Raw genomic sequence first — 57,671 nt, forward strand, 5'->3', positions numbered from 1 at the left:
CTTAGCCTGCTGTGTGCAGAAACACACGCGACTACTCCCCATCAAATCACACCAACTATGTTTGATAGGCATAAAAAAACGCACCTCAAAGAAGTGCGTTTTGTGTTACCAAGCTAACTAGCCTTATAAACCACCAACGAGGGTGTATTTAATTTCTAGATAATCTTCTATGCCGTATTTAGACCCTTCACGGCCGGTACCCGATTCTTTAACTCCACCAAAGGGCGCCACTTCGGTCGATAGAATACCGTCGTTAACCGCCACCATACCGTACTCCAACGCTTCGGATACACGGAACACTCGGGCGTAATCACGGGTGAAGAAATAAGCCGCTAAACCAAATTCAGTATCGTTAGCGATACGTACCGCCTCCTCTTCAGTATCAAAGCGGAACAGCGGTGCGACAGGGCCAAAAATCTCTTCATGGGCCAAACGCATATCATTATTAATATCGGCAATAATGGTTGGTTCATAGAAGTTACCGCCCAATGCATGCGGCTTACCACCGGCAATGATTCGTGCGCCCTTTGCCACCGCATCTTCGACCATTGAGGTCACCTTCTCAACCGCCGCACGGTTAATCATCGGCCCCTGCTCAAACTCACCCTCTAGGCAGTTACCCACTTTCAATTTAGCGACTTCAGCAGCATAACGCTGAGCAAACTCTTCATAGATGCCGCTTTGAATCAGCAAGCGGTTGGCACAGACACAGGTTTGACCCGAATTACGATACTTTGAGGCAATCGCTGCCGGAATCGCTTTATCTAAATCGGCATCATCAAACACGATCAAAGGCGCATTACCGCCTAGCTCCATCGAGGTTTTCTTCACGGTATCAGCGCACTGACGCATTAACTGCTTACCCACTGGGGTAGAACCGGTAAAGGATAACTTACGGACAACCGAACTATCGGTTAGCGCCTTGCCCACTTCAATCGGCCGTTTAGTGGTCAATACACTGATAACACCGGCAGGAATACCGGCCCGATCAGCCAGTTCCATCAAAGCCAACGCGGATAACGGCGTATCTTCAGCCGGTTTAATAATCATGGTGCAACCCACCGCTAACGCGGGTGCACACTTACGGGTAATCATCGCGTTGGGGAAATTCCAAGGCGTAATCGCGGCGGTCACACCGATCGGTTCTTTAGTGACGATAATACGTTTATCCGCCGCATGGCTCGGAATCACATCGCCGTAAGCCCGCTTGCCCTCTTCTGCGAACCACTCGATAAATGAAGCACCGTAGAGCACTTCACCGGCGGATTCCGCCAGTGGCTTGCCTTGCTCTGCGGTCATCAGCATCGCTAGGTCATCTTTATTGGCCACAATCAACTCATACCATTTGCGTAACAGAACCGAACGCTCTTTAGCCGTCTTCTTTTTCCAGCTTTTAAAGGCCACATCGGCAGCCGCAATCGCCGCTTCGGTTTCAGCAACGCCTAGATCCGGTACCGTCGCAATCTGTTCGCCGGTAGCCGGATTAATCACCGGATTGGTTTCGCCATTAAGGGCATCAATCCACTGACCGTTAACATAAGCTTGTTGTTTTAACAGGGAGGGGTCTTTCAGGGTAATCATATGAAACTCCAAAACAGCGACACCCAAAGGTATTTATCCAGAGGGTATATAAAAACAGAATAATAAGACGCGAACTAAACACCCCGTCGATAACGGCACCGCTAGCGGTCGCTATCGACGGGGGTTCAGTCGATTCATAACGAGCGCGACAAGAGGTTAACCAACCACCTTACGCGCTTTGAGTTGTGCAATATCTTCTTCGCTCAAGCCAAGGCCCGCTAACACCACATCGGTATGCTCACCTAGCATTGGCGGGGCTTTGTTATACTCGATCGGCGTGTGTGAAAACTTCACCGGATTCGCCACCGAGGGAACACTGCCAACCACCGCATGGGGTAGATCAACCCGCAGTTTGCGATGCTGCACCTGAGGATCAGCAAAGACTTTATCCAAGGTATTGATTGGCCCACAAGGCACGCCCTGAGCTGATAGATGTTCCAGCCACCAGTCACTGCTTTCATGGGTCATCAATTCAGCCACCATCGGGGTTAAATCGGCGCGATTTTCAACCCGTAAAGAGTTGGTTTCAAAGGCCGGATTCGTCGCCAATTCAGGCGCCCCAGCTAAGTTACAAAACTTAGCAAACTGCGCATCATTACCCACCGCCAAGATAATATGACCATCGGCGGTTGGAAAAGCCTCATAGGGAACGATATTCGGATGAGCATTGCCAAACCGAACCGGTGGCTGACCACCCGCCAAGTAATTCATCGCTTGATTAGCTAATGTCGCCACCTGTACATCCAGTAAAGCCATATCGATATATTGACCCACACCGGTTTCACGGCGATGCAACAGCGCCGCTTGAATGGCATTACAGGCGTACAAACCGGTCATCACATCAACCAGTGCAACACCCACTTTCATCGGCTGACCATCAGGCTCGCCGGTGACACTCATCAGCCCACCCATGGCCTGAATCATAAAGTCATAACCGGCACGCTCGGCATAGGGGCCATCCTGACCAAAACCGGTGATTGAGCAGTACACCAACGCCGGATTGACGCTTTTGAGACTGTCATAATCGAGACCATACTTCTTCAAGCCACCGACCTTATAGTTTTCGATCACCACATCAACCTCGGCCGCCAAGCGTTTAATTAACGCTTGGCCTTCCGCGGTGGTGATATCGATCGCTATCGACTGCTTGCCCCGATTGGCCGCATGAAAATAAGCCGCATCAGCGGAATGACCCTCTTCATCCTTGAGGAACGGAGGCCCCCAACTGCGGGTGTCGTCTCCGCAGTTCGGACGCTCCACCTTGATCACCTCAGCACCGAAATCAGCCAATAACTGGCCAGCCCAAGGGCCCGCCAGAATACGGCTTAAATCCAGTACCTTGATATGACTCAGTGCGCCAGCCATTAGAAGAACGCCTGAATGCCTGTCATCGCCCGGCCGAGAATCAGCGCGTGAATATCGTGAGTACCTTCATAAGTATTCACCGCTTCAAGGTTCATCACATGACGAATAACACCGAATTCATCAGAAATACCATTACCACCGTGCATATCACGGGCAACACGGGCGATATCCAACGACTTACCGCAGTTGTTACGCTTCATCAGCGAGATCAACTCTACTGGGCAGCGACCATCATCCATCAAACGGCCCATCTGCAAGCAACCTTGGAGACCCAACGAGATCTCAGTCTGCATATCAGCCAGCTTCTTCTGTACCAACTGGTTAGCCGCCAGAGGACGCTGGAATTGGATACGATCAAGGGTATATTGGCGCGCAGCGGTCCAACAGAACTCAGCGGCACCCAGAGACCCCCAGGCAATACCGTAACGGGCTTTGTTCAAGCAACCGAAAGGACCCGCCAAACCCTGTACATTGGGCAGTAGGTTTTCATCGGGTACAAACACATCTTGCATGACGATTTCACCGGTGACTGAAGCACGCAGTGAAAACTTACCTTCGATCTTCGGTGCGCTCAGACCCGGCATACCTTTTTCCAGTACAAAGCCGCGCACGACGCCATCCAGCTTCGCCCATACCACGAAAACATCAGCCACCGGTGAGTTGGTGATCCACATTTTCGCGCCTTTAAGGCAGTAACCACCGTCCACTTTAGTGGCACGGGTTTTCATATTATTAGGATCAGAACCAACATCCGGCTCTGTCAGGCCAAAACAACCGATCCATTCACCGGAAGCTAATTTTGGCAGATATTTCATCCGCTGTTGTTCGTTGCCGTAAGCGTAGATAGGGTGCATAACCAAAGAAGACTGCACTGACATGGCTGAACGGTAACCGCTATCAACCCGCTCAACCTCACGGGCAACTAGACCATAACAAACATAGTTAACGTCAGAGCCGCCATACTGTTCTGGCAGGGTAGAACCGAGCAAACCGAGTCCGCCCAATTCTTGCATAATTTCTGTGTGGAAGATCTCGTGACGGTTGGCTTCTGTAACCCGCGGTAACAGCTGACCCTGACAGTAATCGCGAGCGGCATCACGTACCATGCGCTCCTCTTCGGTCAGTTGGCTTTCAAGGGAGAACGGATCTTCCCAGTTAAATGCAGGCTTTGTAGAAGATTTGCTCATGGAACACACCTCTTTGCTTTTTCGTTATGTGCGGCGATCTAAATAGACAGCGTTTAGCACTTATTATAATGGCAATAATCACTGTATATTGTTCATTATTTTTTACAAAATCAAGTACCTTTATCCTAGGCCTAAAGCTGATTCTGTAGATCTATCGATACTACCTTTTCCCCCAGTTGAGCGTATATGCCCCAACAGGGGGAGATAACCACTAGCCTATCGGCCATGCCATTACACATCAAAACCATCACTCATCGAACACCTTCACCGGCGTTTTGCTATCGATCAGCTAGCTAAGCCATTTAACTATTGCCGAATCGATCACCGTTAGTTACCTTTATGGCAGATCTGTTAGGATAATCAAATACAGACCACTGGGGATATACTGTGCGCCACACGCTGATCAGAACGTTTTACTTGCTGGGCGGTTTCATATTCGTTTTGTTAGGTATTATCGGTATTTTACTACCGTTATTTCCGACAACGCCCTTTCTCTTATTGGCGGCGTTTTGCTTCTCCCGTAGCTCTGATAAGTTACATCAATACCTGCTTAACCAACCGCTGTTTGGGCGTTTCATCCGTGATTGGGAAGAGCATGGCATTATCCCCTTCAAAGCGAAGCTATTTTCCACCGCCATGATGCTAATCATGGTCAGTTATCCTCTGCTGTTTCTCCCCTTTAATATCGGTTTAAAAGCATTGGCAGCGGCTAGCGTCGCCTTTGCTCTCTGGTTTGTATGGAGCCGACCGTCAAACCAGCCAAGAACCTACTCGCTAGAGCAACTCGAAGATTAAATCTAAACCAAGAGGTCTGGTATGAAACGGGTAAAAACGACGAGTTGCGAAAGAGAGAAATAGATTCAAGCGCTGATAGAAAACCGCCATGCTGATACCGGCAAGCGACGATAGATCAATTCGGACTGAGGTTTGAATACGGTGAAGTTGCCAGCATGATCAAGATAGCCGCCGCGAAAATCCTACCAGAACAAAGCCAAGTAGCCTCAACGCTCATAGCCGTTAATCTATCGGCTAAAAGATGCAAAAAAAAGGCTGGGGAGTAATCCACAGCCTTTTAATTAAGGGTTATGACACCCAACCGGCCCAATAAGATCAGGCCTCTGTTTGATGCTTATCAAGAGCCGCTATCGCCTCTGCTTTCAGCTTCTGCGAATAGAAACACACCGTCTCAGACTGTTTTTTGGCGGCATACATCGCGGTATCGGCGGCCGCCATCAACTCAACAAGATTACTTCCGTCCTGTGGGAAAATCGCCACGCCGATACTATTTTCAATCACTAAGCTCGAATCTCCCAGAATGATCGGTTCTTCTAGGCACCCCGTCAGTTTATTCACGATCAACATAATATCCTTTTGACTGGGGCTATTGGGTAATAGCAGGGTAAATTCATCTCCGCCTAGACGCCCCAAGGTATCGCTATGCCGCAACACATGATTAAAGCGCCGACTCACTTCGATTAGGAGTTGATCGCCCTGCTCATGCCCTAAGCTATCATTCACCGCTTTAAAGCCATTGAGATCCATGTACAGTAACGCGACCCCACTATGGTTTCGTTGAGACAACTCTAGCGCCTGCTTTAACCGATCGAGAAATAAGCGTCTATTGGGCAACCCCGTTAGCGAGTCATAGAAAGCATAATGATGTAGCTGGTCATTCACCCGTTTCAACTCGTCGGTTCGGCTATCAACCAATCGACTCAATCGTTCATGATAACCAAAGGCCGACAAGGTAATCAGTACCGCTAATATACCAAACAACGCCTGCACCGCTAAAAAGCCCAACATATCGCCAACCTGAAGCGCTGTTATCACTCGTTCAGGCACATGCAAATTAAAGGTCCATTCATGCTGTGCATGCTTCATTATAAATTGATGATTAAGCCCCTGCTGTGCATTGATAGCCGTCAGCAGAGCGGTATCACCGTAAACCCTGTCGGTGGGGTTACCTTTCTCATAGACGTATAGATCCATGTACTTCTGCACGCTCAGTCGCAGACTGGATTCAAGGATAGCCGACACCTGAAACCCGCCCACAACAAACCCTTTTAACGAGTCATAACCGCCCATGGAATCATCCGCCGGATCAACCGACTGAAATACTGGCGAAAAAATCAAAAAGCCAGGGTCATTTTTCTCAAGCTGGACGAGCTGAATAATATCCGTGGCGACATCCGCGCGAAGCTTCTTTGCCATCTGCATACTTTTTTTACGGGCCGGATTAGCGTAAACATTAAAACCTAACGCCTCCCAATTCGACTCTAAAGGCTGAATATACTTCACCACCACTAGGGGGTCCGTCGGCAGCAACGGCTGCCCTTTAATCTTAAAGTCAGGATAGGCATGCTGCATTGTCTGCTCAAAGGCAGCCACTTCATCAGGCTCAATTAGCGGATTCCAAGAGATACCCTTAATGCCGGGCAAGTGCTCCGTCAATTGTCGGCTACGGGTAAAGAATTCCTCTTTACTGACCTCTTTTTGCTGTGCTACCCAGACCGTTAATTGATCCAACGCCTGGGTATAACTATCCATATCACGCTTAAAATTATTTTCCAGCGCTTCGGCTTGTAAGTTGAAGTTATTCTTTGTATTGATTACAACGGAATCGCCAAAATACAGCTGAGCCACCTGAAACGCGGAAATAATAATAAAAAGCGGTAACGACAAAGATATCCAGACGTGTTTAGAGTCTGACTTATCCGGCTTTCGAGTGAAGAGCCCGAGCAACAAAGGGGCCACCAAAATCACGCCAAGAAAATCGCCTCCCCACCAGGTCAACAGATTGACCCAATCCATCTGCCGCTGACCCGCTTCGCTGTAGAAATAGGCCAAAGCCGCATTACCCATCAACGCATTGATCAAACAGCAGACCCCAGCAATCACAATAAACAGCGATACCTGCTTATATGAAGGGGCATCCAATATATTGATGCGGTAATAACGTAACAGCCAGACATTAGCCCAAGCTTGGGTAATCGAGCCGAGAGCGATCACGCCCGACGCCTCCAGCACGGTCGGCGTTAGCGCACCGTTATTCCATATAGCCGAACCTGAATTAAACAGAAGAGAACCCACAAATAACGCGGGTAAGAAGCGGAAACCGAAAAGTAGACAGCCCACCAATGCAACGCCGGCGGGAGGCCATAAAGAGACAACTTGAGCCTGCGGACTATAAATCGCGAATAAACAGGCCGATCCGATATAGAGTAAAAAGCAGAGTAGATACTTACTTTTACTTATCCGGTGAGATTCAACATTCAAGCGCTAGTAACACTCCTTAGGGCGGTAACATTCATTTGGCTAGACAGTGACACAGTATCAACCAACTGTACACGTCCTTTAGTCTAGCAGGCCTTAGCCAAATCACCGTTTTTTTACGTGACGATCGAACCGAACCTAAACATAACGAACGGGCACTACAATAAATCCCCATAGCGCTCAATATTTGTCTCGCGAATAACCTCTTCAATAAAGTCTAAAAATACTTTTACGCGCACCGGCGTTAACCGGCCCGGTGGACGTACCGCCCAGATGCGCGTCTCGGGCCATATTTTATAGTCGGGTAACACCTGCACCACTCTTCCCGCTTTAATCGCCGGCCCTACATGCCACAACGAGGCCATCCCGATGCCCATATCCGCTTCCACCAAATCGGCAATCGCATCGCCCCAATTAGCACTAATCGGCCCTGAAACCGACACATCATGGGTTTCACCCGCCTGATCTTTAAAGCGCCAATGATTTGATTTGGCAAACGGAATGCAACAGTGCTGGGCAAGTTCCTGCGGCGTTTGAGGGCGACCCGCCTGCTGAAGATATCCCGGCGAGGCCACTAAGATCATCGGGTTATCGGCTATGCGACGGGCTAGTAAACTGGTTGAGTCGAGCGCGTGCATGCGAAAAGCGATATCGTATCCCTGCTCCACGATATCGATGGTTTTATCGGTGAAATCGATCTCAATTTGTAAATGGGGATACTTGGCTAATAATGCAGGGATAAAGGGCACTAGATAGATTCGTCCGTAGGAGGCCGACACCGTTAAACGAATTTTCCCCTGTACTTTATCGTCCTCACCTTTAAACACATTCCAGGTTTCCTCAACATCATCCAAGATACGTTTGGCATGCTCTAAAAACACCTGTCCATCATGGGTTAAGGTAACGACCCGCGTGGTTCGATGAAACAACTTAACCCCTAATGTCGCCTCCAACGCCTGTATCCGCTGGCTGGCATTGGTTGACGATAGGCCAAATTCCTCACCTGCACGACCAATCGCGCCAAGTGAAGTAACACGTACAAATAACGCTAAGGTTTTTAAATCCAGATCCAAGGCAGACTCCAGTAAACACACTAGATCAATATTGATGCCTATATTATCCCAAAATACAGGAAAATAATTCCTTAATTAGCCAGATGATCACTCATTACAGGAAGAATAAGATAGTTACCACATTAAGCAGCCCCTGCTAAATAACCGTTCAGCACAGAGTGAAGGATATGAAAATGAAAGCCATTGGTTATCAAGTACCCGGCAGTCTCGACCGCCAAGAAGCCTTAGTCGATATCACCTTAGATAAACCATCACCTGAGGGACAAGACCTACTCGTTAAAATCCAAGCGGTCTCTGTCAACCCAGCGGATTACAAAATGCGTCAAGCCATGCCTGCGCCCGACGGTGGCTGGAATATCTTAGGTTTTGATGCCTCTGGGGTTGTTGAAGCGGTAGGGGCGGATGTCAAAAACTTTAAGATTGGTGATGAAGTCTACTACGCTGGTTCAATGGTTCGCCCAGGCACTAACAGCGAGTTTCAGCTCGTCGATGAACGCATTGTCGCCAAGAAACCCACCAGCCTCAGCCACGCCGAAGCGGCTGCTATGCCACTCACCACGATTACCGCGTGGGAAGCTCTATTTGATCGCTTAGATGTCACTCGCCCAACCATTCAGGGCGGCAATCTGATCTTGATAATCGGTGGGGCTGGCGGCGTTGGGTCCATTGCCATTCAATTACTACGAGCCTTGACGGATCTTACCGTCATTACCACCGTGTCTCGTCCCGAAACACAGGCTTGGGTAGAAGAGCTAGGTGCTCACTATGTGATCGATCACAGCAAACCGATGGCGCCACAAATTGAAGCATTAGGATTAGGCGCGCCTGGTTTCGTGTTTTCAACCAACCACAGTCAACATCACCTAGCGGATATCGCGGAGTTGATCGCACCACAGGGCCGGTTTAGCTTAACCGATGAAGTCGAAGCCTTTGCCAGTCAGCCCTTTGTCATGAAATCAGTCTCGGTTCATTTTGAGCTGATGTTCACCCGCTCATTTTTTGGCACCCCGGATATCGACGTACAACACCAGTTACTAAGTAAAGTCGCAGAACTGATTGATGCGGGAAAAGTAAGGTCAACACTGACTGAAGTCGCCGGCAACATCAATGCTGATAACTTGAAAAAAGTCCACGCACAGCTTGAAACCGGCAAAGCCCGGGGAAAAATCGTACTCGAAGGTTTCTAAACATTTAATATCATCAGGAGCATCATCATGGCTTTTACGCAAATCATCAAATTTTCAATTAAACCCGAGTTTAACGACGCATTTACTACCGCCCTATCCGTGAATAAAAATGGCGTTGCGCAAGAACCCGGCAACCTAGAAATGCGACTCTATCGGGATAATGCTAACCCTAATCTATTTTTTGCCTACGACCGCTGGCAAGATGAGGCCGCCTTAGCGAGCCATATGCAGCAGCCATACACAAAAGAGCTGCTTGCACTGGCGGAACAAGCACAGGATAAACCGATCGAAGTCTTTACGGTTAATGACACTCAGCCTGCGCCGGTGGCATTAAAAGCGGCTAACCCAGAAGATCCTCTTTTTAACATCTTCTTTATCTTTAAAATTAAGCCTGGCAGCCGCGAAAAGCTAATCCAGCAGTTTGAAAAACACATTACCCATACCCGTACTGAAGACGGCTGCTTACTGTTCGATCTCTACACTGTCGAAGGCGATGATGAAACCTTAGTGGTCTATGAGCATTGGCGCAAAGAATCCGATGTCTGGGAGAAACATTTCAAACAGCCTTACGCCATGGAAACCGGAAAGTTAATGGAAGAGTACGTTATCGGTGAACTGGAACAGTATATGAATTTTGTCACAGCGTTATAAACAGCCGTTGTCCTAAAGGCAGATAAACCCTTTAATAACAAAGAGCGACCGACTCTTTTGAGCTAATCAAAACGCAATTCATGTAAACTTAAAGCATTCGATGTGAGTGGTACTGGGCAATAACGTCAACCACTCACAATCAATGACAGAAGATCAGGAGATAGAAGAGATGAACTTGACTGATATTGTAAAGTCTCGTTATGCCACCAAAGATTTTGATAGCAGCAAAACCATTCCCGAAGCGCTATTTAAGCAGATTAAAGATCTGCTACGCTACAGCCCTTCTAGCGTTAACTCCCAGCCATGGCACTTTGTCATTGCCGACTCACCTGAAACCCGCAAACGCATCAGCGCAGGTACTCAGGGGGCCTTTATCTTCAATGAACCAAAGGTCATGAACGCCTCGCACGTTATTCTATTTTGTGCCAAAACCGATATTGATGATGCCTATATGCAGCGCCTGCTGGACGTAGAGGATAAAGACGGACGTTTTGCCGAACCCGCCTTTAAAGAGGGCGTCAGTAATGGACGCTCGATGTTTGTTAATCTCCACCGCTACGAGTTAAAAGATGCACAGCATTGGATGGAAAAGCAGGTTTATCTAAATATGGGTACAGTACTACTCGGTGCCGGTGCACTGGGTATTGATGCGGTGCCTATTGAAGGGGTCGATACTAAAGCGCTCAACGAAGAGTTTGGTCTGATCGAAAAAGGTTATACGGCACTCGCCCTCGTTGCTCTAGGCTATCGTAACCCAGCAGACTTCAATGCAGGCTTACCTAAATCAAGACTGCCGGAAGAAGAGATCTTTACTCTGCTATCTTAATCATGAAGATCGGTTAGCTAGAGATATCAAGCTGATACTCTGTTTATCAGCAGCTGTCAGGCTTTTCTAACATTCCCCTTAGAGAAGCCTGCCTTAAAGCAATGCGCGAATTCCCGCCCCTCTAAACAGACTGTCTAGAAAATCATGTCATTTAAGCCATCGAACGATACTGCAAAATCAAACTAATAATATCGTGATCGCTAGCAACGGCTTCCATCGCTTCATCCATGCGACGTCGCTGCGGTAAAAAAATATTGAATTTATTGCGCAGCACCTCGCTCACCTGTTCATCTGAATTAGGATCAAAGGTGGTTCCCGCAAAATTGCAGATACGCTGAAGTGTAAAGGTTTTCGTGGTCATAAATATAATGTCTGCTTAAATAATAGAAGCCCTGCCCTGAAAAACTCATCAGCAGATAGCTAAAACGGCCGAGATAAGCCGAAGAATAAAATAAAAAGGGGTCAAAACAGTGAAAGCATTATTTTAAAAAAATAATCTAAAAAAGAACTAAAAAAGAACTAAAAAAGAACCAAAAAAAACAGATCTAAAAAATCAAAAAAATGTTCGCGCCCTACGACGAATGATGTGACCGGCATACAACCCAATCAGACACACATATCGAATACTAAAACAGGAGCGCGGTAAAACGACCAACCGGCAGGACTATCGAGGAGAAGCTTTGCCTAATACGATATGACGTGGACCACCGTTATTTTCACGGCCAGAAACGCCTTTATCAATTTTCTGAATTTCACCACCAGCCTCTAAGAAGGCGGCTGTCTGCTCAGCAATAGAATCATGGGTTTCATTTGCTGCTGTTTTTTTAGACTTAACTGCCATAAAAAAGGCTCCGTTTATATGGTGGCCTACCACTTTAACATTTTTTTGCCCTCTTCGTGCGGATATTTACAGCAACTCAACCGCTAACCCTCGACACCTCCCCTTAATGAATCACTGACTCTCGATCAATACAGCCATTGCAAACTACATTATTCGTACTTTTTCATGATCAATCATCAATGACTGAATATGACCAAAACCCCTTAACCCTGTTTTAACCTTGACTTTGTTATGCTCGATAATTAATAGACATTTACCGGTGTTCACCTATCGGTAGCGCGAATATTCTGCTGTCTTAAGCCTCGTCTTTATTTACTTATTAAGGAACATTCCATCATGAAACACTCAAGCTATATCGGGGGGCTAGTACTGATCACTGCTTTGGTCAGCGGTTGCCAACAAGAGCCCTCGGCTGCAAAAGCGCCATCGGTTCCTGCTGTATCCTATATCACGGTGACCACAGAGCCATACAAGATAGACAGCGAGATGCAGGCCCGAGTAGTCGCGGCACAGGTGGCTGAAGTGCGCCCCCAAGTCGGCGGTATTATTCAACAACGTCAATTTGCAGAAGGCAGTTTGGTTGAGCAAGGACAGCTGCTTTACCAAATTGATCCTGCAACCTATCAAGCCGCTTATAACGAAGCAAAAGCCAATTTAAATAGCGCTAAAGCCACACTCAACACCGCTAAATTAAAAGATCAGCGTTATGCGAAGTTGATTAAACTCGAAGGTATTTCGCAACAGGATTACGATGATGCCCACGCCGCTTATTTAGAAGCCAAAGCCAATATCGATAAATATAAAGCTGCCTTACAAACCGCGGCTATCAACCTTGAATACACCAAAATAAAAGCGCCTATTTCTGGCCACATCGGCATCTCAAGTGTCAGCCAGGGCGCATTAGTCACCGCGCAACAAACCTCAGCATTAGCCACGATCCGTACCCTAGACCCGATCTATGTCGATATGACTAAAAGCAGCACTGAGCTATTAAAACTGCGCCAACAGCTAAACGATCAGAGTATCAAACAAGGCACTACTGCGGTGACACTCTCATTGGAAGACGGCAGTGAATATCAACATCAGGGACAACTGAAAATGCAAGAGGTAGCCGTTGATACATCCACCGGCAGCGTTACCTTGCGGGCTGAATTTCCAAACCCAGAGGGTTTGTTATTACCCGGCATGTTTGTCCGCGCTAAAGTAAATGAAGGCACCGATGAAAACGCCATTCTCGCGCCTCAACAAGGGATTTATCACAGTGCCGATGGCAAAGCTTATGCTTATGTCATTGATGATAACAATCTCGTCGAAAAACGGATCGTAGAAACAGTCAGCGCTGTTGATAACAAATGGTTAGTGACCAGCGGCTTAGCGGCCAATGACAAACTGTTGGTCGAAGGTTCTAACAAAATCCGCCCCGGCAGTGAAGTTAAACCGGTACAGGTCGAAATGAACAACAAAGGCTCAATGGTAACCGTCAGTGAATCTCACGATACCCATGCCACCCAAGGGGGAGCGTAACCTATGTTTGCTCGCTTCTTTATCGACCGCCCAGTCTTTGCCTGGGTGATATCGATTATTATCATGCTCACCGGTATCGCCTCAATTATGTCGCTGCCTATTGCGCAATACCCCAGTATTGCACCACCGGTTATCAAGGTAAAAACCTCCTATACCGGCGCCGATGCGATCACTGTTGAAAACAGTGTCACACAAATATTAGAGCAACAACTGACCGGCCTTGATGGGCTCCTATACTTCTCCTCTTCCAGTACCTCTGATGGTTCGGTAGAGGTGAATATCACCTTTGAAGAGGGCACAGACCCCGATTACGCTCAGGTTCAGGTGCAAAACAAAGTCCAACAGATTACTTCACGTCTTCCTGATTCGGTGCAATCCGAAGGGGTTACCGTTACCAAATCAAACTCTGATTTCTTATTGGTCACGGCGCTTTATGATTCTACCGACCAAGCGAACGCCTTCGACATTGCGGATTATATCTCCTCTAACATGGAAGATAGCCTAGCCCGTATAGAAGGCGTCGGTGACGTGCGGGTGTTTGGTGCACAATACGCTATGCGGATCTGGTTAGACCCAACGAAGCTGGCCTCCTATGAGTTAATGCCGTCGGATATTGCCAGCGCCTTAGCCGCGCAGAATATACAGGTGCCTGCCGGTAAAATTGGTGCGGTGCCTGCACCCGCTAATCAAGAACTTAACGCAACCGTCACCGCTCAATCGATGATGTCAACGCCGGATGAGTTTCGTAATATCATCATAAAGCGTGATAGTTCCGGTGCGAATGTTCTCCTCAGTGATATTGCCCGGGTTGAGATTGGTAGTGAAAACTACGATGTTATCCCCCGTTTGAATGGTCACCCCGCGTCAGGGATCGCCATTATGCTATCACCCGGTGCAAACGCACTGGATACCGCGACCCGCGTTAAAGACAAAGTGGCTGAGCTGGAAGCAAGCCTGCCTGACGGCTATGTAGTCACCTTCCCACGAGATAGTACTGCATTTATTAAAATATCGATTAGCGAAGTGGTCCAAACGCTTGCTGAAGCGATCGTATTAGTCGTACTGGTGATGTGGATCTTCTTACAAAACTGGCGGGCTACCCTGATTCCAGCGATCGCTGTACCCGTGGTGTTACTCGGCACCTTTGGTGTGCTATCCGTGTTTGGTTTTTCAATCAATACCTTAACCATGTTCGGTATTGTATTATCCATTGGCTTACTCGTTGATGATGCCATCGTGGTGGTCGAAAACGTTGAACGTTTGATGCGTGAGGAAAACCTATCACCGCGAGACGCCACTATAAAATCGATGTCCGAAATTAGTAGTGCGCTAATCGGTATTGCCGTGGTGTTATCAGCGGTATTCTTACCGATGGCGTTCTTTGGCGGCTCAACCGGCGTCATCTATCAGCAGTTTTCTATTGCCATCGTCTCATCGATGGTTCTATCCGTGATCGTGGCGTTGACGCTAAGCCCAACCCTATGCGCCAGCCTGTTAACCAAAGAAGATCATAGCCGTCACAACAAAGGCTTTTTTGCTGGCTTTAACCGTGTTTTTGACCGCATGACCGCCTCTTACACCGGCCATGTTAAAGGTATCATCAGCCGTAAACTACGCTGGGTACTGCTATACGGCATCATTGTGGCAATTCTTGGCGTACTGATCGTGCGTATGCCAACCGGCTTTTTGCCACAGGAAGACCAAGGCAGCACCATGTTCCAAATTAGCTTACCCGCAGGCGCATCAATCAAGCGTACCCGCGAAGCGGCTGAACAAGTAGAAAGCTACTTAGCCGAGGAGGAAACCGATACGGTGGTTCGTATGTTTTCGATCGCCGGTTTTAACTTTTCAGGTAGTGGACAAAATGCGGGCATGGGGTTTGTGTCATTAAAACCTTGGGATGAGCGTCCTCGCGATGATCAAAGTGCCGATGCATTGATTCAACGGATGAATAAAAACCTATCCTCCATTCGTGATGCCAACGTTTTCGCCATGTCGCAACCGGTGATACGGGGATTAGGCCAAAGTAACGGCTTCACCTTTGAGCTACAGGCCGCTGCGGGTACTTCTCGTGAAGAGTTAACTGCCTTAAAAAATGAACTGTTAACCAAAGCACGCCAAAGCGAACTACTCGTAGCCATCCGAGAGGGTGCGTTGAGTGAAACACCACAACTTAAGATTGATATCGATAACGGTAAAGCGACCACACTTGGGGTGTCATTATCCGATGTGGCTAACACCTTAACCGCGGCTTGGGCGGGCTCTTATGTCAATGACTTTATTGATGATGGTCGGGTAAAGAAAGTCTACGTCATGGGTGATTCTGAGTTCCGCTCAAAACCTGAGGACTTAAACCAATGGCATGTGCGCGGCCAGGATGCTGATGGCAACACCACCATGACCCCCTTCTCTGCGTTTAGCTCTGTTTCTTGGTCAAGCACCCCGCAAAGCTTATCTCGCTTCAATGGTATTTCATCCTATGGAATACAAGGGGCATCGGCTAGCGGTGTTAGTTCCGGCCAAGCGATGGCGGAGATGGAACGTCTGACGGATGAAGTAGGGCAAGGCAAACTCACCTACTCATGGAGCGGTTTATCCTATCAGGAGAAGCTATCGGGTGGTCAATCAACGATGCTCTATGTCATTTCAATCCTCGTCGTATTCCTTGCGCTAGCGGCCCTGTATGAAAGTTGGTCAGTGCCTCTGGCGGTCATTCTGGTGATTCCGTTAGGTGTCATTGGTGCGGTGCTAGCATCTACCATGCGCGGCTTAGACAACGACATTTACTTCCAAGTGGCCCTGCTGACAACCATTGGACTGGCATCCAAGAATGCCATTCTGATCGTGGAATTTGCCGAAGCCTCCTATCAACGGGGTATGTCATTAGTGGATGCCGCAGTGGAAGCCGCCAAACTACGTTTACGGCCGATCATTATGACCTCACTCGCCTTTATTTTTGGCACCCTGCCGCTGGCGATCTCATCGGGGGCCGGTGCGAATAGCCGTATCGCCATCGGTACGGGTATTGTGGGTGGTACCTTCACCGCAACCCTATTGGGGATCTTCCTTGTACCCCTGTTCTTTGTGTTAATCCGCGGCGCCTTCCCATCAAGACGTCCCGTTTATAATGACGAAGCGAATAAAGAGGACACTCACCATGCTTAAGTTCAGCGCGAAAACAGCGCGCCGCACTAGGTTATTACCGCTTGCTGCGGCCATACTGCTAGCGGGTTGTAGCTCGATGGCGCCGGAATACTCCCGTAGCGAGCTACCGCTTGCCAACGATTGGCAGAACTCTCTTAGCACTGATGCTCAAGGTTTATCGGACCAGCAAGCGACACAGGTACCTTGGCAAAGCTTCATCAAAGAGCCCCGTTTAGCGCAGGTGATTGAGCTAGCACTGAGCAGTAACCGAAGCTTGCGTCAAACCCTTGCCGATGTCGATGCTGCCCGGGCCACCTACCGTATTCAACGGGCCGACCTATATCCTCAGGTGAATGCTGATCTAAGCGGCAATCGCAGCCGCTCATCAGGCGATATCAGCTCAACCTATGCAGCAGAAGCCGGGTTAAGTGGCTATGAAATTGATCTGTTTGGCAAAAATCGCAGCCTCACTGAGGCTCAAATGGAAGCCTATTTAGCCAGTGAAGCAACTGCCAAGGCTACTGAGATTTCGCTTATCAGTGAGATTGCCAATGCTTGGTTAACCTTAGCCGCGGATCAAAGCGCTTTAACACTCGCCAAAGAGACCATGAATAACGCTCAGCAAGCGATGGAGATTACTCAGAAGCGTTTGACCTTAGGTGTCGATTCTCAGATCGATTTAGTGAGTGCTGAAACGATCTACCATAGTGCGCGTTCAGATACTGCCCTCTATCAAACCCAGGTGGCACAAGATATTAACGCCCTCAACTTGCTGGTCGGCGAGCCTTTAAATAGCAATCTATTGCCTAACGCACTGCCAGAGAGCAGCACGCTCGTCACCGATGTACCAGCGGGCTTATCATCAGAGGTGTTATTGCAGCGCCCCGATGTATTAGCGGCTGAACATGACTTGAAATCAGCCAATGCCAATATCGGTGTTGCCCGAGCCGCGTTTTTCCCATCCCTGTCGTTGACCGCCACGGGTGGGATCGCCAGCTCGCTGCTATCTGATCTTTTCACTGGCGGCGCTAGCTCTATTTGGACCATCGCACCCAGCCTAAGCCTTCCCATCTTTGATGGTGGGGCGAACGATGCCAATTTAGCCTACAGTGAGGCGTTGCAACAAAAAACGCTGGCCGCCTATGAATATGCCATACAAAATGCATTTTCTGAGGTTGCCGATGCCCTTGCACGACGAGCGACCATCCAAGAGCAACTCAGTGCTGAAAACGCCTTAGTGGCCGCCTCCTCCCGCCAATATGAACTATCATTAGCGCGTTACCAAAATGGCGTCGATAGCTTTCAAAATACGTTAGAAGCACAACGGACCATGTATAGTGCACAACAGTCGTTGATCCTCACACGGCAGACAGATCTGGATAATCGTATCACCCTGTACCGTGTACTGGGTGGTGGGCTGACCAGTGACGCCGAGCAAGGCTAAACGATCATCCGCAAACGGCCTGACATATTGATGTCAGGCCAGTTGCCGATAGCAATGAAGGAACAATACTTTAATGGTAAATGTACTCCTGGTTGAAGACGACATCGATCTTGCAACGACCATTGTTGACTACCTTGAGATCGAATCCATTCAATGTGATCACGCCAGCAACGGCCTCATGGGGTTAAATTTAATACAAAGCAATCATTACCAAATGATCATGCTGGATATTAACATGCCCAAAATGGACGGTTTAACCCTGTGTAATACATTACGGGAAAAAGGCATGGATATTCCCATTCTCATGCTGACCGCTCGCGATAGTCTAGAAAACAAGCTGCAAGGATTTAAGGCCGGTAGTGATGACTATCTGGTCAAACCCTTTGATATGCAGGAGCTGGTCGCCCGCGTACAAGTGCTTGCCAAACGCCGCAGTGGCGAGGTTAAACGTTTAGCCTTAGGTGATTTGACCCTCGATTTAACCCAACATAGCGCGCAGCTAAAACAGCAACCGCTCAAACTCTCCCCTATCGCTTTCAAATTGCTGGAGGTCCTCGTACGTGCGAGTCCTCAAGCCGTTAGCCGCCAGCAAATCATGCAAGCTGTCTGGGGGGATGAACAACCCGACAGTAATAGTTTAAAAGTCCACATCTATCACCTGCGTAAACAGCTCGATATCGAGCTAAGCAATGTTAAGCTGGATACCGTTTCCGGTATTGGTTTTGCTATTAAAGAACAGACGAAAGGATCTTCATAATGAGAATCAGGCCAAGCCTTAAGCTGTATTTTTTTATCAGTGTGGTACTGCTTGGCTCTGTCATGTCGATCGGTTTTTCGCTATTAAGCATCAACTACTTTATTGATGGGCTTGATAAGGGTTTAAAAAGCGTCATGTACGAACTGGCCAAAACAGTCGATGTTGACGATGGCAATCCCAAAGAGGTCATCGGTTTTAATGTCGCCAGTCGCTGGCAAGATACCCCGGATATTATTCAACAGCGCTTTACATCCCCTCCTGCCGAGACGGGACAACTGCAAAAATTGAAAGATCAATCATCCATTTTTACGATGCCTGAAAATATCTATTTTGCGGTGCTATTTAAGAGCCCTGAGGGAGAGCCACGCTTTATCTCTAGGGTGATACTCGAAAAAAACAGATCATTAGATAAAGGCCCAAAAAACCGTTATAAATTTTTATTTTGGACCTCTTTTACGGCGATTCCCGCCATCGCCCTGTTTGCTTTCTGTTTGATGATGATCATGCAGAAAATAGCAAAACCGATCGAATCTTTAAAAAATTGGGCTAAATCACTGACTCAAGAGAATGTGAAAAATCCTCCGCCAGATTTCTCTTATAACGAACTAAATACCTTAGCCTCATTAGTGCAAGATAGTTTAGTCTCAACGCATCAAAGCTTAGAGCGGGAGCAGCACTTCTTAAGTTATGCGAGTCACGAGTTACGTACTCCCATTGCAGTGATTAGAAGCAATGTTGAACTGCTGCAGCGGCTGAGTGAAATATCACCCCTCAGTGATAAACAAGCTCTCACGTTACAGCGTATTCAACGCGCGGGCCTCACCATGAGTAACCTAACCGATACTTTATTGTGGCTAAGCCGTAAAGATAAGCAAAAAATCGCTCTCAGCCCAATAGCGCTAGATGAAAAGATCACACAACTCGCCGATGAGCTTAACTATCTACTGAATACTAAAAACGTGACCATTAAGATTGATACTGAGGCCTCTTGCGTCAATGTCGCGGCAACCGCATGCCACATTGTGCTCAGTAACCTTATTCGAAATGCTTATCAACATACACAACAGGGGCAGATCGAGATCACACAGCGAGGCAGCCGCGTCACTATCATTAATAGTCATGATAGCGATAAAAGCTCTGCACCAAACCCCAAAACGGATGCGCCGGAAATCTCATTAGGGTATGGCTACGGTTTAGGCTTACAGCTTAGCGAAAAAATCATTAACCGCCACGGCTGGCTTTATGAAGTCTCAGAGATACAGGGATGCTATCAGGTCACCGTTGATTTTGAATCTAACGAGTAAAATATCTGGCTATTGAGCATAGCCAGCTTACCTCCACGGGTAATGCTGGCCCTCTTCAACCCACCTATCCCAACGACTGCTATGCCTTTTTCTGTTTCAGTTTTTTCATAAAAGTGGCGAAATGTGGACACAAATCGACAAATAGCCCGTCCCTTTTATTAGCCAACATCACGCTGCCAAATAGCTTAATACCCAGTGCTAAAGGTGCTGCTTTTTCAGGGCCAACATCCTCTCTACTTTTTAGTTTCTCGATGATCTCAAACAGCTCATCATGGCTTGAGAAATCAAATGTAAAGGTTTCATCATTAGGCACCGAGCCATCCGCGTTTTGAGTATGATCAATGCTAATGCTGTACTGGTGTTGTTTTTTCATCATCCTGCTCTCTATAAGTTACTTACCATCAAACGAGCAACAAGTGCTCACTCTTCGATTAACTCTGTTTAATACTGCGGTTAAAGCGACACTCAGCTCTTTAAATAAAGCTCGATTTTGGGCTTAACCGTCAACGACATAACAACCATCAAGGCTAACCCTAAAGGTAGCGCCGCTAAAAAACTGAATAGCCAACCCGTCAAAAAATCAGCCGAACTCGAAAAACCCAGGGTATTGGCGGTGGTACTAAACGCCATTATCGACTCCATCATGCAAGCCATCACCCCACCTGTAACGAGATTACGGGCATGGGCATTAGTGTTTGGTAACCACTGCGCAACAAACTTAGTGATCAATCCCATCAGCAGTAATCCCGCAGGCATCAAGATTAGAGCCGCTAAAAACGAACTCAGCCAATCGCTATAAAAAGTATTCCCGTAGCCGACATTTATATAGGTCATCACTCCCGTTAATGAACCGCCCATAACACTCATGATGCCGAGTACCACTAACGCCTTATAAATAAGGGGTGTCTTCGATGTTGAATCTATGGGTGCATCCAAGATAGCTCTCCTGCCTTGATACAAATCTAAATATAATTGATAATAGCAACTATATTTAATGCAGTTGATATTGTCAACTAGTCAGCAAGGATTCTTTATGTCTGATCAATCATCATTAGAAAGCCTTTTTCACCTAGTCCACGGATTAAAGCGTCAGTTGCAGCAACAAGCGGAGCAACTCAACCTGGGCATCACCCCGATGCATGTACGTGTCATCAAGATTATCCACCGTAAAAAGCCCTGCACCGCCATTGATATCGCAAGCTTTCTCGGACGCGATAAAGCCCAGGTAACACGGCTGGTTAGCACCTTAATTGAACGGGGCTTTATCACCCGAATGCCCAACCCGAATGACAAACGCAGTCATTACTTATCCCCTACGGATGCTGGGGTTGCGGTGCTTAAGGAAATTATCGATATTGATGCCAAAACGGTTCAGCTGATGACCAAGGGACTTACTTCAGAAGAGCTAACAGAATTTAAGCGTATTTCAGCCATCATGGCGAACAACCTTCATCCGACGGGCGACTCATGCTAGCCGCCCTGACCGATACAGATCGTTAGCCTAAAACGGCCAAACTAAGCCCGATCACCAGGCTGTAGATAGTAAGCGATCAAACCGATACACAACCCCCAGAAGGCGCTACTGACACCCAACAGATTCAACCCCGAGGCGGTGACTAAGAAGGTTAATAGGGCCGCATCTCGTTGATGAGGATCTGCCAGCGCCCCCGATAAGCTGTTGCCAATGGTACTCAGCAACGCTAGACCAGCAACCGCCATGACCAAAGCATCTGGAAACGCCATAAACAGAGCGGCAATGGTCGAACCAAATAAGCCCGTCAATAAGTAAAAACCACCTGCCCAAACCGAGGCGAGATAACGTTTGCGTGGATCATGCCCGGCTTCATTACCCATACAGATGGCGGCGGTAATCGCCGCGAGGTTATAGGAGAAACCACCCAAGGGTGCTAACAACACGCCCGTTAAGCCGGTCCAAGTCAGTAACGGTGAAACAGGTGTCTCATAGCCGTTAATAAACAGAGGAATACCAATACCGATGATACTGTGCAGATCAAACACTGGCGTCACCCACACTGGAGTCGATAACTGCCACTGGAGAACCTCCAAGTTTAACTGTCCTTGAAGGAAAGCCACCACTGTACCGATCAGCAACACCAACGGAATCGTATAGCGAGGCAAAGCTATTTTAACCAACAAGAAAGCAGCTAACATCAGTCCGACGAGCAGTAAGTTAGCGGCCATCACCGTAAATAGATCGAGACCAAACTGCAGTAAAACCCCAGCCAGCATTGCGCCAGCCAGCGGCATCGGCACATGATGCATGATTTTTTCAAACCAACCCGTAACACCACATAACAGAATCAGCGCCGAACTAAACATAAACAACCCAATCGCCTCATTAAGCGGCACACCGGATAATGCTGTGACCAGCAATGCAGCCCCTGGGGTCGACCATGCGGTTAAGATAGGCGTACGAAAATAGAGAGACAAACCGATACTGGTGAGCCCCATGCCAATCCCTAGCGCCCATAACCACGAACTCATTTCAGCTGCTGAAGCACCAGCGGCAGCCGCCGCCTGAAAAATAATCACTGCAGAGCTGGTATAACCCACCAAAACCGCCACAAAACCCGCGGATATATGCGACAAACTGAAGAAACCGCTTAGTTTTAAGCGCCCTATTATTGATCCCATCCGAACAACCCCTTACACTTCATTAATCATTTGTGCGCTATAACGTCCAAAATCAAAAGCGTATCACCGTACGTTATAACGCACAACTTAATATAGTCGCCATTGGAAATATATCTGTGCTAGAAGTTAATCAAAATCTCGCCAAACACTTGAAGCAACAGCGTCAGCAAAAGCAATGGAGCCTTGATCAAACCGCCAGCGAAACGGGTGTCAGTAAAGCGATGCTCGGTCAGATCGAGCGTGGGGAGTCTAGCCCAACCATTACCACGCTGTGGAAAATCGCCAGTGGTTTTAATATCTCATTATCGAGTTTAATAGAGCCCATCACGGCTAATAGCGATGCCAGAGTCATCCCACCGGTACTGGCAGAACACAAATACCTCGCCAGTGATAATGCTCCCGTACCGCCGATCTTTCCCTATGATCCTAATATGGGGTTTGAGATGTTTGAGTTCATCCTGGCGCCGGGTGTCGAACGGCTATCAGAAGCTCACCGCCCCGGCGTGACAGAACATGTGGTCGTTATCAGCGGTACGATGGCGCTGTTAATTGACGGCCAGTGGTTAACCCTTAGCGAAGGGGAAGCTATCCGTTTTGCGGCGGATCAGCCCCATGGTTATCGCAACGATGAGCACAGCCCAGTTACCTTTCACAATATCATCCACTACGGGAAAACAGCCGCCGATAGCCCGCGCTAATAATGATTTCGTTGTTTCGCCACTACCTTATCCCTACTTTTCAACTACCCTTAACTTAATCGATAAAAACAACAAGGGTAGCGAAGCATATGTCTAATCATCACACCTACAGAAAGATAGAAATAGTCGGCTCTTCACCCATCAGCTCTGATGATGCGATTCGTAATGCGCTAGCTCAATGCAGCGAAACCATCGATAATATGGATTGGTTCGAAGTGATTGAAACCCGAGGCCATATCATCAATGGCCATATTGGACATTTTCAGGTCACGCTCAAGGTGGGTTTTAGATTGGAGAATAGCTGATTTAAATAGCCGGCCTAGCATTATCGCGGCCGGACTGTCAGACTCAATAGGCCGATGAGTTAAGGCGTAAGAAATTTACATTGTTCAATTAGGCGATGACGGTTGCGGCGCGCTGCCCTGCTGCTCGCCCTCATCTTGCTTTGGATGCTCGAGGGATGTCATCTGATCAGTTTTCTCGCTAATCACCTCAGTGATGCGCTGCTTATCATCGCCACTCGCACTTTTAGCCTGCACCGCTAAGGCTTTTATTTCACTTTGTAGTTCCTGCTTTTGCTCTTCCCGCGCCTGCGCCTGTTCCGCTTTATCAAAGACAATCTCTTCCGGTTTGAATAATTCAGCGCTAGTCGCTTTAATCACCGAGGCAGGCAATATTTTGGTTGTCTCGGATAGTTGTCGCTGATTCATAAAGCCAGGGGAGACAATCTCGATATCATTACCATGCAGGGTATCGAGAATAGCCCGATACAGGTTTGAACGGGTTGTTAACAAGCTTTTAACTTCGCTGAGTAAACCACTCACCCGATAGGTAATGGCATGATCGCCCAGTTCGACGATCTGACAGAAAGGTTCGGCTAAACCGACTTCGCCAGCCGCTTCGATCAGTAAATTTTCCACCTGCCCATGGTGCAGGTCATATCCAAGGGATAGCGTCACCGAAACAATCGCCCCATCCGATAGCACCACTTCCACGGGATTGGTAATGAGATAGGTATTGGGCAGAGACACCAGTTCCCGATGCTCGGTTTGAATCTCGGTATCCAGCAAGCCACGTTCAGCTACCCGCCCAAAGTGCTCACCCACCCGAATAAAATCACCCACCCGAAAGGGCCGCGTGTTTCGCAGCATTAACCCCGCCATCAGATTAGTGGTGACGGTGGTGGATGAAAACGCAATCACACCGGATACCAACACACCAATGAGCCCTATTACCTGATTTCGGGTACTGACGCTCACCGGCAACGCAATGGCAATCAACACCGCAGCGGCCAAACTCAGCACTAACATGATCAACTGTCGGGGTAAGCGTCGCTCATTCCCCATCTCGGGATGACGGGCCAACAATAACCAATGCAGCGCCAGCAGCAATAGAACCGCCAAAACAACCGTGATAAACAACGGAATAAAGGCCATAATCTGATCAGACAGTTGTTCCATAAACCCCTCAGACAGCACTATTCGACTTAATCGCTAACGACTGTATAGGACACATTCCAGATATCACAGATATTCTCGAGTGTCGGCAACGTTTTCTCGTCAGCATGACCTAGGGTCACACTGATATAAGCAGCCCTAGCCACCACTTTTTGACAACCATCGACTTCTGACAGACGCTGAAAAAAAGCGTCTTCATCGGCCAAGCATTTAAATATCGGTGTGGTTATTTCAAGTTGCATAGCTATAGAGTACCCCATTATGCAGGGATCTGCCGCGCCCTAATGTTTAACGCTAAACGTCAAAGCCAATAGACCGGATAGTGCCGTCCTGGATTACGTGACATATTGTTGACCAATAGTGCCACGAGCAGCATCACCATCGCCCCAGAGAGTATCGGTGACACCACATACAGATAACCCATCGCATGGATGCTATCACCGCCGATAATAGCAATCAGCGCGGTAGCGCCGCCCGGCGGGTGTAGTGTGCGGGTAAAATGCATCGCCACGATCGCTAAAGAGACCGCTAAAGGCGCGGCGAAGAGCGACTGTTCACCTAATAAGAGGTAGACCGTCACACCCACCAATGCCGATACCACATGGCCACCAACAATATTACGGGGTTGAGAAAACTCTGCTAACGGCGCGCCATAAATAAGCACCGCGGAGGCACCAAATGAACCAATCAATAGTAGGTTATCCATACCTAGCTGGTGCATCTCGCGGCCCATGATCGAGATAATTAAAATGCCCATAAAAGCCCCAACCCAGGACCAAACAATCTTTTTAAGCGGTTTACGCGGTGGGCAATGCCCTTTGGTTTTCATGCGCGCAAAATAGTTCTTCATGTTAATACGACCCAAGACATCAGTTTGCCCTCGCCTACTGCCGAATTGGCACAGATCGAAGGTGCTCTTCTAACAAACAATTTAAGAGGCGGCATTCTATCAAAACAGAACTAGTCGCTTAAATAAATTAATTCACCTGAACTCAAAATTCATTCATCTGCTGAATTAAAAAACGAGAATAAAACAGAAGGACGGTAAACGATGGCAGGCGGCTTGTTTAAGCGCCCTTTAGAACACGGGGAGACAGATAAATCGGCCCCACAAAACAACAGGCCGAGCGATATCACTATCGCCCGGCCTGAGATTTAACCGGTGTTATAAAATATTACACCTGCTCCTGCTGATAATAGCGCTTCAACACCTTCGCCAAGCTGACGGGGTCATCACTTCCGGCCAGCTCACGGATAGAGTGCATCGCCAATTGAGGCACCCCTATATCAACCGTTTTCACACCGATCTCGGCAGCGGTAATCGGACCAATGGTGCTACCACAGCCCATATCACTGCGCACAACGAAGGACTGCAATGTCACACCTTCCTGCCGAGCTATATGACGAAACAACGACGCGGTTTCACTGTTGGTGGCATAACGCTGATTCGCATTGATTTTAATCACCGCACCGGCATTCATCCGTGGGCCATGATTACCATCATGCTTATCGGCAAAGTTAGGATGCACAGCATGGGCATTATCCACGGAGACCATCATCGAGTTGGCAATCATCCGGCTACGGGATTCGGCGTCCGGCTGTAAACGCTCTAGCAACTGCTTCAGCATCGGCCCCTGTGCGCCAGCGGCACTCATGCTACCCACCTCTTCATGATCGTTACAGACCAGCAGGCAGCTCTGTTCGGAATCAGACTCAATCAACGCCTGCATACCGATAAAGCAGCTCAGCAGATTATCCAATCGAGCCGAAGCAAAAAACTCATTATTTAAGCCGATATACGCGGGTTTCTGTACATCATAAAAACACAGCTCGTAATCCAGTATCTCCGCCACATCATCAACATACTGAGTTAACAGCTCATTCTTCAGCACATCGCGCAATGTGATCTTCGCATCGCCCTGCAACTGGGCCATGATCGGAGGCAAGTCCGTTTGTGGATTAACATTCAATCCCTGATTAACATCGCGATTGAGATGAATCGCGAGATTGGGAATCACCGCAATCGGACGCTCAAAGTTCACCAACTCACTGCGCAGAGAACCATCGGTACTGAGATAGTTAACCCGTCCGGCCAACGACAGATCACGATCAAACCAGGGATTCAGCAATGCGCCGCCGTAAACTTCAACCCCCACCCGCAGACATCCCTGACTTTCCGTTTCGGGGTTGGGTTTAACTTTCAGGCAAGGACTATCCGTGTGGGCACCAACCATGCGGATGCCGGAGTCGGTCAAATCGGAATTCGCCGCTAGGTTCCAAGCAATAATCGATGACTCGTTACGCACAATAAAATAACGCCCACCGGGCTTAACATGCCAGGCATCCTGCTCCTGAAGCTCAATAAAACCCGCTTCTTGTAAGCGTCCACGCATCTCATAGACCGCATGAAACGGGGTAGGAGACGCCGCGAGAAAATCAAACAGTTGCTTATTAAACTCTTGTTTTTGCATCATTTATCGGCCTTTTCCTCAGGCAGGATTTGTAACAACTCAATTTCAAAAATAAGTGCTGAATTAGCAGGCACGCGGCCACCAGGGCTCCGTGCACCATAGGCTAACTCAGAAGGTAGGTAGATTTTCCAACGCGCCCCCGGTGACATTTTCAACAAGGCCAACCGCCACCCTTTGATCACATCTTTGACCGTAAACACCGGCTGCTCAGATTTTTGGGCTGAACCTTCGAACTCTTCACCATCCACCGTCCAACCGGTATAACGCACTTTGACTCGATCAAGCACCCGAGGTGTTGGCCCCTCCGCCGCCTGTAAAATCTCATACTGCAACCCTGACTCGGTCACAACAACGCCTTCCCGCAGGGCATTCTCCGCCAGAAAACGGGTACCCGCTTTCTTGGTATCATCATTCAGCGCTTTCTCCAACAGCTGTTGATGAAATAGCTTTTCCTCTTCGCTTTTACCACAACCGCTGACCAAGGCGACTAACAGCGATAAAAACACCACACTCACAACTCGCATACTCACAATAGCCGTACCCGCTTCAATTAATAAACAAGAGTTAAGCCGTTGATTTTACATCAGCACGCGACAAGACTACACTCAGATTTTCTGAGTTACGGAACCAAGCTGGTCATTTGTCTGTCTCAGAAACTATAAGTAGTAGCAAAACAGGAACATACAGCTTGAAATACACACGCCAATTACGTCACTTGCTCACCCCTTCGCTTGCTCTGAGCCTGCTGATAGCGCTGCCAACCAGCGCCATGACATCTGTTTTGCAACCAGAGCCTATTCACCAACAGACGATCACCGATATCGTCACCTCTCTGAATCAGGACCACTATAACCGTATCGTTTTGAATGATGCGCTTTCCAGTAAAGTACTGGATCAGTATTTAGAGAGCCTAGACCCTTCTAAAGCCTTCTTTTATCAATCGGATATTGACGACTTCGAGCAGTACCGAACCCTGATCGATGATGAAATCAGCCAGGGTGAGCTGACCGCAGCCTATGCCATCTTCAACCGCTATCAAGAGCGCTCAGAGAGTCGTCTAGAAAAACTCATCGCCACACTCGAAAGTCCTGACTATAACGTGGATTTCAGTATTGATGAAAGCATTGTTATCGATCGTGAAGATAGCCAGTGGGCAGCCAACGAAACCGAGATGGATGAGTTTTGGCGTAAACGGCTAAAAAGCGCTCTACTGGGCCTAAAAATTGCCGATAAATCCATCGATGAAGCCAAAGAACTGCTGATCAAACGCTATAAAAGCCAGCTAAAGCGTGCGACCCAAACCAACAGCGAAGATGTCTTTCAAAACTTCGCCAACGCGTTGACCAAACAGTTTGATCCACACACTCAATACTTCTCCCCGCGTCTGTCGGAGAACTTTAATATCAACATGAGCCTTTCATTAGAAGGCATCGGCGCGGTATTACAGAGCGAAAATGAAAACACCAAAGTCGTCCGTTTAGTTCCAGCGGGCCCCGCCGACAAAGCAGGCCAACTAAAACCGGCTGATCTGATTGTTGGTGTTGGTCAAGGCGAAGAGGGTGAGATTGAAGATGTGGTCGGCTGGCGGTTAGATGAAGTCGTTGATCTCATTCGCGGCCCAAAAGATAGCGTCGTGAGACTCAACATTATTCCTGCCGATGGCGATGATACTCAACAGAAAGTTATCAAGATCACCCGTAACAAAGTCAAATTGGAAGAGCAGGCAGCACAGAGTAAGATTATTCAGCTTGAACATGAAGGTAAACCCTTTAAATTGGGTGTCATCAGCATTCCAGCTTTTTACATCGACTTTGCCGCCCTACAGCGTGGCGACCCCAATTATAAAAGTACCACCCGCGATACCGCTAAGTTGATCAACGAGTTGAAAACCGAAGGCATTGACGGCTTGATCATCGACCTACGTAACAATGGCGGTGGTTCCCTGCGTGAAGCGAACGATCTGGTCGGCCTATTTATCAGCCGAGGCCCAACGGTACAGATTAGAGATCCGTTAGATCGAGTTAACATTCAAGCCGACCTAGATCCACGAGTGGCTTATAACGGCCCAATGGCTGTCTTGGTTAACCGCCTTAGCGCCTCCGCCTCCGAAATATTTGCCGGCGCTATTCAAGATTATCAACGCGGTCTCATCGTCGGTAGTCAGACCTTCGGCAAAGGTACCGTGCAGACCCTATCGCCACTGCATCATGGTCAAATTAAATTGACCCATGCTAAGTTTTATCGTATCTCGGGTGAAAGCACACAGCATAAAGGGGTTGTTCCCGATGTTGCCCTGCCCACCATGTATGATACCGATCAGATTGGCGAGAGTGCGCTTGACGGCGCTCTACCTTGGGACACCGTATCTGAAATCCCCCATCAGCGTTACATTAACTTTAAATCAATTCTGCCGGCACTCACCAGCCGGCACCAAGAGCGGACAAAGTTTGATCCTGACTTCCTGTTTATGAATGCACAGATTAAGCGAATGCATGAAGATAAGCAGGATAAAGAGATCTCACTGAATGAAAAAACCATTGAAACGGAGCGAGAAAGCTCAGAACAGTGGCTGTTAGATCAGGAAAATAAACGCCGAACAGCGAAAGGCCTGCCAGCTATTAAGGAATTGTCCGACTTGGATGACCTGCTGGAAAAAGATTCACAAGGGCGCACGATTAGCCCCGAGCAGGAGGCCTTGCTCAATGAAACCGGCAATGTATTACTCGATATGATTGAGTTAACCAACAAATATGTCGCCGTTAAAAACTAAGGCTAAAGAGACGATTTGATGCAGCTAAGCAAGCTAAAAATGGTCCTGTTTATCGGAGGGCCATTAATGCTAATCATTGCAGCACTGGTGGGGTATTTCATCTACTCCACCATCAGTGCCCAGCAGGTAGAAAATCGCAAAAAGGTTGAAGGCTTTGGTGAGTTAGTTATTCCGCTGGATTCGTCCGACTCATCGTCGACCAACCCCAGTATCAAGCAAGCAGATATATCGCCCACTCAACGCATCATTAGCACCCTCAAAGATGAACGCCGTGAACTGCTTGAAAAAACAGTGGTGATGCAAGATAAAATCAACAGCTTAGAAGCACAGGTCGCCGAATTAGAACATTACAAGCACACCAATGAGCGCTATGCGCCCCACACCTTTAATGAAGAGGTTTCTACGGTACATGCGCGAATGAAACAACTACTGGCTAGCCAGGCAGAGTCCAAACGATTCACCAGCACGCAAATCAAAGGAATGGCAGCGGCTGCCGCACAAGAATACAAACGTTATTTAACCATCCATAAGCTACTCCTCGACCAAGATCAGATCGACACCATCGTTAATAATCACCTATCCGTTTATGCGTACTGTATCGGTGACGGCATGGATATCGCGGCGAATAATCGCGAAGAGGAACAGCTAGTGGTGGAATACTTTAAAACGTCCAAAACCGAGCTAATGACGAGTCGCTTAAAAAGCGATCTCAAAGCCATCATCAAACCTTGCCAAGAGTTATTGGCAGAACGTTTAGCCTATTTAACCCCCTAACCCTTCGTTCAACCTTAACCGCCCACTAGACTAAGCAGAAGAACTCAGCGTTTCACACCTAGACATCCTCTTTTACCCCTCCCCAAAAATCGTTATAATTTGCACCCTGTCCTCTTGCCTGCCGCTCATTTTATCAGCCATTACAGCGCTCATCAGGATAACCAAAACCGGACCTGTACCGGGCTGATGGTACGGGTGTAAACACGGCGCCCCTCCCCTTTCCTAGGGGTCAGCCTATAGGAATACATATGTCCGAAAGCTTTGCTGAATTATTCGAAGAATCCCTACACCATATCGATATGAAACCGGGCACCCTCGTCATGGGTGAGGTGGTTGATATCGATAACGATTGGGTGACTGTTAATGCAGGCCTAAAATCTGAGGCCATTATTGCTCGTGATCAATTTCTCAACGATGCCAACGAACTTGAAATTCAAGTCGGAGACATGGTTAAAGTCGCGTTGGAAAGCGTAGAAGACGGTAATGGCGAGACCCGCTTATCCCGTGAAAAAGCTAAACGCGCCGAGGCTTGGGAAGTATTACAGAAAGCCTTTGAGGCCGAAGAAACCGTTAAGGGTTATATCAACGGTAAAGTCAATGGCGGCTTCACGGTGAGTGTCAACAACATCCAGGGTTTCCTGCCGGGTTCTCTGGTGGATGTACGTCCTGTCAGAGACATTAACCATTTAGAGGGTAAGGAACTCGAGTTCAAACTGATAAAACTGGACCCTAAACGTAATAACATCGTGGTCTCCCGTCGCGCCGTCTTGCAAGAAGCTAACAGCGCGCAACGGGACGAACTACTCGCCACCCTGACAGAGGGGCAACAGGTTAAAGGTTATGTTAAAAACCTGACCAACTATGGTGCTTTCATTGATCTTGGCGGTGTCGATGGTTTATTACACATCACCGATATGGCTTGGAAACGTATCGCTCACCCTAGCGACATGCTCACCCCGGGTGAAGAAATTACCGTTCAAATCATTAAGTTTGATAGAGAAACCAACCGCCTATCCCTAGGCCTAAAACAACTGGCAGAAGACCCCTGGTCATCCATCAAGACACGTTATCCATCAGGCGCTATCGTGCCTGCAACCGTAACCAATCTAACCGATTATGGCTGCTTCGCGTCGATTGAAGATGGGGTTGAGGGCTTGGTGCATGTGTCTGAAATGTCATGGACTAACAAAAACGTACACCCCTCTAAAGTCGTTCAGATCGGCGATACCGTGAATGTGATGATTCTTGAGATTGATGAAGAACGTCGGCGTATCTCGCTGGGCATCAAACAATGCACCGCAAATCCGTGGACAAGCTTCGCCGAACAATACTCTGCAGGCGACAAGATCAGCGGTGCGATTAAAACCATCACCGACTTCGGTATTTTTATCGGCCTAGAAAACGACTTGGACGGTTTGGTGCACATGTCGGATATCTCTTGGGATACCGACGGAGAGGCGGCGCTACGGGACTATAAAAAGGGTGATACGGTTGAAGCCGTTATCCTCTCGATTGATGCGGAAAAAGAGCGTATCTCACTCGGCATCAAACAGTTGCAAGGCGATGCTTTCTCGGACTACACCACCGCACATGCTAAAAACAGCATTGTGAAAGGCACGGTTAAATCGGTCGATGCTAAGGGTGCGACGATTGAGCTCGCCGAGGGTATTGAAGGCTATATAAAAGCGGCTGATATCAGTATAGAACGTATTGACGATGCCTCTACTGTTTTAAAAGTGGGCGAAGAGGTGGAAGCGAAGATTATTAATGTCGACCGCCGTCATCGTTCCATTAATCTATCAATCAAAGCGAAGGATCAAGCTGACGAAAAAGCAGCGATCAAAGCCATCGCGGATGCGCCCTTTGATGCCGCTGGCCCAACCACCATTGGTGATCTTATTAAAGCCCAACTAGCAGGCAAGAAATAAACAGCCTAGTTGATCATCATAAGGAGCGCGTGGCGCTCCTTATTGTTACTCTTTACTTCTGAACGCTTACTTCTTTATCCTTAAATCTTTACCCTTATCAGCAGCTAGGCAAAGATTTCAACAGCCCCTGACGACGTTTAATCCAGCAGATAATCGAAGTATTCGTCATCACTCTTGAGCTTATCATCGGTTACTTCATACCAATCAAGCACCGATGCGCCCGCTTCTTTGACCGACTCTCGACGGCCACTCACCAAGGGATGCCAATCCGGCAGCTCTTTACCTTCATGAATCAAGCGATACGCACAGCTCGGTGGTAACCAGTGAAACTCTTTCACATCTTCCGGGTGCAACTTGACGCATTGCGGCACCAATGAACAGCGGGTCTCATACTGCGTACAGTAGAGCGTCTCCATATCCAATAGATGGCAAACCACACTGGTATAGTGCACCTGACCGGTGTCTTCATCTTCCAGTTTATGTAAACAGCACAGAGAGCAGCCATCACAGAGTGACTCCCACTCCGGCTCTGACATCTCGGGTAATGTTTTAGAGCGCCAAAATACCTGATCAGCCACTAACGCACACCTGTTTGCGGACGATCTTTAAAGAGGTCCAGCAGATAATCATCTTTGGGTGGCGGCATCTGCAAGAAATATCCCTTCTCATGAATATCGGCTAGTACCTTGGCTGCATCCACCCGTGATAACTCTTTTTCAACGGTGAGTAACATATCAAAGACATGGATGGGTGCACCAAACATCTCTTTCAGAGGGTCTGGCACGCGTTTCATCTTTTCCGTTTTTTCAACGTAAAGATACATCTCATCTTTTTTTGAGCTGCGAAATACACTACAAATTTTTCTCATAGGACTCTGCTTAAATATCTAGGCTCTGCAGCTTTTCTAGCAATGCATCACCGATCACCTCTTTACGCCAGCCCGACAGGCTTGGCGGAAGGCTGAATTGACCCTGATTTTCCGTTCTAATCAACGCCTCTAGGTCTCGCTTACGTAACAGTATTTCTGGGGCTATATTCAGTTCTTCCGCTTTTTTGCGCGCCATCGCTTTCAACACTTTAAGCGGCTTATTCCACTGATAACTTAAAGGTCGCTGGATAGCTTCGGGCGGCTTCGCCTCAGCCGACTGGGCAGCGGTTTTGAGATAGCCAAGGATGACATCACCATCCTGCTTAACCTGCTGCATTCTGACCTCAGGCACCCGCGAAAGCTCACGGGCATCTGTTGGCCAGCGGTTAATGACCTCGAGTAACGCATGATTGCGTAACACTCGATTACGGGGCACATCCCGTTGACGAGAAATACGTTCCCGCCAAGCCGTCAGATCACGCAGTGCTGCCATTTTTACCGGTGGCAGATTCCACGCTTGACTAAAACGCTGATAATAACGAACGCCATCCGGATCGGTATCCGGAATATTCGTCAGCAACAGTGCCGTCTCTTCCTCTGCCCAGCCAGCCATCCCTCGCTCGTTTAATTCAGCCATCTGTCGCTGACACAGCACCGGCAGATAAGCCACATCCAATGCTGCATAATGTTCCTGCGAGGTGGTTAAAGGACGTTGCAACCAGTCGGAGGTGGTCTCACCTTTTTCCAGCTTAACATCCAGCGCATGCTCCACCAGCCGTTGATAACCCATCGAGAAGCCCCAGCCCAAAAAACCGGCGGCTATCTGAGTATCAAAGATCGGGCTAGGGAGATCCCCCAGCATATAGAGGAAAAGCTCTAAGTCTTCATTACCCGCGTGCAGTACTTTAAGCACGGTTGGGTTGCGAAACAGTTGCGCCAACGGTGCATAGTTTTCGATCTTAAGGGGATCGATCAGATAACAGGCCTGATCATCAGCGATCTGTATCAACCCGGGGATAGGATAAAAAGTATCAACCCGAATAAATTCAGTATCCAACGCAATCAACGGCAGTGTTTGCCATTGCTGACAATAGCGAGCAAGCGCTTCATCATCCGTAATCCAGATCGGCTGATCCGCTGCAGCTTCCAGTCGTTGCCAGTTATATGCGTCTGTCATGCTTCCCTCAGTTCATCGCCCGGCGGCCCGCCATGGCATGGGCCAGGGTTCCGCCATCAACATATTCAAGTTCACCGCCAACCGGCACACCGTGGGCAATACGCGTTACCCGGATATCCAGATGCTTTATCTGCTCGGCAATAAAGTGTGCGGTCGCCTCACCTTCAACAGTGGGGTTGGTGGCTAAAATCATCTCTTTAACCGTTCCGGACTCTAGCCGCTTAAACAACTGATCCAATCCAAGATCATCCGGCCCGACACCATCAATCGGTGACAGGTGACCCATCAACACAAAATAGCCGCCGTTAAACCCACCGGTCTGCTCGATAGCCAACATATCGACCGGCGACTCGAGCACACAGATCTGCGTTTCATCCCGACGATTATCGGCACAAATCTCACACAACTCATTTTCAGATAGTGTCCGGCAGCAGGCACAGTGCCCCACCTTATCCGCGGCAAGTGTCAGCGCTGCCGACAGCGTATTCGCCCCTTGACGATCACGCTCGAGCAGATGAAACGCCATCCGCTGGGCGGTTTTCGGCCCGACCCCTGGCAGCACACGAAAGGCATCAATTAAATCCTGAATAAGCGGGCTAAACGACATAGTGTCAACCGCCTCAGAACGGCATATTAAAGCCCGGTGGCATACCCATACCGCCGGTGACTTTAGCCATCTGATCCTGTGTCGTGCTCTCAACTTTACGCACGGCGTCGTTGATGGCTGCGGCAATCAGGTCTTCAAGGATCTCTTTATCCTCTTCCATCAGACTTGCATCGATAGCGACACTACGAACATCATGACGTCCATTCATCACAATTTTCACCAGCCCAGCACCAGACTCGCCATTGACCTCAGCCTTAGCGATCTCTTCTTGAGCTTTCTGCATATCAGCCTGCATCTTCTGGGCCTGCTTCATCAGGTTACCCATACCACCTTTCATCATAGTGCTCCTTATCTTTGTGACAACACGAACTCAAGGCTTAACAGCATGTGAGTCCGGCTAAAATTCTGGCCGCTAAACGGCTTTAATATATCGATTTAATCGATCGGCTGCACCGATTCGAGATCGATTCGGGCGTCAAACCGTTCTATGACGCTTTGTACCACCGGATCATTCTGAATGGAACTAACCGCTTCAGCCAACCGCTCTGCCCGTTTCCGGTCACGGTACTGGCTAGGCGTTTCACGACCATAACGGCCGAGACTGAATTCTACCTCAACCGGCGTATTAAAATAATGACCAATAGAGTCACGAATCCGCCCAATATGCGTTTCGTTCAACAGTGCTTTCTGCTCATGCATATAATGAAAGCGCCAGCAATCGTCTACCGTTTCCAACGACGTATTGGAAGCGATGCTATAGGTCATACCACTCAAACCGATTAGCTCAACTAACAACACCCACTGATCGGGATTAAACTCTGCAATATCCTGACTAACGTTAGCCGCGGGCTCAATGACGTCAGCCATCACCGCAGGCTGAGCAGGCGCACTAGGCGAAGGCTCTGACCGCGTATCCATCGCTACACGCTCTTGGTGCTTATTAGAGCTTATGTCAGCGCTTGAGTCAGGTGCGCTCTGGCGGTTAACCTCAGCGGCAGGCACCGCAGCCAGTTGGCTGATATGTCCGCGAGTAGATAAACCCGAAGCCTGCGCACTATTATCTTCCCAAGGCAGATCAACCGGTGGATTGCCCGCTGAAGTGCCCGTTGAAGTGACAGCGGCAGTCCCCGCAGCAACCCGCGGTTCAAAATCAGCTTCAGACTTTTTTCCCGGGTGCTCCTCATAACCACTTTGCAGATAAGATTCATCATACATGGGCGGCTCTTGCTGCAACGGCGGCGAAGCCGATGGCGGTGCAGTAATCTCAGGAGGCGACTCAGGTTGAGGCGCTGAACTCAATGGCGTAGACGCAGGCGTTGCCGGTGCTGAATGCTTAGATTCAGGCTCAACCGTCTTATCGGCCGCATTTACAGCAACCGTCTCCCGTTGTCTCGTGACCGCCGTCTCTGGAACCGTTGTCGCCGATGACTCAAGTGCCAGCGTCTTATCTGCCCCTTCCGGCTGACTCAACCCATGATGACTCACCGATACTGGACGGAATGCCAACATCCGCATCAGCGTCATCTCAAGCCCTTCTCGGGCATCCGGTACAAAGGGTAGGTCTTTACGCCCCATCAAAGCGGTCTGATAAAACAACTGCACATCTTCAGCGGTTAACTGACCGGCGAGATCGAGTATCCGCTCTCGATCACCCAAACCGTTATCGATGGCATCGGGTACGATCTGCGCGAGGGCAATGCGATGCATTAAACTAATCAGGTCACCCAATACCGCACTGTAATCCGGCGAATAGCGGGCCAATTCATCCACTGCGGTCAATAACGCTCTTGCATCATGGGCCGCTAGGTTTTCCACTAAACGATAGACCAACCGCTGATCAATGGTGCCCAGCATCGCCCGCACATCGTTTTCAACAACCTCACCTGCGCCAAAGGCGATCGCCTGATCGGTCAGACTCAGTGCATCCCGCATAGAACCATCGGCTGCGCGCGCCAATAGCCAGAGTGCAGGCTCTTCATAAGGAATCGTTTCAGCGGTTAAAACCCGACACAGATGCTCAACAATCCGCTCAGGGATCATATTCTTCAGATTGAACTGCAAGCAGCGCGACAGGATGGTTACCGGTAACTTCTGTGGATCGGTGGTGGCCAGCAAAAACTTAACGTGTGGTGGCGGCTCTTCCAATGTTTTCAGTAGCGCATTGAAGGAGTGCGTAGACAGCATGTGCACCTCATCGATGAGATACACTTTAAATCGGCCATGGGTCGGGGCGTACTGAACATTTTCCATCAGTTCGCGGGTGTCTTCGACCTTGGTACGTGATGCCGCATCCACTTCAATCAGATCGACAAAACGACCTTCACTTATCTCACGACAAGCAGAACATTCACCGCAAGGGGTGGAAGAAACACCTTTCTCGCAGTTAAGTGATTTAGCAAACAAGCGGGCGATCGACGTTTTACCCACACCGCGGGTGCCGGTAAATAGATAGGCATGATGCAGCCGGTCGTCATCCAGCGCATTAACCAACGCCTTGAGCACATGCTCCTGACCGACCATTTCTGTAAATTTTGCGGGACGCCATTTACGCGCCAGTACCTGATAACTCATCGTTGCAAATCTATATGAGAGGGGTGTTTATTCATGGCTACCAATGCTAACGGTAACCGCCTGATATCGCCAGCGAAACCGCCTATTTAGTGGTAACTAAATTGCGAGGACTCACGCACATCCGTTTTTACATGAAAACAGTTCTTAGCAAATTCACCATTCATGATCTAACTTACATAGACAACTATAATCTTCCGCCGACGAGGATAAAAAAATGAAAAAAGCAAACAGTGCACCCGAATATGCCGTCAGGCGTCATCGCCTCATTGAACAAGAGGAAATCATTCATTTTCAGGATCAACACTGCCCTGTCGAGATCCTCACTGAAGAGTCGATCGAATGGATCACCGTCAGCCATGACATGATTTCTTTGGAGGTCATTGAACTCAGTTCACATTAATCGCTTGCCTCTGGCATTCATATACGCACCGGATATGAGATTCAAATCATAAGCCGGTGCATTGCGATAGACACTATCAAACGATAGCACCAGCATTTGCTATGAATCTAAAGGAGATGCTTATTTTAGCGTTTCTCATTCAGTATATTTCTTTGACGTAATTCAGTGCCCTTCAACACTAACCAGCACAACCGTATCCGTACTTACCTCGCATGAATAATATCTATTAACACCCCATCACAGCTAAAAGATTTCGCCACCATAGGTCAATAACCCGTCTTCTTATCCGCTTTCATACAGATCTCGAATATTCAAACAGATCGATGCATGACAGATTCAAACCGAAAGGCACATGTCATTTTGGGTACTCTTTTCAATTTACAGCATAAAAGTAAGAATTTTTCCTATAGGCATTGAATTCAGTTATCGATACCCTCGCTCGCTCATATACTGTTGATATAAAACAGATTTAACTTCGCCAAAGGGACTTTGCATGCGAACTAAAGAGTCAAAAAGATCCGTTTTTCTGCTTTTTACAGCACTATCGTTAGCCGGCTGTAATGCCATTCAAACCAAGCAACAATCTAGCAGTTTTGACCAGCAATTTGAAACAGGCCAATTTCAAGCAGCAGCCGACACAGCCCTAAGCGCAGGTGATATAACCCCTGATGGTGAATCCAATAGCTTGCTGTGGTCGCTTCAAGGAGGCACCGCATTAAGCGCCCTTGGTCAATATGAGTTTAGTAACAAGGTATTTGATTCAGCAGAATCAATGATGAAAGCTGAGGATACCGAGAATGTTGGCCGCAAAGGGCTTGAGATAATCACGACAGCCCTCGTCAACAACAGCCTAAACCGGTATTCCCCGACCGTTTACGATGGCGTTATGACGAATACCTATAAAGCCTTTAATAGCATGTTCTTACATGACTTCCAAAATGCTCGAATCGAGTTTAACCGCGCCGCCGATCGTCAACGGCGCGCCGAAGAGGAGTTTAAAGATAAACTGGCTGAAAAGCAGAAAGAACTCGCAGAAAAAGAAGCCAAAGCTAAACACTCCGAGACTTCAACGGATAAAAGTAGTCCTTTTGATTATCAAAGAAGTAGCACTCAGTCCGAATCAGTTGTTTATAAGCAATACCCCGAGCTAAAAGAGTGGCAAGCCTATCCTGATTATGTAAACCCCTATACTGATTACCTACACGGCCTTTATTTCATGCTCTCCAGCCAGGACAAATCAGACCTGAGTAAAGCCCGCACATCCATGCGCAGAGTCGCTGGCATGAATCCTAACAACCCAGCCGTCAAAACCGACCTAAAAGTCGCGGACAAATTACGTCGAGGTCAATGGAGCAAGAAACGCTTAAACCCCGCCGTCTGGGTCATTTTTGAAAATGGCCTAGCCCCCACCATCAAAGAAACGCTGATCCCTATCCCTCTATTCCTCGTGAACAATAAAGTCGACTATGCACAGATTGCATTGCCAAAACTGAGTCATCGAGCAAAAGCTTACCCTTACCTTGAAATTTTTGATGGCAAAAAATCCTTAGGTAAAACGACCCAATTAGCCGATATCGATCGTGTTATTCAAACTGAGTTTAAAAAAGAGTTTCCATTAAAAGTCACTGAAGCTATTAGCAGTTCACTCATCAAAGCATACATTCAATATAAAGCTAAAAAAGAAGCCGGTGCGGTAGGCGGATTACTCGCCGCAGTGTATCAGGTCGCGACGACTCACGTGGATACCCGCAGCTGGAGCTCTCTGCCTAAGGAAGTTCAGCTAGCCAGAATCAGAAAACCTAAAAGCAATACCCTGAACATTAATGCTCCTGGTTTCCCGGCCCCCCTAAAAATCGATTTACCAGACAGCCGCTTTACGGTGATCTACGTCAAAGCAACAGCACCTGGCAGTACACCTATCTATAAACTTACAAGTTTCGATGCCTGATTAAAGGATGCTTATGAAAAAATTGATACTGACGGCCCTACTCCCATTAACACTCTTAGCGGGATGCCAAACACAACAGGTCAGATCACCTGATTATCCACAACTGGTGTTTGGTCAGGGCGCTAAAAGCTTTTTAGCCATTGATTCACTCACCGATGGATACACCGAAGGCCATTTATTACGTGTCTCTATTCAAGCAGTCAATGCTTCGAGTAGCAGCAAAACGCTGCGCTATAAGTTCACATGGTTTGATGAAGCTGGTTTTGAAATAAACAGCCTGACCTCTCGCTGGGAAGCATTAGAAACCGCTCCACATGAACCGATAACGATCAACCGTCTCGCCACCAGCCCAAAAGCGGTCAGCTATAAAGTATTTCTATCCGATGCTCATGCACAATCGCCCCAACCTCAAGGAAACAATCGATGAGAACCCTATTCTCTGCTCAAACGACTAAAGTTATTGCCCTATCAGCCTTCGTGCTCATCGCTAGTGGTTGCACACCAAAAACCCAAATGTTGACACCTGGCGCAACGGATGAACCGATTACAATGGGTTTAAGCGCTAAAGATTTCGAGCAGGCCTCCGTTGACGCCGTACAATCCCTGCTGTCATCGGGAGCCGTTGACCGCAATGATGGAAAAAAGAACATCATGGTGATTTCTTCCATTATCAACGACACCATGCAACGTATCGATACCGACCAATTGGTCAAAAAGATTCGTATTGAATTGTTACGCAGCGGCAAAGTGATGACCACAACGGCCATCGGTTTAAATGGCGCTGAAGACCAAATGAACTCTGTTTACAGTGAGCTAAGAGAGTCTCGAAAAGTCGATCGCAACAGCCTGGTTAAACAGTCGTTTACTGCTCCCAACATGAGCCTTTCCGGTAAAATCATTCAAAGAAATAACCGTGTTGATGACGACCGCCAACTGGTGGAATATTACTTCCAACTGTCACTCACAGACCTCAAACATGGCCTAGCCGTGTGGGAAGGCGAAACACCTATTCGTAAAATTGGTAGCGCCAAAGGGACCTCTTGGTAATAACGTAAAGGAATACGATGATGAAAATGCTCTTCAAACAAACCGCACTGGCGCTGGCCATCAGTGGCATGGCGATAACGGTACATGCACAAACCGAATCTAACCCAGCAGAAACGCTAGCGACAGAACAGGATACTGCACCGGTCCCAGCCCAAACAGACTCAGTTGACCTAGCTGCCGCAGAAGCAGCCGAACCTGCACCGGTTGACCCAGGTATGATGCTGATGGAACAGATCGACAATTGGAAACAAGGTGCAGGTGCTAGTTTGTCTCGACTGGCCGAAAGTGGCGATATTTTTATGGCCGAAGGAAGCTCCTTTGTAAAAGTTACGCCGGATGCTGCTGACTGGGCTGACCATCGTCTGATGGCGTATAAAGACGCCCTGATGAATGCACAGGCACAATTTATCGAATTTGAAGGTATAAGCTCTCGCGCTGAAACCGTTAGCAAATTATTTGACGATAAGAGCCAAATGCCAACATTCTCACCGGCAGAGTTACAGAGTTCGAACAAGCTCGAAGAGGTGCTCAATAAAGCAGTCGCATTGGCTGGAGGTAAACTGGATGAACAACTCAGCAAGCTGGGAATTAATCCAGATGAATTTAACGCAGCCCCTCCCGCCAAACGTGCCCGCCTATTTGAAAACTCCATCAGCGAGCAAATTACAACCCGTGCACGCGCTAGCCTGACAGGACTGGTACCTGTCAAAACATTTGAAGCAAATGATGCCGAAGGTCGTCATGCCATTGCCGTTATCGTGGTTGCCTCAGATAAGATGCGTCAATTCATTTACGATATGAAACAAAGCAAAGGCGATCTAGCCCCTAACCCTAAGAAAGTGGGCGGACCATCGCTTCGTGAGCGTTTTTCAGAGAACAAGGCCGCTCTGATCCATGAGTTCGGTATCCGCAAAATGTATGACGAAAATGGCTACCCAGTGTTGGTATCTTTTGGTCAAGCAGGAACAGGTTACAACGGTTCGGACTTCAACCGTAAGATGAATGCCCGTAAAGGTGCCTTTCTATATGCCAAAGCAGATGCTTACGCCAACTTTGCTTATCTACTGAATGCAGTCGGCAATGCTGAAACCAGCAGTAGCAGAAAAAGTACAGACGTGACGGATGGCATCGTCGAAGCCGAAAAAGATGGTGTTATAACCTCTGAAGAAAATCGTATTGAAATGGTAAAAGCAATCAACAATGAGATTTCGGCCCGCGGCAGCATCTCAGACCTACCCGGCACCCGTCAGTTACTGCGCTGGACAGCTAAACACCCGCAATACGGTAATGAAATTAACGGTGTTATCTACGTTTGGCACCCCGTTTCAGAACAAAACGCTCGTAACATGCGTAATTTCAAACCCAAACATCAGGAACAAGCTAAGCCGCAGGAACACAATAGTAAGACTCACACGACCGGTACGACTCAAAGCCGCGACCTGATGTCGGCCGATGATTTCTAAGGATAGAAATATGCAACCATTACTAAAAACACTACTGGCGCTCTCTGTGCTGCTATGGAGCTGCTTCAGCTTCGCGGCAGAGCAGGTCGTCGATGCCGTAGGCTATGGTAACAACCGCAATCAGGCAATCAGCGATGCGTTGGTACAGGGCTTACGCCAAGCTACGGGTGTCAGCATCGATAGCCGTGAGGTTATGCAAACGCTGTCCGCTCGGGCCAGCGTTAGTGACAATGAAGGCGAGCAGTCCAGCAGCGCGTTCGAGGTTGCTCATCAAGGCAACCTCAGCCTTAAAACCAAGGGGTTAGTATCACGCTATGACGTCCATTCGGTAGAACAGGAGACCGATGGCGGCTACCGCGCTGACGTCAGCCTCCATGTACTCAAGTACGACAAACCCGGTCTACCGACCGATAGCCGCCGCACACTGGCGATAATGCCCTTTCATAGTGATAAACGTAGCTACTCACTCTTGGGAGACCATACACCAGCAGCGAAAATTGAATCAGAGCTACGCAACCGCGCACTGGATCAATTTACCCAGTCGCGCCGCGTGAATGTGTTGGATCGTGAGTTCGGTGCCGAATTCCAACAAGAGAAGGCTCTCTGGCTCAGTGATGACGCGGCTTTGGCTGAAAAAGCTAAAATAGGTAATGTCCTAGGCGCCGATTACATCGTTGTAGGTAACATTCGCAATGTACGCAGTACGAGACATGCCAAAACCCTCCAACTAACCGGTGAAACCGTCGTCAGCTACAGCGGCAGCGCCCAGCTAGACTATAAAATCATTCTCGCCTCTACCCGCCAAGTAAAATGGTCTGATTCCATCAACCTGAAGTTCAGCGATCGTGACATCCGCGCTATGTTGAAAAAATATGGCTCATCCCAAGCGGGTATCACCGCTGAACTGTCAGAACAGCTTGCACAACAAGCCTTGGCAAATATTTATCCCATGCGGGTGGTAGCCGTTAAAGGCAAAACGGTAGTGATCAATCAGGGAGGTAAAACCTTAAAGAAAGGAGATGTGCTGAATGTTTTCTTACAGGGCGATGAGATGTTTGATCCCTATACCAAGGAATCACTTGGTCAGTTAGAAGAACAAATTGCAACCGTCAAAGTGTTACGCACCACGGCCAAAATTTCCTATGCAAAGCTCCTCACGGGCGAAGCTGAACTAATTGAGCCTAATTTTATACTGCGAAGATAACTCACCTTTAACCCAACTGGCGGTTGTCCATATTGGCAGCCGTCAGATTGGGATTGTTTAAACCCTATCATAAGCATTCTTTTCCATTCCCACGACACTCGCCCTTCTCTGCTATAGATAACACCTTAATATAGCAACTCAAACATTAAACGAATGAAAAAATCTGCCTCTGCTATAGAGGGCAAACTCAACCCAGCGAACCCAGCTGTACTGCACTAAAGCTCCGTTGTTATTGTGCTGAACACTCAACAGTGAAAGACCAATATATAGATCAGCCCAGACCAGATAGCAAAACGCCGCTGAGTGGTAATATATCCACTCGCGGCGCTATAAAAACACTACTATGATTTCGGGACAGTCCGAAAAACACTCATGTTAATTGACTTCTTTAGCCTTTTTTACACGGGCAAGATAATGCAGAACAACCCGCTTTGCCATATTGTTAATCAAGAACCAGACGATCGCATAACCCCAAACGATTAGGGCCAACGACCAGCCGATCGGTTCGACAAACCATCCATACACAGCGGCTAAGGTACCAACCACCTGCGTTGCTTCCGTGGTGATGAACAGTTTCAAGCTCGGGAACGGACGATCCCAGAAATGGCCATCATTACGGGTCAGATAGATGGTTAGGTGACCAGCAACCAATAGCTTCAGGAAGATCAGTGTTTGAATCGTCGGACGAGGCAGTTCCCAGATCGATTCGGCGATCCAGAACATCCCGAAACTCGAGATTACCCCCAATGTACCCAGCACGCTGGCCAGAACAAGCACCCGATGCATATCCCAGCGCACCGGTCGTGGTGCAGGGCGAGCATTATCATAGGCGATCATCATGATGGGGAAGTCATTTAGCAGCGCCAACAACACAATCATAGCAGCCGTCACCGGATAGAAATCAAACACCAGTATCGATAGCGTCATAAACAGCAGCACGCGCACCGTTTCACTGATACGGAAGATGGCATAGGCCGTCATGCGCTCGAAAATACGGCGCGCTTCTTCCACGGCATGACGGATAACACCCAGCCCCGGCTCGGTTAACACTAAATCGGCTGCTGCCCGTGCCGCATCGGTGGCACCACTGACCGCAATCCCCACATCCGCCTGACGTAAGGCTGGGGCGTCATTAACACCATCCCCAGTCATACCCACGAGATGATCACTGGATTGTAGCGTTTCGACAATCTCAAATTTATGTTCGGGAAACACCTGAGCATAACCATCCCGCTCAAGAATCTCGCTGGCGGTCATTTTATGCTCTTTGGCGAAGGCTTTATCGGCGGTGATAAAATTAGAGCCGATGCCCAACTGCCCAGCAATCTGCCGCGCGATAGCGATATGATCACCGGTCACCATTTTAACTGACACACCCAACTTGGTTAGTGCAGAAACAGTCTCCGCACTATCCTCCCGTGGAGGATCGTACAAGGGTAGCAAGCCTAAAACCTCAGCGGGCTGATCGCCAATACGTTCGGCTACGGCCAATGCACGGTAACCACCGGCTGCTAACGTTTCAATCTGCACCTCAACCGCTGCCTGTGTCTCGGATGATGCCTTAGCCCAAGCTAAAATGGACTGAGGAGCACCCTTGGCGATATACCGGTCTTGGCCATCCAACGTTACTTCGACCTCGGCAATCTTGCTCACGGGATCGAAGGGGGTGAACTTTTCAACCTGTGCCCGCGCTAAGTTATCAACGCCCTTAAGCGCCGCTAAAATAGAGGTATCGATCGGATCGCTACTTTCCTGTTCACAGGCCAACGCGGCTGCGAGCAACACCTGCTCGGTATCCTTCGCCTCAATCAGCGCGGGAGTACCCACCACCAATCTATTTTGGGTCAAGGTACCGGTTTTATCCGAGCAGAGCACATCAATACCGGCCAACTCTTCTATGGCAGCAAGGTGGGAAACAATGGCGCCTAGACGGCTCAACGTCATCGCTCCCACTGCTAACGTGACCGACAACACCGCCGGTAACGCCACGGGAATCGCGGCGATGGTTAAGATCAATGCAAACTGCACCGTTTCAAGCAGAGGGTCGCCCCTGAACCATCCATAAACCAAAATCACAGCCACCAGCACTAAGGTAGCTATAATCAAGGCGTTACCAATTTTTAATACTGCCTGCTGAAAATGCGATGGTGCTCCCGCCCGTTCAACCAAGGCTGCCGTCTTACCAAAAAAGGTTCGCATCCCCGTCGCCGTCACCAGGGCGGTCATCTCACCGACCCGAACAATTGAACCCGAGTACGCAGGGTCGGCGGCACTCTTCTCAACGGGAAGTGATTCGCCGGTCAAGGCAGACTGATCGATGGAAAGACCTGAGCCTTTCAATAATTGAACATCTGCGGGCACCACATCACCTAATTGCAGGTGAATGAGATCTCCGCAAACCAGTTCACGGGCCGGCACATCACACCACTTACCATCCCGTAACACGCGTGCTCGGGTAGCAAGTTTTTGCTTCAGTAATTCAACCGCATTATCAGCCTTTCGTTCTTGCCAAAAAGCCACCCCCGCATTCACCGCAAGCATAGTGACAATGATAAAGAAATCAGGCCAGTCTTGGGCCAGCGCCGACAGAATCGCCGCCGCTTCAATCATCCAAGGGATCGGGCCCCAGAAATAGGAGAGAATCTTCTTAAGAGGACTCTCCCGCTGTTCAATGATCTCATTAGCCCCCTGCTCTGAGAGCAGACGCGCAGCCTCCGCCGATGAAAGCCCGTCATCATGTCGTTCGGGGGTGCCAACATTCGCATCATTAAGCATTTTGGTTCCCCTCACTCTTGTAATACATAGGTTCCGGGGGCGTCACAGATAGGCTTGCGCCCACTTTTGGCGGCATCCAACGGCGCTGCGGTTTGATCACCCGAGCGGGCTTTTAACCAACAAACAAATTCTGGCCACCATGAACCCTCGTGGGTATCATTTTCAGCAAACCAAGTATCCGGATCTTTATAGCGATCGTCATGCTTTTTGGTTGCGATACGGTAATGGCGGCGAGGGTGTCCGATCTCGGAGACAATACCCGCATTGTGCCCACCGCTTGTCAACAGGAAAGTCACTTCGGTATCGGCCAGTAGATTGAGCTTATAAACCGAACGCCAAGGTGCAACATGATCGCGCTCAGTGCCCACCATGAAAATAGGCGCACGAATATCTGATACAACGATCGCCCGACCATCCACGGTATAGCGGCCTTCAGCCAGCATATTATTAAGAAATAACTGCCGTAGATATTGTGAGTGCATTTTATAAGGCATGCGCGTCGCATCACTGTTCCACGCCATCAAATCGTTCATGCTAGCCCGCTCACCCATCAGGTAATCATGCACCATACGGGACCAGATCAAATCGTTAGAACGCAGTAACTGGAAGGCACCCGACATCTGTTTAGTATCGAGATAACCTTTTTCCCACATCATATCTTCAAGGAAAGTCACCTGGCTCTCATTGATAAACAACATCAACTCACCGGCTTCGGTGAAATCGGTTTGTGCGGCAAATAAAGACAATGTTTTTAAGCGTTCATCACCATCACGGGCCATCGCCGCCGCTGCAATAGACAGCAACGTACCACCCAAACAATAACCCACGCCATGTATCGGCTGATCCGTAACCTCTCCGATGGCATTGAGTGCATCCATAATACCGAGGGTGCGATAGTCATCCATACCTAAGTCACGATCCCCAACGTCAGGATTCTTCCATGACACCATGAAGACAGTGAAGCCCTGTTCGGTGAGATATTTAACCAGAGAGTTTTCCGGTGATAGATCAAGAATGTAATATTTCATGATCCAAGCAGGGACGATGAGAATAGGTTCAGGATGAACCACTTCAGTGACAGGATCATACTGAATCAATTCAATCAGACGGTTACGATAAATCACCTTACCGGGGGAGACTCCGAGGTTCTTACCTACCTGAAAGTTTTCAGTACCGACCGGCTTTTGACCATTAATGGTTCGCTCAAAGTCATCAATAAAGTTTTGCATGCCGCGCTGTAAATTCAAGCCCCCCTCTCTTTCGGTTTGCTCGAGCAGCTCCGGATTGGTCAGCAGGTAGTTCGATGGCGAAAAGATATCCAACATTTGGCGCGCAGCGAATTCGACCACATTTTCATGCTGTTGCGTGACACCGCGTACACCGGTGGTAGCGCTATGCCACCATTGCTGATTCAGCAGGAATGATTGATATAACACATTATACGGCCACTTTTGCCAAGCCTCGCCGTTAAAGCGTCTATCCTGCGGCAGAGGGTCAACACAAGGCACCGACGCGTCTTGGGCAATACCGGTCGCAGAAAAACTCGCGTAATTCGCAAGATTGAGTGCTTTTTTAATCGCTTTCTCAAGGAGTTGTGCCTGTTTACCGGGGGCTATCGCCAAATGCACCGCCCAATCGGCATAAGCTCCGGCTAAGCCTCCCGGAGACAATCCTCCAGTAACGCGCGCCATGGTCGCATTCACCGTCCGATCCATCGCTTCCTGCAACGAAACAGGGGACGAAGTATCTCGCTCAAACAGATGGGTTAAATATTCAGATACACTCGCCGGTAACTTGAGCGTTTGCACGCCACGAGGTTGGTCAACAGCTTGTGATTTGGTTGGGGACGGTAATGCTTTGGTTTCATGCACATCAACTGAATCAGTTTGATTGTTGTCTGCATGCTCTAAGGGTTGCGAGTCCATCCTAAATCCCTCTTATGTAATAGATATAAATGATGCTCTTTAATACCTAAAGTATAGCCTAAATATTGCAGTGCAGCATTGAGACAGATTAGGTTTATAGAGATTTCTTTGCTTATTAGTCTATTTTATTGTGCATAGCAGCATAAATTAATTTACACCACTATATAAAGACGATAGAGCACCCCGCTATCCGTTAAAGCATTACGGGAAGGCCGATATGATGTCTATCGCTCCTCAATCTCTCTTCAATCACTCTTCAATCGATAGTCGACTGGGAGCTTAGTCGGCTTAGGCTACTTAATGGCTAACGGCAATAGAACGTCGGAATAACGCCAGACTAGCGCTAAAAAAGATCGCGCCGAGGCCTGTCATAATCAACAACTGTGGCCAAACAATACTCAGCCCTGCCCCGCGGAACACCACTGCTTGAGAAAACGCCATGTAGTGACGCGAAGGCAGCAGCCAAGTGACCGGTTGAATAATATCCGGCTGACTCTCAATCGGTGTTAAACCACCTGAGAGCATCGTGATCGGTATAATGACCATGATCATCAACAACGCGAACTGCGCCATTGTTTGAGCCAGCGTACCCAAAAAGATACCAATAGCGGCGGCGGCGAATAGATAGAGAATCGTGCCGCCGACAAACAGCAACCGCGAACCATGAATCGGCACATCAAGAATCATTTCGACAACAAACACCATCGAGAACATAAAGACCACAAGAATGATCAACCCATTCGCCCAAACCTTAGACATAACGATCTGAAACGAGTTCAACGGCATCACTAACAGATGTTCGATGGTGCCATGCTCACGTTCACGCAACAGCGCCGCACCCGTCAAAATAATCATGATCATCGATATCTGATTAATCAGTGCATTGATCGCACCAAACCACATACCGGTACCGTTGGGATTAAACGCGCGGCGTTGAACCAATGTCACAGCATAATCGGTGGTTTCATCCGAGCGATTGATAAAGTGATTCACCTCATCAAACACTATATTTTGGATATAACTATTACCTAAACTCGCCTGCGTCACCGCCGTCGCATCGATATTTATCTTAACCGTCGGCTGACGGTTAGCACGTATATCTTCTTCAAATCTTGGTGGAATCTCGATAACAAACATGAACTTATCGAGATCCATCCCCTCATCAATCTCGGCCGGTGAAATGAGTACCGGCATCTTAAAATAAGGGGGATACAGCGCGTTAGCGATCGAGCGTGATAACGTCGAGTGATCCTCATCGACAATGGCAACCGAGGCATTATTAACCGACTCACTGGTAGCGGTTGCTTGCCCATAGATATCCAAACTGAATGCATAGACGATCAACACAACGATCATCACATCGCTAAAAACACTGCGTAGCTCTTTAAGACCAAGCCAGAAGATGTTGATCCAAGTTTTCATCACTTAGACCTCCTGTTTTTTCAGAAATACGGCCGCCATGACGACCAAGAGAGGTCCAGAGAGAGATAACACCAGCACATCCCCCATTAAGTCTGAGAGCCCTAAGCCTTTAGTAAACGCCGCTACACTCAGGTGCATATAATAGGTTGCCGGCCACAGCAAACCGATAATATGCCCAATACCTTCCGTCGTGGAGGTTGGTTGCACTAAACCCGAAAAACTAATGGTCGGCATAATCAACAAAACGGAGGTGGCGAATACCGCCGCCACTTGAGATTTTGTCACCGTTGATACCAGCAAACCAAAACCGGTCGAGGCACAGACATAGAAAAAAGCCCCCAAGGTTAGCCCCAACAGACTCCCTTTTAAGGGCACATCCAATAGAAAAACCACCAGCAACGTCAAGATAATGAAATTCACCATGCCGATCGCAATATAGGGCAGCTGCTTACCAATCAAGAACTCAAACCGATTGGTCGGCGTGACATAAAAATTGGTGATGGTGCCGACCTCTTTCTCACGCGCCAAACTCACCGCTACCAAGATCGCCGGAAACAGCAACAGCAGCATCGCGGGTGTCTTCGGCCCAACCGAATAGATGGTCTCGAACGATGGGTTGTAACGGTAGCGCGGCTCTAGCGTCACCTTCGCCGCCGCCGCGGCATCAATACCGGCATTGGTTGCTAGCTGTGTTAGGTAGTGGATATGGGCGCCGCTCACATAGCCGGCAATGGTACTCGCACGGGTAGTATTGGCACCGTCAATCCAAGCAGATACGCTCGGCGCCTCGCCTTTTTTCAGGTTGCGACCAAAACCCGAAGGGATCTCAATCGCTAAGGTAATCTCATTGGATTTTAGCCGCCGCTCAAGTTCATCCCGACTCTGCAGTGACGACTGCACACTAAAGTAACGCGAGCCTTCAAAGTTACTCAGATACTCGCGGCTTTCGGGGGTGCGATCATTATCAAGGGCAGCATATTTGAGGTTTTCGATATCCAGCGAGATACCATAGGCAACCACAATCAACAGCATCGAACTACCGAGGAAAGCAAACGCCATCCGCACCGGATCACGCATCACTTCCACAATTTCACGATAGCTGTAAGCCAACAGCCGTTTAAGACTAAAGCCGTGGATTTTTCCCTGCTGAGCCGGAGCCTGAGTAGTGACGAGACCCACCGCTGTCTCAGCCTGTTGGCCTTTATCCTCTAGCGGTGTTTCCGTGCCGTGATCAGCATTGTTTTTAACCTTCTCATCAATGGCTTCCTCAAGGTAGCTAATAAATGCTTCTTCTAACGAGTCGACACCTTTAGATTCCACTAAGTGTTGCGGCTCATCGTAGACCAACACCTGACCGGCATGCATTAGCGATATGCGATCGCAGCGCAGCGCCTCATTCATAAAGTGGGTGGAGATAAAGATCGTGACTTTGTCTTTGCGTGAGAGCTCAACCAACAGTTCCCAGAATCCATCACGGGCAACAGGGTCAACACCAGAGGTCGGCTCATCCAAGATCAACATTTCCGGCTCATGAATCACCGCAACGGCTAACGAAAGACGCTGACGCAACCCCAGCGGTAGTGACGAAGCCAGGGTATCCATATACTCCGCGAGCTTAAAACGCTTAACCAAGGTACTCATGCGTTCGGCGGTTTTTTCGGCAGTCAGGTGAAATAAACGGGCATGTAACCTCAGATTTTGCGCCACCGTTAACTCACCATAGAGAGAAAAAGCCTGGGTCATAAAGCCGACCCTTTTACGGGTTTCTAAATCGCTTGCATTAACCCGTTTGCCAAACAGATAAGCCTCACCCTCCGAAGCGGGCAACAGCCCCGTCAGCATTTTCATGGTGGTGGTTTTGCCGCAGCCGTTAGAGCCGAGAAAACCAAAAATCTCACCCGCCTGAATCTCAAAGCTCACATTATCCACAGCCGTAAAGCTGCCGAAACGACGGGTCAGCCCTCGAGCTACGATAGCCTGCCCCGCATCACTCTTTTCCAGCGGCGGGATGACCAGTTCCGTCATATCGCCACGCTTTTCTTCTGGCAACAGACGTACAAAAGCCGTTTCTAGATCATCAGCACCGGTTTTGGCTTTCAGCGCTTGCGGAGTACCTACATCCAAAACTCGACCCGCATCCATTGCCACCAGCCAATCGAAACCTTCCGCCTCATCCATATAAGCGGTCGATACCAGCACACTCATACTCGGACGTTCCGCACGAATAGAAGCAATCAACTGCCAAAACTGACGTCGCGACAAAGGGTCAACACCGGTGGTCGGCTCATCCAAAATCAACAGGTCGGGGTCATGAATAAGCGAGCAACACAAACCCAGTTTCTGTTTCATCCCTCCCGACAACTTTCCCGCCGGTCGTGATAAAAAGGCATGCAGGCCTGTTGCCTTTGTTAATCGACTGATGCGCGTTTGACGCTCAGCAGTGCTCTGCCCGAATAGCTTGCCAAAAAAGTCCAGATTCTCTTCAACACTCAGCTCAGCATAGAGGTTTTTCCCTAACCCCTGTGGCATATAAGCGATCCCTGGACCAACCGCATTACGGTGTTCCACAGAGGTCATGTCGCCGCCCAGCACTTCAAGTTGGCCCTGCTGCAGTTTACGGGCACCGGAAACCAGCCCCATTAGCGTTGACTTACCGACACCGTCTGGACCCAATAGGCCCACCATCAGGCCTGAAGGGATATCCAAGGTTATATCATCGACAGCCTGTTCAGCTTTATAACGATGGGAAACACCCTGCAGACGGGCGATCGGGTGATGTTGTTCAGCCATGATCGGCACCCGTTAGTCGCTGTTAGTATCTGGATTAACCATTGGCGGCAGTTTCTGCAAGAATTCCGGCCACGCAGAGGGCTCTTCGCCGGGCAAGGCGGTTAATCGAATATAGGCGACGCCTCTTACCCCTGTTTTAACGCGGTCAATGTAGGCCCGTACCAACGCTTCTGGCACCCGCACCTTAACCCGAAACATCAGTTTTTCCCGTTCGCTGGCTGTTTCAACTTCTTTAGGCGTGAACTGGGATTCCGGCGAAACAAAGCTAACCGTCGCCGGTATAGCCACATCTAGAATATCTAGTTTAACCCGCGCCTCGGCGCCTATCGCAACACGATGAGCCTGAGACGATGGTAAGAATGTTTCCATATAGACATCAGCCAGATTAACCAGTGTCAACACCTTACCGCCGCTGCCCAATACCTCACCGGGTTCGGCAAGACGGTATAACACTCGGCCAATACTTGGCGCGACGAGTGTTGCATCATCGATCTGAGTCTGAATACCCTGAGCATCGGCCCGCGTCGCATCCACATTACGTTGTTGCGACACCAAGGTTGCCTCAGCTGCTTTGAGATTAGCCTTAGCCACAGCCACCGCACTCACGTTAGTATCGTATGATTCCTGACTAGCGTGGCCTCTTTTCAGTAATTCCCGTGCGCGAGCGAGTTCTTGTTGCGCTAACACCAGCCTAGCCTTAGCCTGAGCGATTGATGCTTCAGCGGCTGCCACCTGACTTTCAGCACTAGCGATCTGAGCATCCGCCCGTAATCGCTGTGCACGCAACTGCGCGGTATCGATCATGGCAACCGTTTGCCCAGGCTGAACTAGATCGCCCTCTTGCGCCGATATTGACTCTACACGACCCGCAATCTTGGTTGAGATATCAACCTGCACCGCTTCGATCCGTCCATTACCGGAGGCAAGGTCTGCCGGTAGTGTCGGTGCTTGAAAGTACTGCCACAACAGCCAACTTGCAGCAACGGCAAGTAATAAAACCACCCCAATGATGACTCGCTTCACGTTATTCTCCATTATCCAAACATCGTCAACTGATTATCGTTGAACCTGTTGTCCATCAACCCAGTAGCCATTGCCAATATTCAACCACCCACCAGCCATATTTAAGCCGTAAATAAGGGACAAACAAAGCGGTCCCCACTAAATATTCAAGCAGACAGAGCGACACCAACTGAAACGGCGCTATGCAAACAAGTATCAGCCACTGCTAACTCATGTGGATATAATATCAACAAACCACGGGGAACTTCATCGACCCGAATCAACAATGAGCTCAATAATAGCTAAATCACTGGCAAATACCGGCAAGGATGGTAGGCACTGAACAGAAATTTAAATTAGCATACTCTAAATTAGCATTCAAACCATACCAATAAGCGATTCATCACAAATGATTCACCTAGCAGGCAACCATGACCCAGTGAAACTCTCTAATTGAAACATCAGCGAAAGGTTTAACCGTAAAAAGCAAAATGACCCCTGATGACCTATCACTTTAACCCTTTGATATTTCCTTGATGTTTCCTTGATACTCGCATGACGATACCTCTTCGATAATCCCACTTCCAAGCTTACCCCTGTGGTAAGGCAACTACGAATGTGGGTTTTCAAGCTATGCCGTGTGCCATTGAAAGAATATTAGAAAAACTCCCTAAGCATTGTGCCAGTTGGCTAATGACGCTGCTGGTATCAACCTATTTAATGCTGATGTTCAATGCCAACTTCTTTTCCACTGTCTACGATATCCATGGCGTCAACAGCATCAAAGACCTGCTTTTCATGGTGGGCTTATTCTTTTTCTTCATCGCGATTTTTAATTTATTTTTGACTTTCTTAGCGCTTCCTTGGGTGTTGAAACCGGTGCTTATTACACTGTTAATTACCTCATCAGTGGCGACTTACTTCATGCAGACTTACAACATCATGATCGATAAAACCATGATCATGAATATGATGGAAACCGACCTTAAAGAAAGCACCGAGTTATTCAGCATCAGTCTATTGGCCTACGTGACCCTGACGGGCGTTTTACCTGCTCTATGGGTTTGGCACATACAGATAAACTATGGTTCGCCGCTAAGATTCCTGCTAACCAAAGTCACAACATTCACCGCCATAATCCTTGTCATTGGCCTTATCGCAGTAACGTTTTATCAAGATTACGCCTCTCTTTTTCGTAACCACCGGTATGTGCGAGACCTAATCGTTCCTCTCAACTATGTGTACTCTTTGCAATCCTATGCGCAGCATTTTCTGCCGAAAAATAAACGTGAATTTCAAACTGTCGGTAGCGATGCACACCTAGGTTTGAGCTGGCAGCCTAAGGCACAAAAAAAAGTGGTTACCATTCTGGTGGTCGGCGAAACGGCACGTCGAGCTAACTTTTCACTGTACGATTATGAACGGCAAACAACGCCTAAATTGAGTCAGCAAAATATTTTCAGCTTTAGTGACTTTTCATCTTGCGGAACATCCACCGCAGTCTCTTTGCCCTGTATGTTTTCCAACATGGATCGCTCCAATTACGACCATGATCAGGCGATCAATTCCGACAACTTACTGGATGTATTACAGCGGTCAGGATTAAGCGTTATCTGGGAAGATAATAACTCCGGCTGTAAAGGCGTTTGCAACCGTGTTGAGAATGTTAGCATCGTCGAAGACGATAACCCAGCTCTATGCCATGACGGTGAATGTTTCGACATGGTTCTACTGGAAAAACTAGAACAGACGATCAAGGCTGCAGATAACAATGTGGTTATTGTTTTACACCAAAAAGGAAGTCACGGCCCCAGCTATTTTTTACGTGCCCCCGAGGCGTTTAGAAAATTTTCACCGGTCTGTGACACAAACCAACTGCAAGAGTGCAGTCAGCAGGAGATCATCAATGCCTATGACAATACCGTTCTCTACACCGATTACTTTCTGTCGGAAGTGATCAACTTCCTAAAATCGAGAAGTGATCAATATGACGCTAGTATGCTCTATCTTTCTGATCACGGAGAATCACTGGGTGAAAACAATCTGTATCTGCACGGAGTTCCATACATGTTAGCCCCTAAGGAACAAACAGAGATACCCTTTATCTTCTGGATGGATGATGGTTTCGCCAATCGATTTTCAATCAATAAGCATTGCATAGACGGTAAACGTAAAGATCATTTTAGTCACGATAACCTATTTGACTCCATGCTGGGCTTACTCGATGTGCAGACTAAGGCCTACCGTCAAGATATGGATATTTTCAGCAGCTGCCGATCGAGCAACAAAACATCAACCATTGCCGCCACCTCCAATCAATAGAAGAGTCATCATGTTAAAAACGGAACAACAGTCGCTAGCCACAGACGCGTCCGCGCTAAAAGGTATCAAAGGCGTTAAGCGGTTAGTGTTAGCCACGGGCTATTCAATTAAAGGATTTCAAGCCGCATGGCAACATGAGGCCGCTATTCGACAAGAAACGCTCTGTGCACTAGTACTGATTCCCTTGGCCCTTTATCTTGGTCAGGATTCAATTGAGCGTATTTTGTTAATCGCTAGTGTTCTGTTGCTGATCCTTGTTGAGCTACTGAATTCAGCGATCGAAGCAGTCGTTGACCGTATCGGTACCGAGCTCCATGAGCTTAGCGGTAGAGCAAAAGATATGGGGTCTGCAGCGGTTTTAATGGCATTAATGATTGCACTCATGACATGGGGACTCATCATTCTATGAACAGATCTCTGTATTATCACTGGATCATACCTCTGCCACTGCTGCTCATCGCGACCTACCTCCTAGACGTTCAAGGCTTTGATTTACGGCTGGCTGATGCCATCTACGCTTTCGAGGGGGGCAGCTGGAACCTCCACAATAGCTGGTTATTAGAAACGGTAATCCATAATGGGGGGCGAATGCTCGTCGGCGCCCTTATTCTTTTAAATCTCGGGGCGCTGGCCAGTACTTGGTTGAGTCACCGTATGCGCTCCTATCGGGTAGGCCTAGCGTATCTGCTTGGCGCAGTGATAACCTCTTTGCTGATCGTTTCAAGTTTAAAGGGCATTACCCATATCTCTTGTCCGTGGGATTTCCAACGTTATGGTGGGAAGCAATTTTATACCCCTATTATTAATGCGATATTCGGCTCAGGTACTGTTCGTTGCTTCCCTGCGGGCCATGCTAGCGGTGGTTATGCTTGGGTAGCATTATATTTCTTCTGTCGACTCTATAAGCCCCAATGGCGCATGGCTGCACTGTCTGTTGGTTTATTACTAGGTATGGCGTTTGGTCTGTCGCAACAATTTCGCGGCGCTCACTTCCTCTCCCATGACCTTTGGACATTAGCTATCTGTTGGTATACCGCTCTAGCAAGTTATCATTGCTGCTTTCGCCACCATACAGTCGCTGAATATGCTATAAGAAAGGATCAACGCTTAAATGCAGATAAAGTCTAGACGACAGATGAACTTACCTTTATCCACAAGGACGGAGTTATGACACCCCCATCGATGAATGCCAAACGTCGGTTACTTATCGTTGAGGATAATAAACGGCTGGCGGAAAACC

At 48.4% G+C, this 57,671-nt stretch carries 51 protein-coding genes (1 of these 51 cut by a window edge); 25 read left to right on the forward strand and 26 right to left on the reverse strand.

Annotated features, from left to right (window positions below; translation table 11 throughout):
* Window positions 1-123: 123 nt before the first annotated feature.
* The 3 genes from EH243_RS08495 to EH243_RS08505 form a co-directional block, all read right to left on the reverse strand.
* Complete coding sequence (locus EH243_RS08495) at window positions 124-1,581, reverse strand: NAD-dependent succinate-semialdehyde dehydrogenase (RefSeq protein WP_126158220.1); 1,458 nt, start codon at window positions 1,579-1,581, stop codon at window positions 124-126.
* A gap of 156 nt (window positions 1,582-1,737) precedes the next feature.
* The gene (locus tag EH243_RS08500) at window positions 1,738-2,946 is read right to left on the reverse strand and encodes a CaiB/BaiF CoA transferase family protein (RefSeq protein WP_126158221.1); all 1,209 of its coding nucleotides are present in this window, start codon (window positions 2,944-2,946) and stop codon (window positions 1,738-1,740) included.
* Complete coding sequence (locus tag EH243_RS08505; RefSeq protein WP_126158222.1) at window positions 2,946-4,133, reverse strand: acyl-CoA dehydrogenase; 1,188 nt, start codon at window positions 4,131-4,133, stop codon at window positions 2,946-2,948. The genes EH243_RS08500 and EH243_RS08505 overlap by 1 nt, the downstream gene beginning before the upstream one ends.
* 387 nt (window positions 4,134-4,520) lie before the next feature.
* Between EH243_RS08505 and EH243_RS08510 the strand changes: the two genes are divergently transcribed.
* On the forward strand, window positions 4,521-4,928 hold the full coding sequence (locus EH243_RS08510) for a YbaN family protein (RefSeq protein WP_126158223.1): 408 nt from the start codon (window positions 4,521-4,523) through the stop codon (window positions 4,926-4,928).
* Window positions 4,929-5,243: 315 nt separating this feature from the next.
* Here EH243_RS08510 and EH243_RS08515 read toward each other — a convergent pair whose 3' ends face one another.
* Together EH243_RS08515 and EH243_RS08520 are read right to left on the reverse strand one after the other, a co-directional pair.
* Window positions 5,244-7,409, reverse strand: a complete 2,166-nt coding sequence (locus EH243_RS08515) for a sensor domain-containing diguanylate cyclase (protein ID WP_126158224.1) — start codon at window positions 7,407-7,409, stop codon at window positions 5,244-5,246.
* 155 nt (window positions 7,410-7,564) lie between these two features.
* Window positions 7,565-8,479 (reverse strand): LysR family transcriptional regulator, encoded by a 915-nt coding sequence (locus tag EH243_RS08520; RefSeq protein WP_126158225.1) that lies wholly within the window; start codon window positions 8,477-8,479, stop codon window positions 7,565-7,567.
* Between the two features lie 173 nt (window positions 8,480-8,652).
* Between EH243_RS08520 and EH243_RS08525 the strand changes: the two genes are divergently transcribed.
* The 3 genes from EH243_RS08525 to nfsB all read left to right on the forward strand — a co-directional run bounded on the left by EH243_RS08525 (window position 8,653) and on the right by nfsB (window position 11,143).
* Window positions 8,653-9,666: a zinc-binding alcohol dehydrogenase family protein gene (locus EH243_RS08525; RefSeq protein WP_126158226.1), complete on the forward strand. Its 1,014-nt coding sequence runs from the start codon at window positions 8,653-8,655 to the stop codon at window positions 9,664-9,666.
* 27 nt (window positions 9,667-9,693) lie between these two features.
* Complete coding sequence (locus EH243_RS08530; RefSeq protein ID WP_126158227.1) at window positions 9,694-10,317, forward strand: putative quinol monooxygenase; 624 nt, start codon at window positions 9,694-9,696, stop codon at window positions 10,315-10,317.
* Window positions 10,318-10,492: 175 nt separating this feature from the next.
* Window positions 10,493-11,143 (forward strand): oxygen-insensitive NAD(P)H nitroreductase, encoded by a 651-nt coding sequence (gene nfsB / locus EH243_RS08535; RefSeq protein ID WP_206441566.1) that lies wholly within the window; start codon window positions 10,493-10,495, stop codon window positions 11,141-11,143.
* Between the two features lie 151 nt (window positions 11,144-11,294).
* On the opposite strand, the gene EH243_RS08540 is transcribed toward nfsB, so the two are convergent.
* Together EH243_RS08540 and EH243_RS18525 are read right to left on the reverse strand one after the other, a co-directional pair.
* The gene (locus EH243_RS08540; protein WP_126158229.1) at window positions 11,295-11,504 is read right to left on the reverse strand and encodes a hypothetical protein; all 210 of its coding nucleotides are present in this window, start codon (window positions 11,502-11,504) and stop codon (window positions 11,295-11,297) included.
* Window positions 11,505-11,807: 303 nt separating this feature from the next.
* Window positions 11,808-11,984: a hypothetical protein gene (locus tag EH243_RS18525; RefSeq protein WP_164549074.1), complete on the reverse strand. Its 177-nt coding sequence runs from the start codon at window positions 11,982-11,984 to the stop codon at window positions 11,808-11,810.
* Between the two features lie 336 nt (window positions 11,985-12,320).
* Here EH243_RS18525 and EH243_RS08545 point away from each other — a divergent pair, with 336 nt between their 5' ends.
* The 5 genes from EH243_RS08545 (at window position 12,321) to EH243_RS08565 (ending at window position 20,157) form a co-directional block, all read left to right on the forward strand.
* Window positions 12,321-13,508, forward strand: coding sequence for an efflux RND transporter periplasmic adaptor subunit (locus EH243_RS08545; RefSeq protein ID WP_126158230.1), 1,188 nt, complete (start codon window positions 12,321-12,323; stop codon window positions 13,506-13,508).
* 3 nt (window positions 13,509-13,511) lie between these two features.
* Entirely contained in the window at window positions 13,512-16,673 is a 3,162-nt protein-coding gene (locus EH243_RS08550; RefSeq protein WP_126158231.1) for an efflux RND transporter permease subunit, read from the forward strand.
* The gene (locus EH243_RS08555) at window positions 16,666-18,096 is read left to right on the forward strand and encodes an efflux transporter outer membrane subunit (protein ID WP_126158232.1); all 1,431 of its coding nucleotides are present in this window, start codon (window positions 16,666-16,668) and stop codon (window positions 18,094-18,096) included. Before EH243_RS08550 ends, EH243_RS08555 begins: the two co-directional genes overlap by 8 nt.
* A 73-nt stretch (window positions 18,097-18,169) precedes the next feature.
* Window positions 18,170-18,853 (forward strand): response regulator transcription factor, encoded by a 684-nt coding sequence (locus tag EH243_RS08560; RefSeq protein WP_126158233.1) that lies wholly within the window; start codon window positions 18,170-18,172, stop codon window positions 18,851-18,853.
* Window positions 18,853-20,157: a sensor histidine kinase gene (locus EH243_RS08565; protein WP_126158234.1), complete on the forward strand. Its 1,305-nt coding sequence runs from the start codon at window positions 18,853-18,855 to the stop codon at window positions 20,155-20,157. Before EH243_RS08560 ends, EH243_RS08565 begins: the two co-directional genes overlap by 1 nt.
* Before the next feature lie 79 nt (window positions 20,158-20,236).
* On the opposite strand, the gene EH243_RS08570 is transcribed toward EH243_RS08565, so the two are convergent.
* Both EH243_RS08570 and EH243_RS08575 read right to left on the reverse strand, forming a co-directional pair.
* Window positions 20,237-20,530 (reverse strand): DUF3861 domain-containing protein, encoded by a 294-nt coding sequence (locus tag EH243_RS08570; protein WP_164549075.1) that lies wholly within the window; start codon window positions 20,528-20,530, stop codon window positions 20,237-20,239.
* Window positions 20,531-20,622: 92 nt separating this feature from the next.
* The gene (locus EH243_RS08575) at window positions 20,623-21,093 is read right to left on the reverse strand and encodes a DUF2798 domain-containing protein (RefSeq protein WP_206441567.1); all 471 of its coding nucleotides are present in this window, start codon (window positions 21,091-21,093) and stop codon (window positions 20,623-20,625) included.
* 97 nt (window positions 21,094-21,190) lie between these two features.
* On the opposite strand from EH243_RS08575, the gene EH243_RS08580 reads away from it, so the two are divergent.
* Window positions 21,191-21,631, forward strand: coding sequence for a MarR family winged helix-turn-helix transcriptional regulator (locus EH243_RS08580; RefSeq protein ID WP_126158236.1), 441 nt, complete (start codon window positions 21,191-21,193; stop codon window positions 21,629-21,631).
* Window positions 21,632-21,672: 41 nt separating this feature from the next.
* Here EH243_RS08580 and EH243_RS08585 read toward each other — a convergent pair whose 3' ends face one another.
* On the reverse strand, window positions 21,673-22,812 hold the full coding sequence (locus EH243_RS08585; RefSeq protein WP_126158237.1) for a benzoate/H(+) symporter BenE family transporter: 1,140 nt from the start codon (window positions 22,810-22,812) through the stop codon (window positions 21,673-21,675).
* 116 nt (window positions 22,813-22,928) lie between these two features.
* Between EH243_RS08585 and EH243_RS08590 the strand changes: the two genes are divergently transcribed.
* Window positions 22,929-23,510 carry a helix-turn-helix domain-containing protein gene (locus EH243_RS08590; protein WP_126158238.1) on the forward strand — a complete coding sequence of 194 codons (582 nt, stop codon included), beginning with the start codon at window positions 22,929-22,931 and terminating at the stop codon, window positions 23,508-23,510.
* A gap of 89 nt (window positions 23,511-23,599) precedes the next feature.
* Window positions 23,600-23,815 carry a dodecin gene (locus EH243_RS08595; protein WP_126158239.1) on the forward strand — a complete coding sequence of 72 codons (216 nt, stop codon included), beginning with the start codon at window positions 23,600-23,602 and terminating at the stop codon, window positions 23,813-23,815.
* An 84-nt stretch (window positions 23,816-23,899) separates the two neighbouring features.
* Here EH243_RS08595 and EH243_RS08600 read toward each other — a convergent pair whose 3' ends face one another.
* The 5 genes from EH243_RS08600 to EH243_RS08620 all read right to left on the reverse strand — a co-directional run bounded on the left by EH243_RS08600 (window position 23,900) and on the right by EH243_RS08620 (window position 27,962).
* Window positions 23,900-24,970 carry a mechanosensitive ion channel family protein gene (locus tag EH243_RS08600; RefSeq protein ID WP_126158240.1) on the reverse strand — a complete coding sequence of 357 codons (1,071 nt, stop codon included), beginning with the start codon at window positions 24,968-24,970 and terminating at the stop codon, window positions 23,900-23,902.
* 26 nt (window positions 24,971-24,996) lie between these two features.
* Window positions 24,997-25,209 carry a hypothetical protein gene (locus EH243_RS08605; protein WP_126158241.1) on the reverse strand — a complete coding sequence of 71 codons (213 nt, stop codon included), beginning with the start codon at window positions 25,207-25,209 and terminating at the stop codon, window positions 24,997-24,999.
* Between the two features lie 59 nt (window positions 25,210-25,268).
* Window positions 25,269-25,817, reverse strand: a complete 549-nt coding sequence (locus tag EH243_RS08610) for an HPP family protein (protein WP_126158242.1) — start codon at window positions 25,815-25,817, stop codon at window positions 25,269-25,271.
* Between the two features lie 325 nt (window positions 25,818-26,142).
* Window positions 26,143-27,438, reverse strand: coding sequence for a M18 family aminopeptidase (locus tag EH243_RS08615; protein WP_206441572.1), 1,296 nt, complete (start codon window positions 27,436-27,438; stop codon window positions 26,143-26,145).
* A complete protein-coding gene (locus tag EH243_RS08620; protein ID WP_126158328.1) occupies window positions 27,438-27,962 on the reverse strand; it encodes an FKBP-type peptidyl-prolyl cis-trans isomerase in 525 nt (174 codons plus the stop codon). The genes EH243_RS08615 and EH243_RS08620 overlap by 1 nt, the downstream gene beginning before the upstream one ends.
* 164 nt (window positions 27,963-28,126) lie before the next feature.
* On the opposite strand from EH243_RS08620, the gene EH243_RS08625 reads away from it, so the two are divergent.
* The 3 genes from EH243_RS08625 (at window position 28,127) to rpsA (ending at window position 32,910) form a co-directional block, all read left to right on the forward strand.
* Window positions 28,127-30,208: a carboxy terminal-processing peptidase gene (locus EH243_RS08625; protein ID WP_126158244.1), complete on the forward strand. Its 2,082-nt coding sequence runs from the start codon at window positions 28,127-28,129 to the stop codon at window positions 30,206-30,208.
* A 66-nt stretch (window positions 30,209-30,274) separates the two neighbouring features.
* On the forward strand, window positions 30,275-30,982 hold the full coding sequence (locus EH243_RS08630; protein ID WP_126158245.1) for a hypothetical protein: 708 nt from the start codon (window positions 30,275-30,277) through the stop codon (window positions 30,980-30,982).
* Window positions 30,983-31,230: 248 nt separating this feature from the next.
* A complete protein-coding gene (gene rpsA, locus EH243_RS08635; protein WP_126158246.1) occupies window positions 31,231-32,910 on the forward strand; it encodes a 30S ribosomal protein S1 in 1,680 nt (559 codons plus the stop codon).
* Between the two features lie 137 nt (window positions 32,911-33,047).
* Here rpsA and EH243_RS08640 read toward each other — a convergent pair whose 3' ends face one another.
* From EH243_RS08640 to dnaX, 6 genes are all read right to left on the reverse strand, one after another.
* Complete coding sequence (locus tag EH243_RS08640; protein ID WP_126158247.1) at window positions 33,048-33,488, reverse strand: YcgN family cysteine cluster protein; 441 nt, start codon at window positions 33,486-33,488, stop codon at window positions 33,048-33,050.
* Window positions 33,488-33,778, reverse strand: a complete 291-nt coding sequence (locus EH243_RS08645) for a YcgL domain-containing protein (RefSeq protein ID WP_126158248.1) — start codon at window positions 33,776-33,778, stop codon at window positions 33,488-33,490. The genes EH243_RS08640 and EH243_RS08645 overlap by 1 nt, the downstream gene beginning before the upstream one ends.
* A gap of 10 nt (window positions 33,779-33,788) precedes the next feature.
* On the reverse strand, window positions 33,789-34,955 hold the full coding sequence (gene rnd / locus EH243_RS08650) for a ribonuclease D (protein ID WP_126158249.1): 1,167 nt from the start codon (window positions 34,953-34,955) through the stop codon (window positions 33,789-33,791).
* A 7-nt stretch (window positions 34,956-34,962) separates the two neighbouring features.
* Window positions 34,963-35,562 carry a recombination mediator RecR gene (recR, locus tag EH243_RS08655; protein ID WP_126158250.1) on the reverse strand — a complete coding sequence of 200 codons (600 nt, stop codon included), beginning with the start codon at window positions 35,560-35,562 and terminating at the stop codon, window positions 34,963-34,965.
* Window positions 35,563-35,575: 13 nt separating this feature from the next.
* Complete coding sequence (locus EH243_RS08660) at window positions 35,576-35,902, reverse strand: YbaB/EbfC family nucleoid-associated protein (RefSeq protein ID WP_126158251.1); 327 nt, start codon at window positions 35,900-35,902, stop codon at window positions 35,576-35,578.
* Between the two features lie 95 nt (window positions 35,903-35,997).
* A complete protein-coding gene (gene dnaX / locus EH243_RS08665; RefSeq protein WP_126158252.1) occupies window positions 35,998-38,133 on the reverse strand; it encodes a DNA polymerase III subunit gamma/tau in 2,136 nt (711 codons plus the stop codon).
* Window positions 38,134-38,347: 214 nt separating this feature from the next.
* On the opposite strand from dnaX, the gene EH243_RS08670 reads away from it, so the two are divergent.
* The 6 genes from EH243_RS08670 to EH243_RS08695 all read left to right on the forward strand — a co-directional run bounded on the left by EH243_RS08670 (window position 38,348) and on the right by EH243_RS08695 (window position 44,195).
* On the forward strand, window positions 38,348-38,533 hold the full coding sequence (locus tag EH243_RS08670; RefSeq protein WP_126158253.1) for a hypothetical protein: 186 nt from the start codon (window positions 38,348-38,350) through the stop codon (window positions 38,531-38,533).
* 493 nt (window positions 38,534-39,026) lie between these two features.
* Window positions 39,027-40,481: a COG3014 family protein gene (locus tag EH243_RS08675; protein WP_126158254.1), complete on the forward strand. Its 1,455-nt coding sequence runs from the start codon at window positions 39,027-39,029 to the stop codon at window positions 40,479-40,481.
* 13 nt (window positions 40,482-40,494) lie between these two features.
* A complete protein-coding gene (locus EH243_RS08680) occupies window positions 40,495-40,908 on the forward strand; it encodes a YcfL family putative periplasmic lipoprotein (RefSeq protein WP_164549076.1) in 414 nt (137 codons plus the stop codon).
* Complete coding sequence (gene lpoB, locus EH243_RS08685; protein ID WP_126158256.1) at window positions 40,905-41,528, forward strand: penicillin-binding protein activator LpoB; 624 nt, start codon at window positions 40,905-40,907, stop codon at window positions 41,526-41,528. The genes EH243_RS08680 and lpoB overlap by 4 nt, the downstream gene beginning before the upstream one ends.
* A gap of 20 nt (window positions 41,529-41,548) precedes the next feature.
* The gene (locus tag EH243_RS08690) at window positions 41,549-42,991 is read left to right on the forward strand and encodes a DUF6844 domain-containing protein (RefSeq protein WP_126158257.1); all 1,443 of its coding nucleotides are present in this window, start codon (window positions 41,549-41,551) and stop codon (window positions 42,989-42,991) included.
* 10 nt (window positions 42,992-43,001) lie between these two features.
* On the forward strand, window positions 43,002-44,195 hold the full coding sequence (locus tag EH243_RS08695; RefSeq protein ID WP_126158258.1) for a hypothetical protein: 1,194 nt from the start codon (window positions 43,002-43,004) through the stop codon (window positions 44,193-44,195).
* A gap of 375 nt (window positions 44,196-44,570) precedes the next feature.
* Here the strand turns inward: EH243_RS08695 and EH243_RS08700 are convergent, their stop codons facing one another.
* The 5 genes from EH243_RS08700 to EH243_RS08720 form a co-directional block, all read right to left on the reverse strand.
* Complete coding sequence (locus EH243_RS08700; protein ID WP_126158259.1) at window positions 44,571-46,970, reverse strand: plasma-membrane proton-efflux P-type ATPase; 2,400 nt, start codon at window positions 46,968-46,970, stop codon at window positions 44,571-44,573.
* Window positions 46,971-46,981: 11 nt separating this feature from the next.
* Window positions 46,982-48,895 carry a PHA/PHB synthase family protein gene (locus tag EH243_RS08705; RefSeq protein WP_126158260.1) on the reverse strand — a complete coding sequence of 638 codons (1,914 nt, stop codon included), beginning with the start codon at window positions 48,893-48,895 and terminating at the stop codon, window positions 46,982-46,984.
* 297 nt (window positions 48,896-49,192) lie between these two features.
* On the reverse strand, window positions 49,193-50,317 hold the full coding sequence (locus EH243_RS08710; protein ID WP_126158261.1) for an ABC transporter permease: 1,125 nt from the start codon (window positions 50,315-50,317) through the stop codon (window positions 49,193-49,195).
* Window positions 50,318-50,320: 3 nt separating this feature from the next.
* Window positions 50,321-53,107 (reverse strand): ribosome-associated ATPase/putative transporter RbbA, encoded by a 2,787-nt coding sequence (gene rbbA / locus EH243_RS08715; protein ID WP_126158262.1) that lies wholly within the window; start codon window positions 53,105-53,107, stop codon window positions 50,321-50,323.
* Window positions 53,108-53,119: 12 nt separating this feature from the next.
* Complete coding sequence (locus EH243_RS08720) at window positions 53,120-54,130, reverse strand: HlyD family secretion protein (RefSeq protein ID WP_206441568.1); 1,011 nt, start codon at window positions 54,128-54,130, stop codon at window positions 53,120-53,122.
* A 612-nt stretch (window positions 54,131-54,742) separates the two neighbouring features.
* On the opposite strand from EH243_RS08720, the gene EH243_RS08725 reads away from it, so the two are divergent.
* The 4 genes in view from EH243_RS08725 to EH243_RS08740 are tightly spaced (at most 39 nt apart) and all read left to right on the forward strand, a layout consistent with a single transcriptional unit that may run on beyond the window.
* Window positions 54,743-56,431 carry a phosphoethanolamine transferase gene (locus EH243_RS08725; RefSeq protein WP_126158264.1) on the forward strand — a complete coding sequence of 563 codons (1,689 nt, stop codon included), beginning with the start codon at window positions 54,743-54,745 and terminating at the stop codon, window positions 56,429-56,431.
* A gap of 10 nt (window positions 56,432-56,441) precedes the next feature.
* Window positions 56,442-56,840, forward strand: a complete 399-nt coding sequence (locus tag EH243_RS08730; protein ID WP_126158265.1) for a diacylglycerol kinase — start codon at window positions 56,442-56,444, stop codon at window positions 56,838-56,840.
* Window positions 56,837-57,559, forward strand: a complete 723-nt coding sequence (locus EH243_RS08735; RefSeq protein ID WP_164549077.1) for a phosphatase PAP2 family protein — start codon at window positions 56,837-56,839, stop codon at window positions 57,557-57,559. Before EH243_RS08730 ends, EH243_RS08735 begins: the two co-directional genes overlap by 4 nt.
* A 39-nt stretch (window positions 57,560-57,598) precedes the next feature.
* Window positions 57,599-57,671, forward strand: partial view of a response regulator transcription factor gene (locus EH243_RS08740; RefSeq protein WP_206441569.1) — the 5' portion only. 626 nt of this gene lie beyond the right edge of the window; the window shows 73 of its 699 coding nt (coding positions 1-73); the start codon lies at window positions 57,599-57,601; its stop codon lies beyond the right edge, outside the window.

The organism is Amphritea opalescens (assembly GCF_003957515.1).
In the GTDB taxonomy this organism is placed as follows: domain Bacteria; phylum Pseudomonadota; class Gammaproteobacteria; order Pseudomonadales; family Balneatricaceae; genus Amphritea; species Amphritea opalescens.

Bases quoted from the DNA above. Each gene is read 5' to 3' on its own strand.
- EH243_RS08595 (WP_126158239.1), top strand. From the start codon at position 23,600: ATGTCTAATCATCACACCTACAGAAAGATAGAAATAGTCGGCTCTTCA.
- rnd (WP_126158249.1), bottom strand. From the start codon at position 34,955: ATGACAGACGCATATAACTGGCAACGACTGGAAGCTGCAGCGGATCAG.
- recR (WP_126158250.1), bottom strand. From the start codon at position 35,562: ATGTCGTTTAGCCCGCTTATTCAGGATTTAATTGATGCCTTTCGTGTG.
- EH243_RS08560 (WP_126158233.1), top strand. From the start codon at position 18,170: ATGGTAAATGTACTCCTGGTTGAAGACGACATCGATCTTGCAACGACC.
- EH243_RS08670 (WP_126158253.1), top strand. From the start codon at position 38,348: ATGAAAAAAGCAAACAGTGCACCCGAATATGCCGTCAGGCGTCATCGC.
- EH243_RS08580 (WP_126158236.1), top strand. From the start codon at position 21,191: ATGTCTGATCAATCATCATTAGAAAGCCTTTTTCACCTAGTCCACGGA.
- EH243_RS08620 (WP_126158328.1), bottom strand. From the start codon at position 27,962: ATGCGAGTTGTGAGTGTGGTGTTTTTATCGCTGTTAGTCGCCTTGGTC.
- EH243_RS08495 (WP_126158220.1), bottom strand. From the start codon at position 1,581: ATGATTACCCTGAAAGACCCCTCCCTGTTAAAACAACAAGCTTATGTT.
- EH243_RS08605 (WP_126158241.1), bottom strand. From the start codon at position 25,209: ATGCAACTTGAAATAACCACACCGATATTTAAATGCTTGGCCGATGAA.
- EH243_RS08695 (WP_126158258.1), top strand. From the start codon at position 43,002: ATGCAACCATTACTAAAAACACTACTGGCGCTCTCTGTGCTGCTATGG.
- EH243_RS08545 (WP_126158230.1), top strand. From the start codon at position 12,321: ATGAAACACTCAAGCTATATCGGGGGGCTAGTACTGATCACTGCTTTG.
- EH243_RS08690 (WP_126158257.1), top strand. From the start codon at position 41,549: ATGAAAATGCTCTTCAAACAAACCGCACTGGCGCTGGCCATCAGTGGC.
- EH243_RS08610 (WP_126158242.1), bottom strand. From the start codon at position 25,817: ATGAAGAACTATTTTGCGCGCATGAAAACCAAAGGGCATTGCCCACCG.
- EH243_RS08710 (WP_126158261.1), bottom strand. From the start codon at position 50,317: ATGAAAACTTGGATCAACATCTTCTGGCTTGGTCTTAAAGAGCTACGC.
- EH243_RS08555 (WP_126158232.1), top strand. From the start codon at position 16,666: ATGCTTAAGTTCAGCGCGAAAACAGCGCGCCGCACTAGGTTATTACCG.
- EH243_RS08615 (WP_206441572.1), bottom strand. From the start codon at position 27,438: ATGCAAAAACAAGAGTTTAATAAGCAACTGTTTGATTTTCTCGCGGCG.
- EH243_RS08585 (WP_126158237.1), bottom strand. From the start codon at position 22,812: ATGGGATCAATAATAGGGCGCTTAAAACTAAGCGGTTTCTTCAGTTTG.
- dnaX (WP_126158252.1), bottom strand. From the start codon at position 38,133: ATGAGTTATCAGGTACTGGCGCGTAAATGGCGTCCCGCAAAATTTACA.
- EH243_RS08675 (WP_126158254.1), top strand. From the start codon at position 39,027: ATGCGAACTAAAGAGTCAAAAAGATCCGTTTTTCTGCTTTTTACAGCA.
- EH243_RS08735 (WP_164549077.1), top strand. From the start codon at position 56,837: ATGAACAGATCTCTGTATTATCACTGGATCATACCTCTGCCACTGCTG.
- EH243_RS08530 (WP_126158227.1), top strand. From the start codon at position 9,694: ATGGCTTTTACGCAAATCATCAAATTTTCAATTAAACCCGAGTTTAAC.
- rpsA (WP_126158246.1), top strand. From the start codon at position 31,231: ATGTCCGAAAGCTTTGCTGAATTATTCGAAGAATCCCTACACCATATC.
- EH243_RS08705 (WP_126158260.1), bottom strand. From the start codon at position 48,895: ATGGACTCGCAACCCTTAGAGCATGCAGACAACAATCAAACTGATTCA.
- EH243_RS08700 (WP_126158259.1), bottom strand. From the start codon at position 46,970: ATGCTTAATGATGCGAATGTTGGCACCCCCGAACGACATGATGACGGG.
- EH243_RS08540 (WP_126158229.1), bottom strand. From the start codon at position 11,504: ATGACCACGAAAACCTTTACACTTCAGCGTATCTGCAATTTTGCGGGA.
- EH243_RS08645 (WP_126158248.1), bottom strand. From the start codon at position 33,778: ATGAGAAAAATTTGTAGTGTATTTCGCAGCTCAAAAAAAGATGAGATG.
- EH243_RS08570 (WP_164549075.1), bottom strand. From the start codon at position 20,530: ATGAAAAAACAACACCAGTACAGCATTAGCATTGATCATACTCAAAAC.
- rbbA (WP_126158262.1), bottom strand. From the start codon at position 53,107: ATGGCTGAACAACATCACCCGATCGCCCGTCTGCAGGGTGTTTCCCAT.
- EH243_RS08500 (WP_126158221.1), bottom strand. From the start codon at position 2,946: ATGGCTGGCGCACTGAGTCATATCAAGGTACTGGATTTAAGCCGTATT.
- EH243_RS08505 (WP_126158222.1), bottom strand. From the start codon at position 4,133: ATGAGCAAATCTTCTACAAAGCCTGCATTTAACTGGGAAGATCCGTTC.
- EH243_RS08730 (WP_126158265.1), top strand. From the start codon at position 56,442: ATGTTAAAAACGGAACAACAGTCGCTAGCCACAGACGCGTCCGCGCTA.
- EH243_RS08630 (WP_126158245.1), top strand. From the start codon at position 30,275: ATGCTAATCATTGCAGCACTGGTGGGGTATTTCATCTACTCCACCATC.
- EH243_RS08660 (WP_126158251.1), bottom strand. From the start codon at position 35,902: ATGATGAAAGGTGGTATGGGTAACCTGATGAAGCAGGCCCAGAAGATG.
- EH243_RS08525 (WP_126158226.1), top strand. From the start codon at position 8,653: ATGAAAGCCATTGGTTATCAAGTACCCGGCAGTCTCGACCGCCAAGAA.
- EH243_RS08550 (WP_126158231.1), top strand. From the start codon at position 13,512: ATGTTTGCTCGCTTCTTTATCGACCGCCCAGTCTTTGCCTGGGTGATA.
- lpoB (WP_126158256.1), top strand. From the start codon at position 40,905: ATGAGAACCCTATTCTCTGCTCAAACGACTAAAGTTATTGCCCTATCA.
- EH243_RS08600 (WP_126158240.1), bottom strand. From the start codon at position 24,970: ATGGAACAACTGTCTGATCAGATTATGGCCTTTATTCCGTTGTTTATC.
- EH243_RS08725 (WP_126158264.1), top strand. From the start codon at position 54,743: ATGCCGTGTGCCATTGAAAGAATATTAGAAAAACTCCCTAAGCATTGT.
- EH243_RS08565 (WP_126158234.1), top strand. From the start codon at position 18,853: ATGAGAATCAGGCCAAGCCTTAAGCTGTATTTTTTTATCAGTGTGGTA.
- EH243_RS08680 (WP_164549076.1), top strand. From the start codon at position 40,495: ATGAAAAAATTGATACTGACGGCCCTACTCCCATTAACACTCTTAGCG.
- EH243_RS18525 (WP_164549074.1), bottom strand. From the start codon at position 11,984: ATGGCAGTTAAGTCTAAAAAAACAGCAGCAAATGAAACCCATGATTCT.